A 56,738-nucleotide genomic window follows, 5' to 3' on the forward strand; every position below is an offset into this window, starting at 1 on the left:
GCTGTGTACCGAGATGGATTCCGGTCACGGTGGTAAATCCGGGCGTTTTAAAGCCTATGAAGGGGTAGCGCAGGAGTTTACTTTCCTGATCGGTCTGGCGCAGGGCAGCTTGCCAGACCGCGTCGATTATTGATCGACTTTCACGTACTTGCGCAGCGCCTGCCGTAACGGTGGGCGCAAATCGCGCACATTCTCCAGCACCCAGCGTAAGTAGCCGGGATCTTTACGCGCAATGCTGCCAATGCTTTGTCCGCGATATTTACCAAACGGGAACACATCGCCGCTGACTTCTGCGGGCTGACAGCGGCCGACCATATCACTGACGCTCCAGCCGGAGGTCTCCATGATGCGGATCAGCAGCGCAGCGGTGACATAGCAGTCATACAACGCACGGTGCGCATGCAGTTCAGCAGGTGGCGTAACGTCAAGCTTCAGGCTGTGACGCAGTGCCTGGTTTCCGTACTTAATGCCCGGCCACAGCTGGCGCGCCAGCGTCATGGTGCAGATCCATTCACCGGGCATGATCGGCAACATACGACGATCAAAACTGGCATTGTGCGCCACATAATGCGGGCTGCCATGATAGCGACCAATCGCTTCTTCAATGGTCGGCTTATCGGCGACCATTGCTTCCGTAATGCGATGCACCGCCATCGCCTGACGGCTGATAGGGCGGTCCGGGCAAATCAAATCGCTCATCGGATTGACGATCTGTCCGTCGATCACATCCACTGACGCGACTTCGACCACGCCGCCTTGCAGGCCACAGGTTTCGGTATCGATAACGCGTAACATAGATTAATTACTTCTGTTTAGGTTCGTAGGGCAGGCGAGAGAGGCTGAGCGATGCCTGTCGGTAGGCCATCAAGCGCTGACGGAACCATTCACGCAGGGCTTCCGGCTGCTCGCGCTCGACCATTTCCGCGATCACGGGCATGTTGTAGCGCTCTTTAAAGGCCACGCCTGCGGCGGCCAGATCGACATTGACTTTGTCTTTCTCTTCCTGCGACAACAGGGCAAGGTTTTGGCTCATGCATTTCTCCTGATAAACAGGGGCAAAAGTAATGGTTTCCCTTTTACGGATCAAGGAAATTGGATCGCACCGCAAGTCTCGACACGTCTGTGCCAGCGGCGTATCCTGCTGCCACGTTTGCGGCAGAGCGCCGCATGGCAAAGGGAAGAAGTGATGAAGAAAACTGCGTTAAACCCGGTTGTGGCGCTGTTGCTGGCGTCATCCACGTTGGTCTTCAGTCAGTTTGCACTGGCACATGCTCACCTGAAAACGCCGGTTCCCGCCGATAAAGCGGTAATCGACAGCTCGCCACAAAATCTGACGCTGACCTTCACTGAAGATGTTGAGCCTGCCTTCAGCGGTGTTGAAGTGCTCAATGCGCAGAATCAGCCGATGGCCGTGGAAAAAGCCAAACTCAACGACAAAAAGCATGATCAGTTGATCGTGCCAATCAGCAAGCCGCTGCCGTCGGGCAACTACCAGGTGAACTGGCATGTGTTGTCGGTAGATGGTCACAAAACCAAGGGAAGTTACGCGTTTAGCGTGAAGTAATCCATGGTTCTGAGTACGTTGTGGATCGTCCTGCGCGCCCTGCATTTTATTGCGGTGCTATTGCTGGCTGGCAGCGCGTTCTATACGGCTCTGCTGGCACCGCGGCGTTATCGCCCGGTGCTGGCGCAACGTTTGCACAAAATTTTAGTCACGACAGCGCTATTGAGTCTGCTCAGTGCGGTGTTAATGCTCGCCACGCAAACCGGTTTGATGAGCGGTGACTGGCACAATGTTGGTGACCTGGAAACCTGGCAGGCGGTTTTAGCGACGCGCTTTGGCGCGGTGTGGTGTTGGGAACTGGGGTTCGCACTGCTGAGCACGCTGGCCTTGCTGCTGCGTGGCACACTGCGCCAGCAGCTCTTGCTGATAAGTGGTCTGTTGCAGTTGGCGGCGCTGGCAGGCGTCGGGCACGCCGCGATGCGCGATGGTTTACCCGGCTTGCTGCAGCAGATCAATCACGCGCTGCACTTGATTGCCGCCGCGTTCTGGACTGGCGGCTTACTGCCCCTGTTATTGCTAATGCGTGAAGCCCGTCAGATTACGTATCGCACCGATGCGATTCGCTGCATGATGCGCTTTTCGCGTTACGGTCATCTGGCTGTCGCACTGGCTTTGCTCACCGGGCTGATCAACAGCCTGCTGATAGGCGGCACACCGCTCAATTGGGGCACCACGCTGTGGAGTGCGATGCTGGTGGTCAAAGTGATGCTGGTGATGATGATGGTGGGCATTGCGCTGATCAATCGCTATGTTCTGGTGCCAGGTTTTCGCGTCGCGGGTAGTCACGCGCCGCAGCAGTTTATTCGCCTGACGCAGCTTGAGCTGCTGCTGGCCATTGTTGTTGTCGGATTGGTTAGCGTGTTTGCCACGCTGTCTCCGGCCTGAATTGTAATTAAAGAGAAAATGAGGTCGATATTTTGCTGAAGAAATTGATTCCAGCCTGCATTCTGATGACACTGTGCAGCCAGGTAATGGCCGCGCAGATTATTACCGTCAGCCGCTTTGAGATTGGCAAAGACAAATGGCCCTTCACCCGCGAAGAGGTGATGCTGACCTGTGAGAAAGACGGCGCGCTGTTTGCCATCAATCCGAGCACCTTGCTGCAGTATCCGCTGAATGATAAAGCCCAAGCACGCGCTGATGCCGGTAAGGGCACACTGCAATCCATCGATACCATCGTGGCGGAAGACAAAGCGCATCCGGGCCAGAAGATGAGCCTGCAACCGATCGTCGATCGCGCGCAACAGCTGTGCGGTAAGTAGTCCCTGCAAAAATTCGGGCGTAGCGCACAGTTTTGCCGCTACGCTTGCTTTCCCGATGTGTCAGCACGATCACAGAGTTGGCAGCTTCCTGACCGCATCGTGACGGTTGGCTGGAAAATAATCCCCCTTGGACTACCTTTAAATGGCAAGGCGAACTCGCCTTCAAAAATGCCAACTTTTAGCGCACGGCTCTCAAAGAGCCATTTCCCTGGACCCGATACAGGAATCGTATTGGGTCTTTTTTTATGTAATTGATTATGATTATAATTTACTCTTCACCCAAGTTTTCCGAAATTTGTCCGAAATCCTTTTATCCGAATCAATTTCATATCCCGCAATCCTTACGCAATCTTTGTGCAATATACCCGCAAATCGCCCAGTTATACACCCAATCGCGCCTCGCTTCACGTGCTACATTTCCTCTCAGCAATACGCCAACCCTGCCAGCCAAAACGAGAGTCTAGAGATGTTCAAACCTGCTGTATTGTTCACCACTATCCTGCTGCTCAGTGGCTGCGCCCTGAAGCAATACCCGCAATCACCCAAAGTCAGTGATGAAGAAGCGCAAACCTACAATTGTGCGGCACTGGATCAGGAAATTGCGAAATCCCACAGTGTGCAGCAGCAGATTGACACAACCGGCGAGTTTGATGCGCTGACGGTGATTGGTTTTATTGGCGACTTTGGCATTGGCAACGGTATCGCGAAGGCTAGCGCCAACAAGCATGCCTCGACGCGGTTAAATCAGCTGGAACAATTAAAAGCCGTGCGTTGCAGTCACCCAACGGCGTAATGAATTCAAGCCAGCACGAAAGATGCGGACATTTAACAGCAGCCAGTTAGCGTGAAAAATGGTATAAGAGTGCGCACTGTTTTTATTGCCGATTAATAAGGATCCTTCATGGCAAATGCGCAATATCTTCTCTGGGTAATGATTGGCACCTTAACGCTACTAAGCATCTTTATCGGTGTGGTAGTCGGTCGGACGAAAACGCCTCGTGTCGGCTTTGCGACCTTTGCCGGATTATGGGTATTTTTCCTGCTGGCGATATTCTTTCTCTCGCATTAAAGAGCACCGTTTGCCACACGGCTTGTGTGGCAAATCAGTTGGTTAAGCAGTGTGGTGTAAAGCGGCACGATGCTGAGCAATTAGCGTGTCAGCCAGGTGACGATCTTCTTCATGTTGCGAGACGTAATATTCATAAGGATCGCGCACGCCGAGGCTTACGATATAATCCAGATGGGCTTGTTTCACTTCGCGGTTAATATACTGCACCAGCTCTAATCCCAACTCATCTGCATAAACCGGCGCTTTGCTTTTTATTTCGCGAATCAAGTCCACGTTATTTTGCATAAAAAGCTCCAGATCGATTTTATAATAGTCTTTCATTGCTCACTCCTTAAGAAAATAGTGTCCTTTAAGCCTGGCACATGCTGCTTATTGCGTGTGGCTTAAGATGCCAGCCATTCCGCAACGCCACCATGGCGAGAACAGGTCCCGCGGTGATGGGTGCTGAAACTGTATGACCCATCGCGACACCGAGCGGTTGCGCCATCGGGAACATCATTATTTTGCGTATATGCGGGACGATGAATCGATTGTCCTTCGCTGTTGATGTAATTGCCTTGCTCGATCAGTTCAACATGCTTTTTGGCGTGAGTGGGCATGCTGACAAGCAACAGCATAAGTGTGATAACAGAAAGCGTTTTCATATTCTCATAAAGAAGGAAAGAGGATAGGACGTTATCGGCAGGAAGGAAGAAAGCTTAAATAAACATCACTAATGTAAGCGAAGCGTAAAAAAGCAATGATGAGAATGATAGTTAATATCATTTAACTTGTTCGGAATTGTCTGAATTGATAAAGTGATCGCCGTCCCGCACAGAGCTAACGCCTTTAATGAGCGCCGGAGATAAGCGCCGGACGGGACTTTCATCAGGGCTGCAGGACGCAGCCGCTTTTGAAATTTATTGAGGTTTTCTGGCAGACAATAAAAACATCATCGGACGGTCGCGTTCTTCTTCTAAGCCCGGATTCTGCTTTACCTGCTCATCGGCAGGCCCCCATTCATCAAGATGCACAATCTCGAATCCGGCACCAATCAACGCATTAATCCAGCTGGCTAATTTACGATGCTGCTTCTTCACGCCATCGGCAAACCAATTGCTGATGCGCTCACCTTCCTGATGGTAATGGTTGATCGGCCAACTGCGCTGCTGTTGATCATCGACAATCCACTGCTGCTGAAGCGGAGCGGTATAAATAGGGTGTTCGCAGGAGAAGATCAGCATACCGCCAGGTTTTAATGCATCGAACAGGGTGGTGAATAACGGCTCGATGTGACTCAGGTAATGTAATGCCAGTGAGCTGTAGGCAAGATCATAGGTTTTATCGAGCTGCAGAGTGTCTAAATCCGCACGTTGATAGCGAATGTTCGGTGAAGAAGTCATGGCGGTCGCTTGCGCCAGCATCTTTTCTGAGACATCAATCCCCAGGACTTCACGGGCACCATGCTGCTGCGCGTAACGGCAAAACCAGCCGTATCCACAGCCTAAATCAACGACGCGCAAGTCCTTCAGATCGGGCAGCATCGCTCGCAATGCGGGCCACTCAGGTGCGCCATCCAATCCTTCCACCGAGCGGGGTAAAGTAGCATAACCGGCAAAGAAGGTGGGGTTATCGTAAATGTTCTGGCTCATGTTGGCTCCTTTATATGAATCGAAAGGAGTTTAGGTGTTTAGCGCGACAGGAAACAGCGATTAGCCCACAAACAGCAGATGCACCAAACGCGCCAGCGATTCAAGCAACAACAGGCTGCCGAGAAATATAAACACCAGTACACCGATAAATTGTTTACGGCTGCTCACGCTGCTCCCTCCCCTGGCTTCATCTCACCGGACTATACTTTATGCCGGGTTCACTAAACTTCCAGTCAACCGGGAAAGATTACATGTTTTACCAAACGGTGAGTGCCAAAACGTGGCGTAACATTTGGGTGGTGGGCGATTTGCATGGTTGCCGCGCTCAACTGGACTCGCAGCTCATTCTGCATGACTTCGACAAAGAGCGAGACCTGCTGCTGTCGGTAGGGGATTTGATCGATCGCGGTCCCGACAGCCCCGGCTGCTTACAGCTGTTGCAGGAGCCATGGTTTCGCTGTGTGCGCGGTAATCATGAACAGATGGCGTTGTCGGCGCTGGAAGGGCAAGACCCTATGCTGTGGATGATGAACGGCGGTGACTGGTTCTGGCAATTAAAAGGGGCGGATTTAATTGCGGCGCGCCATGCGCTGAAACGCTGTGCCGATCTGCCGCTGATTTTGCACCTGGAGTTAGCCGACCGCGTGGTGGTGATCGCCCATGCCGACTATCCAGCCAGCCATTATGAGTTGGGTCAGGACGTGGACTGGCATCAGGTGGTGTGGAGCCGCGATCGTCTCGGCCGCCATCATCGTGGCGCTTCCGCCAGTATTGACGGTGCGAGCGATTTCTATTTCGGCCACACGCCACTGGAACAGCCGCTCAATGTGGCGAACCAGCATTACATCGACACCGGCGCAGTGTTCGGTAATCGCTTAACGCTGGTTCAGCTTCAATAGAGTTAACGGAACAAACGCCCGTCGCGCACCAGGTCGCGTGGATAGCTGTTTTTGATGCGGTTACTGACTTTCTTGGCTAAACCCAATGGCTGCTGCTGATAGGTGACAATCACTTCATCGCGAGTTGGTGCGGTTTCAGGATGAATATCCTGGCCGCGATACCAGCTTTCTGCTTCCGTTTCCGTCAATTCGAAATCCAGTGCGCTGCCCGGTTTAGTCAGGGCAACCACCGCTTCATGTTGCCAGCGATAGCCTTTCGGGAAGGTCTCTGCCAGCTTCAGACCGATGCGGGAGAACCGCACTCTGCCGAGCCAGTTTTCCAGCGCAGCCGGGAACAGCCACAGTTCTTTATCACGCTGCCACAACGAATGCTGCTCATCCCACTCAATCCCCACCTTAGCAGCCGCCTGTTGCACTTCAGCAACCAGCTTGCGGCTGGCAGGCGAGAAGGGCAGTTTACCCACTTTATAGGTGGGCGCGGGCAGCGCCGGGATGCTGGCCGTTTTGCGCAGGCGTGCGACAAAGAAGCCTTCACTGTCGAAAATCTGTGGGAAGACATGCAGGAAGCCTTCCGGCGTCAATGCACGCTCGGCACCGTCAAACAGGTCGCGCAACGGCACGATTTCTACTGCATCGGGATAGCGCTGCTGCAGCCAGGCGATGACCTGCTGATTTTCAATCTGGTTCAGTGTACAGGTGGAATAAATTAACGTGCCGCCTGGCTGTAAGGCATGAAACGCACTGTCGAGCAGGTCACGCTGGGTTGCGGCAATCTCTTCAGTGCTGCCCAGTGTCCAGTTACGCAGGGCGTCGGCATCTTTACGCACCACACCTTCGCCGGAGCAGGGCGCATCCAGCAGGATGGCATCAAACTGCTCAGGTAGGGCGGCACCAAACACACGACCATCAAAGTGCGTCAACGCCACATTGCTGACGCCACAGCGGCTGATATTGGCATGCAACACTTTTACGCGGCTGGCTGAATATTCATTGGCGAGAATCGCGCCTTTGTTGCGCATCATCGCGGCCATTTGCGTGGTTTTGGAACCGGGTGCAGCGGCCACATCCATCACCTTGCGTACTTCTGGCGCGGCATCAAACAACGCGGTGACCGGCAGCATTGAGCTGGCTTCCTGAATGTAGAACAAACCGCTCAGGTGCTCGGCCACACTGCCCAGCGGCAATGTCTCATCTTCCCGCTCGATCCAGAATCCTTCAGCGCACCAGGGAACCGGCGTTAAGCGCCAGCCATAATGCGCGGTGCGTGCTAAAAACGCCTCCACACTGATTTTCAACGTATTGACGCGCAGGCTGCGGCGCAGCGGCTGCTGGCTAATCGCCAGGAAACGCTGCAGTTCATTTTCGTCAGCCAGGCTGGTGCGCATCAGCGCAAGGAAATCTTCAGGAAAGCGATCGGACACGGACATTTACCGGGGTATCAAATTTAGCGCGAAGTGTAACACGTGCAAATAAAACGGGCAGCCCGCAGGCTGCCCGATTGCTTAATTGGGATCCGGAATCGCCGTTCCCCAACTGCGCCACTCTTTCGGCGCTTCATCCTGCAACAGGAAGTGTTTATCTGCGCCCGCCTGTGGCGCCAGCGGCACCGTCGGCGGTGTAGCAAATTGAATGCCGCCACGAATGAACTGCTGGAAGGTACCGGTTTTCACGACCCCACCAATCAGACCGAAGTCGAGGTTATAGCCAGACGCCAGCCAGAACACGGAGTTATTACGCACCAGATGCTGATACTTCTTGCTGATGCGCAGCGCGATCTGTACGCGATCCGCCATGTTGCCCAGCGAGGTACCGGTTACCGTCCCCACTTCTACCCCACGGAACAGCACCGGGGTACCCAACGACAGCGAACCGGCTTCTGTAGCATCAACATAAATGTTGAGTCCGTTGAGGTAACGCGAATCGGTGATGGTACTCTCCTGCAACTCAAAGGTACGTGCCTGAGCCCCTTTGCCGGGATCGACATTGAGGTAAGGCTGCAGCAAGGTCTCCAGATGATTAACACCCGCTGGCGAAATTTCCGGTGAGACCACCGAGAAACGACTGCCGATACGCGCAAAGTCCTGCACATACTCGGGATAAAGCACCGCTTTCGCCACCACCTGATTATTGTCTTTACTCAATGCCAGTGATTCGACCTGGCCGACATTAATGCCGAGGTAACGAATCGGCATGCCCGCAGCCAGCTTGCTGGCATCAAAGGTATGCAAGGTGATCTGGCTGCCGACTGCACGCGCAGCCGTTTCAGAGGCATAGAGTACGCGTTTCACGCCTTTCGCCGCTTGCGCGCCAGTGAGGTTATCGAAACTGATCGCCCCTTTCAGCGCACGGTTGAGCGGCGAAGCCTGCACCGTTAAACCGCTGCCGTTAAGTTGCACTTTCGCACCACCTTCGGCCCAGAATACGCTCTCGCTGGTCAGCAATTTGCGGTATTGCGGCTCAATGTGGATGGAAATCTCAAAGGCATCGGCGCGCGGCACCACGTCCACCACTTCACCCACCTGGAATTTACGATACAGCACCACTGAACCGGCCTGCACATCTGGCAAGCTGTTGGCGGTCAGTTTCAGTGTGGTTGGCGGCTGGTCACCGATAATCCCTTCCTGCGCACGCTCAGCATCGGCATATAAAGGATAACGGGCGGAAGGATTGCCTTTCGCACCCGGCACCAGACGTATGCCGCCGTCTACCCATTCACGGGCACTGGCACCCAGCACCTGCATTCCATCGAGACCAAACTTCACGTCGAGACGACTATTCACAATGAATTTGCTGTCCGCGTGCACCAGATGGCGATATTCCGGATTGATGGCCACCGCAAAGCTAATGCCATTCTCATCCAGTTGACGCGAAATGACCTGCCCAATCTTCATGCCGTACAGCATCACCGGCTGACCGCCATCAATACCGTAGGTTTCCGGCGCGCTGAGTTTTACCGTCAGAACATCCGGTTTTTGCAGCAGGGTTTCGCTGGCAGGCAGCACGGTAAAGTGATCCTGCGCGGGACCTTCGCCCGGTACCAGTTCGAAGGTGTTACCGGTCAGCAAGCTGCTGAGATTGGTGTCGGTCAGGCTCAGTTTGGGCGCCCGCATTTCAATGCGGGTACCGCTGCGCATCAGGCTCGTCACCGAAGGATCCACGGTGAGTTCGCCGGTGACTTTGCCGCCCGGCAACAGATTAAGTTTGGTCAAGGTACCGACTTCCAGACCCTGGTACATCAGTGGCGTGCTATTCGCTTTGAGGTTATCGCCGCTCGGTAAATCCAGACTGATCTGCACGCCACGCTGGCTGCGCGCCAGATCGGGGTAGAGCTGATAGTTTTCGTCGCTGTTAGCCTGCTGACCTTCTTCCGGAGAATCAAAGGCAATCGCCCCATTCACCAGCGCGGCCAGGCTCTCCAGCTTCACTTTGGCACCGCTCAGACTGACGTCAGCGTCTACGCCGGACACGTTCCAGAAGCGGCTCTGCTTTTTCACCAGATTGACGAAACGACGCTCAATCAGTACGTCGACCGTGACGCCATCAGTATTACCGTTGATGCTGTAGTCATACACGCGTCCCACCGGGATTTTGCGGTAATAGACCAGCGAACCGGTATTCAGCGATCCCAAATCGGGGGAGTGCAGATGGATCAGCAATTCCCCGGTGTTAACGCGATATTTCGGTTGGGTATCCAGCGCGGTGAAGTGCTCACGGGGATTGCCGCCGCCCGGCATCATGCCGATATAGTTACCGCCCACCAGCGCATCCAGTCCAGAAACGCCCGCCAGAGAGGCTTTGGGCGTGACCAGCCAGAACTGCGTATTGTCCTTCAGAGCGTCACGCATATCGCTCTTGATACTGGCCTTGATCTGGATGCTGTGATAATCATCGCTCAGCACAATACCTTGCACCGTTCCCACTTCCACGCCCTGATAACGAATAGGCGTGCGGCCTGGCACAATGCCGTCCGCAGTCTGGAAGTTGATGGTAATTGTGGTACCGCGCTCCTGGTAATTGGTCCATAACAGCCAGCCAGCAATCAGCAGGGCAATAATGGGCAATAGCCAGAACGGCGAAAACTTGCGTTTGTTACGCAGGTTCGCGCTAGTCGGTGTAGTCGGCGTTTCCTGTTGCATGTGCATCCCAGATCAGGCGGCTATCAAGCCACTCTACAGCCATAATGGTCAGGATGACTGCCGCGCCAAAGTAGAAGGCGGCAGGTCCCATGGTAAAAGCCAGCAGTTGATCGCGATTCACCAATGACATGGTGACCGCAATCACGAACAGATCCAGCATCGACCAGCGTCCCACCCAGGTGATGGCACGCAGCAGTCGAATGCGGGTTTTTAAGCCCTGTTCACACTTAAAATGGATGCTGACCAGCAAAGTCAGCATCACTAACACTTTGGTAAACGGCACCAGGATACTGGCGATAAATACCACCGCCGCCACCGGGATGTTGCCGGAAGCCAGACCCAGAATGCCGGAGAAGATCGTATCTTCACGGCGTGCGCCATTAACGTAAACTACTGAAATCGGCAGCAGATTAGCGGGAATCAGTAGCACAATCGAAGCGATCAGTGCGGCCCAGGATTTCTGCAAACTGTGGCGACGACGGAAATCGAGCGGGGTGTGACAACGTGTACAACGTCCGCGATCGTCCGGCATGCCGGTTTGATGACAGTTCAGACACACCTGCCACTGTTCCGGAGGTGTGGTGGGCACAGCCTGCGGATAATAGTGCTCCCACAGCTCTTCCACGTTGAGATGAATCAGCGTCAGCAGGCTCAGCACCGTCAGCGCGATATAGGCCACCAGGCCATAGCCGACTTCCAGCGCGGCGTAATCCTGCACCTTTATAGAGGCGACCGCCACACCGACCAGATAGATATCCAGCATCACCCACTCTTTGAGCTTCTCCAGCATCAGCAACACCGGACGCAGGTTCATCCCGAGGGCGTTGCCAATCCATAAATAGCAGATGCCCGCGACTAAGGTTACCGGTGCACCAATGGTACAAAACGCCACCATCGAGGCCGTCAGCACGTTGCCCTGCTGCGCCATCTGGATCACGCCTTCAACCAGGCTGGCGTTGATGCGCATGCCGAGCAAGCGAATATCCACCAACGGGAGGCTGAAGGCGAAGGGCATCAACACGATCATGGTCACGGCCATTACGGTGAGTCGCGTCATTGACCAATCGCGGCCACTTTGAATTTTTGCATGACAGCGCGGGCAATGCGCCGACTGATGCGATTTCACATCCGGTAAGGAAAAAAGGGTATCGCATTGCGGACAACGCTGATAACGTGCGTGGGGCAACGTCTGGCTGATAGCGTGAATTTTCATAGGTGACGCAAGTGGCCCATCGTTCGTTACGTTTACCGGCATGCTGTTCAGAGCATTCTGACTGCAATAGGGAGTGGTACAAGAATAGTCTTAACCACCGACTGCTAAGGGTATAGTAACTAACACAATGATTCACCTGATGGGGCTGGATTATTAGTGCTTATTTTAACAACTGAGTGACAACAAGCTCACGACAGTGACGAGTTATGGTTAAACAATGAACAAAAAAGCCTTTTACGAGGATTTAAATCGCGATGTCCGTGCACTGTTAGCGGGCGAAACCTCTTTCCTGGCAGCACTGGGTAATTGCAGTGCGCTGCTGTTTGAACGCCTGGAAGGCGTGAACTGGGCAGGATTCTACTTGCTCACCGAGCCAAATACGCTGGTGCTGGGCCCGTTCCAGGGCAAAATTGCCTGCGTACGCATTCCGGTGGGCAAAGGGGTTTGTGGCACAGCGATTGCAGAGGATAAAGTACAGCTCGTTGAGGATGTGCATGCGTTCCCTGGTCATATCGCGTGTGATGCGGCCAGCAACGCTGAAATCGTGATTCCTCTGAAAGTGAATGGCACCGTTGTCGGTGTGCTAGACATTGATAGTACGGTTTATTCTCGCTTTGATAGTGAGGATGAAGCGGGGCTGGTGGCCCTTACCGACGGGCTTTGTGAAGTGCTGGCGGGCAGTGACATCGAAAAATTTATTCAACTGTCACGCAGCTAATCGACTGGATCACATAGCATTTGGCGATGTTGTCATTATAATGTCGCCTGTTCATGCCTGCTCTGGTCGGCAAACCCGTAGTAATCAGGAAATTTCATGGAAAATCAACCTAAGTTGAATAGCAGTAAAGAAGTGATCGCCTTTTTGGCGGAACGTTTTCCGCAATGTTTTAGCGCCGAAGGTGAAGCGCGTCCGCTTAAAATCGGTATCTTCCAGGATCTGGTTGAGCGCGTTCAGGGTGAAAACAGCCTGAGCAAGACGCAACTGCGTTCAGCCTTGCGCCTTTATACCTCAAGCTGGCGTTACCTGTACGGCATTAAAGCGGGTGCAATCCGTGTTGATCTTGATGGCAACGCCTGTGGCGTGCTGGACGAACAACACGTTGAACATGCGCGCAAGCAGCTGGAAGAAGCTAAAGCGCGCGTTCAGGCGCAGCGCGATCAGCAAAAAGCGAAGAAACGCGAAGCCGGTGAAGAGACCGCTGAACGTCGTCCTCGTAAACCTGCTCCTCGCAAAGCGGCTGAAGGCGAAGCACCTCGCAAGCCTCGTCCACAGGCACCGCGTGCCGCATCAGCAGAACGTCCTGCTGCACCGCGCCCACCGCGAGCTAAACCTGTCACTGATACCTCAACTTTGCAACCCGGCCAGAACATCAAAGTTAAAGCAGGCAAAAGTGCAATGGACGCCACCATTCTTGAAATCACCAAGGATGGCGTTCGGGTGCAGCTCGCTTCCGGCATGGCAATGATTGTGCGCGCAGAACACTTGCAGTTCTGAAACGGAGGCTGACCTCGGCATGAACAACATTTTAAAGATCGGTATGATCGCGGGCCTGCTGTTAGCAGGCCCCACCTTTGGCGCAGATAACATTACCCGCGCCGACCAGATTCCACAGTTACATGAAGACCCACAGCATCCTACCGTCAGTGAACGCGTCACTTCGCGTTTCACCCGTTCTCACTATCGCCAGTTCGATCTGAATCAGGATTTCTCTGCGAAAATTTTTGATCGCTACCTGAATCTGCTCGACTACAACCATAACGTGTTGTTGGCTTCAGACATCACGCAATACGCCGATAAGAAAACCACGTTGGGTGATGAACTGCGCAGCGGTAAGCTGGATGTGTTCTACGATCTCTACAATCTGGCGCAGAAACGCCGCTTCGAGCGCTATCAATATGCGCTAAGCGTGCTGAATCGCCCGATGAATTTCACCGGCAATGACACCATCGACATTGACCGTGCAAAATCACCCTGGCCGAAAAACAGCGATGAGCTGAACGCGCTGTGGGATGCCAAAGTTAAATATGATGAGCTGAGCCTGAAACTGGCCGGTAAAGATGACAAAGAGATTCGTGAAACGCTGACTAAGCGTTACAACTTTGCCATTCGTCGCCTGGCGCAGAGCAACAGTGAAGATGTGTTCCAGCTGGCGATGACCGCCTTTGCGCACGAAATCGACCCGCACACCAACTATCTTTCACCGCGTAACACCGAACAGTTCAACACCGAGATGAGCCTGTCGCTGGAAGGTATCGGTGCCGTGCTGCAGATGGACGATGATTACACGGTCATCAACTCCATGGTGGCTGGCGGACCGGCCGCGAAAAGCAAATCCATCAGCGTGGGCGACCGTATTGTCGGTGTTGCTCAGCCAGGCAAGCCAATGGAAGATGTGATTGGCTGGCGTCTGGATGATGTGGTGTCCAAAATCAAAGGACCGAAAGGCAGCAAAGTGCGCCTGGAAATCCTGCCTGCTGGCAAGGGCACCAAAACCCGCACCGTGACACTGACGCGTGAAAAGATCCGTCTTGAAGATCGCGCTGTGAAAGGCACCGTACATAACGTCGGTAAAGAGAAAGTCGGCGTACTGGATATTCCAGGCTTCTACGTTGGCCTGACTGACGATGTGAAAGTGCAGCTGCAAAAACTGCAGAAGCAGAACGTCGACAGCATCGTGATTGATTTGCGTACCAACGGCGGCGGTGCGCTCACCGAAGCCGTATCACTGTCGGGTCTGTTTATCCCAAGTGGCCCAGTGGTGCAGGTCCGTGACAACAACGGTCGCGTGCGCCAGGACAGCGATAACGACGGTATCGTTTATTACAAAGGTCCGCTGGTGGTGCTGGTCGATCGTTTCAGTGCCTCGGCTTCTGAGATCTTCGCCGCTGCGATGCAGGATTACGGTCGCGCACTGATCGTCGGTGAACCAACCTTTGGTAAGGGCACCGTACAGCAGTACCGTTCACTGAACCGCATCTACGATCAGATGCTGCGTCCGGAATGGCCGGCGCTGGGCTCAGTGCAATACACCATCCAGAAGTTCTATCGCATTAACGGTGGCAGTACTCAGCGTAAAGGCGTCACGCCGGACCTGCTGATGCCAACTGGCGTAGAAGCGGCGGAAACCGGTGAGAAGTTCGAGGACAACGCGCTGCCATGGGATAGCGTGAATGCCGCGACTTACACCAAAACCGGTGATATCACCGCGCTGGTACCGCAGCTGACCAAAGAGCACGCCGATCGTATCGCTAAAGATCGCGAGTTCCAGTACATCATGAAAGATATTGCGCGCTTTGACGCGATGAAAGATAAACGCAATATTGTGTCGCTCAATCTTGCTCAACGTGAGAAAGAGAACCACGAAGATGATGCACTGCGTCTGGAACGCATTAACGCGCGCTACCAGGCGGAAGGCAAAGCCCCGCTGAAGAGCATTGAAGATTTGCCGAAAGACTACAAAGAGCCAGACCCGTATCTGGACGAAACCGTGAAAATTGCCAACGACATGGCACAGCTGGAGAAAACCCAGCCTGCTGCCGAAGGCGCGAAATAAATTTTCGCTGAATAAAAGCACCGCTCCGGCGGTGTTTTTTTTTGCACCAAAGGTATTGTTCATTGTGGCTAATGGGCAGAATTGCGCACATCATTACCAAATGTAAAGTTATGTCTTTTTAGACACTTAAAGATTAAGGTTGCTTGAAAACCTGCGCAATGGACATAGGATGTATATCCGCGCATGAGCGCGAGCACAACTGAGGAAGATTAACGTTTATGATGCGTATTGCGCTTTTCCTGGTCACCAACCTGGCGGTGATGTTGGTATTCGGACTGATTCTGAGTCTGACAGGAATTCAGTCAAGCAGTGTTCAGGGTCTGATGATTATGGCAGGTCTGTTTGGCTTTGGCGGTGCGTTTGTTTCACTGCTGATGTCTAAATGGATGGCGTTGCGCTCCGTCGGCGGTGAAGTGATTCAACAACCCCGTAACGAGACAGAACGCTGGCTGATGGATACCGTCAGTCGCCAGGCTCAACAGTCCGGCATTGCGATGCCGCAAGTGGCGATCTATCACGCGCCAGATATTAACGCCTTTGCTACCGGTGCGCGTCGTGACGCCTCACTGGTTGCGGTCTCGACCGGCTTGCTGCAGAACATGAGCCGTGATGAAGCGGAAGCGGTGCTGGCGCACGAAATCGCCCACATCGCTAATGGTGACATGATCACCATGACGCTGATTCAGGGTGTGGTGAACACCTTCGTGATCTTCATTTCGCGTATTATCGCGCAGGTAGCATCGGGCTTCCTGTCGGGTAACCGTGACGGTGAAGAGAGCAGCAACGGTAACCCGCTGGTCTATTTTGCGGTCGCGACCGTGCTGGAACTGGTGTTCGGCATTCTCGCCAGCATCATCACCATGTGGTTCTCACGTCACCGTGAATTCCACGCGGATGCAGGTTCAGCCAAACTGGTGGGCCGCGAGAAGATGATTGCCGCTCTGCAGCGTTTGAAAACCAGCTACGAGCCGCAGGAGCCAAGCAGCATGATGGCATTCTGCATTAACGGCAAAAGCAAATCGTTGAGCGAATTGTTTATGTCGCATCCGCCGCTCGATAAGCGTATCGAAGCGCTGCGTAACGGTGACTATCTGAAATAATGGTTTGGCTGTTGCAATAAACAAAGGTGCCCAATTGGGCACCTTTGTTGTTTTATGACTTCACCGTCTGACTCGATTGCGTCATCCGAGACATACTGACGACGGCTGCCACCGTGGCGAAGCTACCCGCCAGAACCAGTGATGCATGTGTTCCGCTGTCGTTAAACAGATTGAACATCAATGCAACCAGTGCTGCACCGCTGCTCTGACCGACCAAACGCGCCGTCCCTAACATACCGCTGGCGCCACCGCTGCGATGGCGCGGGGCAGAGGAGATAATTGTGTGATTATTTGGAGACTGGAACAGGCCAAAGCCCGCACCGCAAAGCATCATTCGCCAGATAATATCAATATCGGTGGGTTGTGAAGGCAGCAGTGCCAGTAAGAACAGACCCGCCGCAAACATTGCCAGCCCCAGGCCACCCAATAATCCCGCATGGACCTTCTCAATCAACCGGCCAGCAATGGGGGCCAGCACCATGGTGGCCAGCGGCCAGGGTGTGAGCAGCAACCCGGTTGCCACTTCATCCCGTCCCAGCACGTTTTGCAGGAAGAATGGCAGCGAAACCATAGCCAGCATCTGCGCACAGAACGAGCAAATCGAAGTGCACATTGATAACGAAAAAATGGGGATGCGCAGCAAATCCACCGGCAGTAGCGGCACTGGCATTGCCAACTGGCGACGAACAAACACCACGCCCACCAACAACAGTGCGACGACTTCCGCCAGAATGAGCCAGTGATCCTGCCCCTGTGAGAACCCGCTGAGGGCCGATATGAGCAGGCCAAAGAACAGGGCGTTCATGATGGCACTGGGAACATCGAATTTCTGCTGTTTAGCTTTCTGCGTGTTATCTGGCAGAAAACGCAGCGCCAGCCACAGTGCCACAATGCCCAGCGGCACGTTGATCAGGAATAACCATTTCCAGTTGGCGATGGAGAGAATCGCGGCTGCCACCGTTGGGCCCGCAGCGCTCGACACTGCGACGATCAGTGAGTTAATCGCCATACCGCGGCCGAGAAAACGCTGCGGATAGATAATACGAATCAGCGCTGTGTTCACACTCATCAGTGCCGCGCCGCCAAAACCCTGCAGGATACGCGCCACGGTAAGCATATTGAGTGAAGAGGAGAGGGCGCAGAACAGTGAAGTGGCGATAAACAACGCCAGCCCTACCTGATAAACACGGCGATAACCCAGCATATCGCCCAGAAAGGAGAGCGACAGTAACGAGATAACAATGGCGATTTGGTAGGCGTTAACAATCCAGATTGATTCCGCCGGACTGGCATTCAGTTCGCGTGCAATGGTGGGTAACGCAACGTTAGCAATGGCGCCATCCAGCACTGCCATCATGATGCCTAACGCAATAGTGATAATCGCGCCGTACCGCTGCGGAACAGGTAATCCATCCTGAGAGACTGTAGGGGACATAAATGAAATAAATGAAGGAAGTGAATATCATCATGCTAATCAATTTTGTGACGGAAAGCACCGCATTCATTGACAAAAAATTACGAAGGAATGTGTCGCAGATTGCCAGTCGTTGCCGCCGTTGGGCTGAAACGCATATACTGGCGCTTCTGTTCCGTTTTTTTTGAAACACCGTCAAAAAAGGATACGCGCAATGGCGAGCAGTGATAACGATAAACAGCCAGACTCCGTCTCTTCGGTAATGAAAGTGTTCGGCATTTTGCAGGCGTTAGGCGAAGATCGTGATCATGGTATCACCGAGCTGTCGCAACGCGTGATGATGTCAAAAAGCACGGTTTACCGCTTTCTGCAAACCATGAAATCATTGGGTTACGTCGCGCAGGAAGGGGAAAGTGAAAAATATTCGCTGACGCTAAAGCTGTTTGAATTGGGTGCCAGGGCACTACAAAACGTCGACCTGATTCGTAGTGCCGATGTCGAAATGCGAGAACTGTCGCGTTTGACCAAAGAAACCATCCACCTGGGTGCGCTGGAAGAAGACAGCATTGTCTATATCCATAAAATTGATTCGCTGTATAACCTGCGCATGTACTCGCGCATCGGGCGTCGTAACCCGCTGCATACCACCGCCATCGGTAAAGTGTTACTGGCATGGCGCGATCGCACTGAAGTTCAGGCAATCCTGAGCGAAGTCGAGTTTCGTCGCAGTACCGCCAACACCATCGTCAGTGCTGAAGCGCTGCTTGAAGTATTAGATCAGGTAAAAGTGCAGGGTTTCGGTGAAGATAATGAAGAGCAGGAAGAGGGCTTACGCTGTATCGCTGTGCCGGTTTTCGACCGCTTCGGCGTGGTGATCGCGGGATTGAGCATCTCGTTCCCGACAATCCGATTCTCTGAAGAAGCAAAAAACGAGTATGTGGCGATGCTGCATCGTGCCGCGCGCAATATTTCCGACCAGTTGGGTTACCACGACTACCCATTCTGAATAGCAGAACGGGCTGTCGCCAGCCCGTTTGAGTCACTAATTATCTACCACTTCGCCACTTTTCTTCAGCAGTGGACAATCGGTGACACCCACAATACCGCTGTCGGTATGCAGATATTGCGCGGTGATCATGCCGCGTGCAGTGAGATAGCTACACTGTAAGCCCAGTCCAGCGGCGTTTTTGTTGCTTCCGGTCAGTACGCCATAGCCGGTAAACAGCATCCCTAACCATACCACTGCCACCACGATTATCGCCCGAATGAATAGTTTCATTTTATCTCCTTGTGATACACAACGCAGCTATCCTGAAGTCGCTGCGATTTCTATAGTAGCAGCATGACGCGTCCTGCTCATGAAATCGATCAGAGATAACTGAAAGCCATCAAGATGCGGGATAATCTGCTTTCCACCGGCAACCATTATCTTTTCCGCACACAACGAGTAGAATCAGCGGCGGTGTAAGTGTTTTATGTTTGACAATAGAGGCAGTTATGAACGAGTTAGCCGCAAATACCAGTCCGCTGTTCAGTTATGGTGTACTGGCCATCATTATTGTTGTGGCCTTGATAGCCTGGTTCTTCGTTAACCGGGCCAGCATGCGCGCCAGTGAACAGATTCGTTTGCTGGAAGCTCTGCTGGAAGAGCAGAAAAAACAGAATGCATTGTTGCGCCGCCTGGCGGATGCTCAACCTGCCACAGCAAAACAGCAGGAGGAAGAAGACGCCGTAGAACAGCGCGACTTCATCCGTATGATTCCAGAACGTTAAACACATGATGGAGCAGTAATGGCCTGGCAAAATCCCTGGTACGACGCAACGCTGGCGCATCACACGCCAGAAGGTTTCCGCAATCCGGAACCGGAATTGCGCCAGCCAGGGGATTTGCAGCGCTGGCGGCGGGAGCGCAAAGCGGACCATTTGCCGCTGCCGCCTCAGGCCGGTTATCCGGCATTCATTGCCCGCTGGTATCAGGAAAGCGATCTGGGCGGTGATGACGATCGCGTCTGGTGGTTAGGTCATGCCGCCGTGTTGATGCGGCTCAATCGCCGCTATATTCTCATCGATCCGGCACTCTCTGCGCGTGCTTCACCGCTGCCGTTTGCTGGACCACAGCGTAAAACGCCCGCTCCGCTCCATATTGCACAGTTGCCACATCTCGACGTGGTACTGATTTCGCACAATCACTACGACCATCTCGATCGACCTACGGTAAAGCGCATCGCACGTCGTTTCCCGGATGCGCAATTTGTTGTGCCGCTGGGTATGGGAACCTGGTGTCGCAAACGTGGCGTGCGTCATGTCACCGAACGCGACTGGTGGCAATCCATTGATATCGCAGGAGTGACGCTGACTGCCGTACCCGCGCGGCACTGGAGCATGCGAACTTTCTGGGATCGTAATCGCTCACTGTGGTGTGGCTGGGTGGTGCGAAACCAGAGTGTGAATTTTTGGTTTTCAGGTGACAGTGGCTATAGCGAAAACCTGTTAGAAATTGCTGAACGTCTCGGGCCCTTTAATCTTGCCGCGTTGCCCATTGGCGCTTATGCACCAAAATGGTTCATGCGCGGTCAACATATGGACCCCGATCAGGCGGTGCGTTTATGGCAGGCGATAGGGCGTCCGTTAACGCTGCCGATCCACTGGGGTGTGTTTGAACTGGCGGATGATCCTTTAGATGAACCTCCTGCCGCTTTGGCGCAAGCAATGCAATCCGCGGGAGAAGGGGACTCACGCTTTATGCCATGGAGAATAGGCACCAGCCGAAGCTTGCAGAATAGTGATTCAGATGTGTCCTAAGCCCGATTTGTTAAATCAAGCGTCGCAGTGCGTTTTTTTAACATTTAATTGTAGAGTCGTTAGTTAAAAATAAGATAACCGCCAAAACGAGCGTGCATATATTTGGGGCAAGAGCGCTTAAATTTTCCTGATTTTGGTGCAAAACAATTAATGACTTGTACTTAATAAATCGGATTGTACAACTTTTGCTCAGCGCACGAATGTTGCATTCCACGTTAATTTTTTGGCGAAATATTTTATCAATGCCATATTAATGCAATACTTTTTGCGTAGCCTTGACCGCTTTAATTGTGCTGGTTTAGATTGCGTCGCTACGCTTGACTAATGTAAGTACTGGCGCTAACTACTCTGACAAATAATATTTTTTTGTGCAGTTATTCCGTCATCTGTCAATATGCTAATGGCAGAAGAGTGCAGAGCAACGGCCAATTATGTGCGTCATGTCGATCACCGTTTAAAAATGGCTTGCCATTAATTTGCGGATATGTGATAACGACTCTTGGGTCAAACGAGGTACAGTTCTGTTTATGTATGGCATCTTCAGTAAAGAAGTTACGAGTAAAGACGTTGACGTTGAATTCCGCTTCCTTGCCGAACCTTAAATTAGTGCCTCATTCAGTAACGTCTCTGGTTTATCTGTAAGACTGCCTTCGGGCAATATAAACAATCAAAGGAATTTGCAAAAATGGCAAAGATTAAAGGTCAGGTTAAGTGGTTCAACGAGTCTAAAGGTTTTGGTTTCATTACTCCTGCTGACGGCAGCAAAGACGTGTTCGTACACTTCTCTGCAATCCAGGGTAACGGCTTCAAAACTCTGGCTGAAGGCCAGGCTGTTGAGTTCGAAATTCAGGACGGCCAGAAAGGTCCAGCTGCAGTAAACGTTACTGCTATCTGATTTCGTTCTCAGACTCGGTGCCATGCGCCGCTGACACGAATTGTAAAGCCCTGGTCTCTGACCGGGGCTTTTCTTTTATCCTTTCTGTTGCCAGACAATCAGGGTAAACTGCGCGCGAATCGTGAACCCGGAGTTGTCTATGTCTTTGATTTGCCCCCTTTGCCAGCAACATTTGCACCAGCAAGCCAACAGCTTCCGCTGCGATGCAGGTCACCAATTCGATCAGGCTAAAGAAGGGTACGTTAATTTGTTGCCGGTGCAGCATAAAGGCTCAAAGGAACCGGGTGACAGTGCGGAAATGCTGCTGGCACGTCGCGCATTTCTTGATGCCGGCCACTATCAGCCATTACGCGATGCAGTGGCGCAACATCTGGCACAGCGCCTGAATGGCCAGGCGGCACAGGTATTGGATATTGGCTGTGGCGAGGGTTACTACACCGCAGCAATGGCAGAAGCCCTTCCGCAGGCGCAGTTGTTTGGCCTGGATGTGGCGAAAGCGGCGATTCGCATGGCGGCTAAACGTTATCGCACGGTGAAATTTTGTGTCGCCTCCAGCCAGCGTTTACCCTTTGCTGATGCATCGCTGGAGGGCATTGTGCGCATCTATGCTCCCTGTAATGAAACCGAACTGAACCGGGTGGTGAAAACGGGCGGCTATCTGCTGACGGTGACGCCGGGTCCACATCATCTTCAGCAGTTCAAAGCGTTGATTTATCGTGAAGTGCAGCTGCACGCGGCAGAAGAAAAGGCTTACGAAGGTTTTAGCCAGGTCGGGCAACACAATCTGCGTTATGAGATGACGTTAAATGGGGCCGAAGCAGTGAGCTTGCTGCAGATGACGCCTTTTGCCTGGCGCGCGCGCGAAGAAGTCTGGCAACAGCTGGTGGCAGCCGATAGCTTTAGCTGCGCTGCCGACTTCATGCTGACGCTATGGCAGCGCACTTAACGCGCTTCCACCAGCGTATTGTAGATACGTTCCAGGTCGTCGAGCTGTTGCACGGCAATCAGCAGGCGACGCTGTTCCAGTTGCATGACTAAAATGCCATCCTCAGACAAGTTCATACTTTGAATACGACGATAGTCGATCCACACGCTGCCGAAGAACAGTCCCTCTGTCTTCATCAACAGTTTCGGCGTGCGTAGCCAGAACAGCCAGATTGCCATAAAGCACAGCACCATCAGCAGCGTGGTGGTGAGCTGCGGGCCATGGTTGCTGACGTTATTCCACAGTAAAATCAGCAGCAACACGATAAAAATGCCGCTGTCGATCTTATGGCGACGACGCAGCGCGACACGCAATTTGGTCGGCCCCTTGCGCCGCGGCAGGATAGCGTCATCGTAAATTGCGAACAGGGCGAAAGCGATGATCAGCAGGGCAATCAGAGCGTCAGTCAGTGACATTACATTTTCTTCCTCAACCGAATTTACCTCAACGTTGGCGCTCAGGTAACTTCGCTGAAAACTGCCGGAAGCCGAGGCCCCCGGCGAGATGATTACAGACCGAGCAGGCCGATCCAGTAACCAAAGATACCCAGGGCAAAGAAGCCCACGATAATCCACAGTGCGTTAACTTTACGGCGCAGCAGCCACATACAGCCGAAGGTCAGCAGCAGCGGGATTAAGCCCGGCATCAGCTGATCGAGGATCGATTGAACGGTGGTCACGGTGGTTTTGCCGGTGTGATCGGTAATGCGGGACACCACAAGCGGCACGTTCACGTGTGTCCACTTGTTGACCAGCGCCCCCATGACAAACAGGCCGAGAATCGACGCCCCCTCCGTGAGCTTTTGCAGGAAGCCGCCACCCATATCGCTGACGATATCCACGCCTTTGCGATAACCATACGCCACACCGTAATAACGCGTCAGCATACGCACGGCGTTAAACAGAATGAAGAACAGCAGGGGACCGAGCAAGCTGCCGCTCATCGCGATACCGGCACCGAGTGCAGCAAACACCGGGCGAACGGTACCCCAGAAGATCGGGTCACCCACCCCCGCCAGCGGTCCCATCAGGCCGACTTTAATGCCGTTAATCGCGGCATCATCAATCGCCGCGCCGTTAGCACGCTGCTCTTCCATCGCCATGGTAACGCCGAGCACAGGGGCTGCTACGTATGGATGGGTGTTAAAGAACTCCAGATGGCGTTTAATCGCCTGTTTACGATCGTCATTGTTCTCAGGATAGAGGCGACGAATCACCGGCACCATTGAGAAGCAGAAGCCCAGCGCCTGCATACGTTCAAAGTTCCATGAACCCTGAAACAGGTTAGAGCGGATGAACACACCACGGACATCGCTCGGGGTGAGTTTCTTTTGCGTGTTAGTTGTATCAACCATGATTTCACCTGTTCCTAGTCGAGTTCGTTGTCGAGGTCATTGTGTGCAGGACCGGCAGCGGCCGCGCCTGCTGTACGGTTATATTTCGGCGCCAGCTGGATATACAGCACCGCCATGACCACACCAATCACGCCCAGAGCAACCAGGTTGAAGTTGGTGAAGGCCGCCGTCACAAAGCCCAGATAGAAGAACGGCATCAGGTAGCCTGCGCGCATCATGTTGATGACCATCGCGTAACCGACCACCACGATCATGCCACCGGCAATGTTCAGACCGTTGGTGACCACTTCTGGAATTGAACTCAGCAGTTCCTGTACCACGCTGGTACCGACTGAAATCGCCACAATCAGGGCTGGAATTGCAATACGCATCGCCTGCAATACCAGTGCGGAGACGTGGATCCAGCTGATGGCGCTCAGATTGCCTTTCTCGGCGGCCTTATCGGCAGCGTGCTGGAAGGCAACGGTGATGGTACGGACGATGATGGTCAGAACCTGGCCGGCTGCCGCCAGTGGAATCGCCAGTGCGATACCCGCACCAACACTTTGGCCACCTGCGATAACCAGAATGGTCGAAATGATGGAGGCCAGTGCCGCATCGGGTGCAACCGCCGCACCGATGTTCATCCAGCCCAGCGCGATCATTTCCAGGGTACCACCGATGATGATACCGGTTTTCATGTCACCCAGAACCGCACCAATCAAGGTACAGGCCACCAGTGGACGGTGGAACTGGAACTCATCAAGAATCGAACCCATCCCGGCAATACAAGCCACAATAAATATCAGGATGATTTGTAGCGTGGTTATTTCCATTGCTTTTCTCCTCAGCAAGGTCTCAAGTATTCGCCCGCCAGCGCAGGCAAAAGCGAACTACTGATTGACCTTGGCAATCAGGTCCATCATTTTCAGTCTTGGGTCGTTTGAAACTTTACGCACTTCCAACTCAATACCGCGTTCATTCAGTTTACGGAAGGCTTCAATGTCCTTCTGATCGACCGAAACTGCGTTGTTGACCTGGGTTTTACCCTGTTTGAATGCCATGCCGCCGATGTTGACCGACTTGATATCCACGCCTTGTTCAACAATCCGTTCCACATCGGAAGGATTGGTGAACAGCAGCATCACGCGGTCACGGCCATATTTCGGGTTGTTCCACACGCGGATCATCTTGGCAATATCCACCACGTGTGCGGTCACGCCAGGAGGGGCCACCTGCGTCAGCAGCGTTTTACGCACATGGTCATTAGCCACTTCATCACTGACGACGATGATGCGAGTCACGTTGGTCTCTTTGGTCCAGCGGGTTGCCACCTGCCCGTGAATTAAACGGTCATCGATGCGCGCCAGGCCGATCTTCATGTGCTCGCCTGGTGCCAAAGGCTTTTGCGGTTGCGCCGGGGCTTGTGCGGCAACGGGTGCTGCAGCTTCCGGGGTAGGGGTTTCGGTCTTGAGGGCTTTAACACCTTCGCGGCCGGCTTCCACGGCAATATGAATCAATTCCTCAAAGGATGGATTATCATCGCGCCCCATCAGGGTTTCCACCAGCATCGGGATGTTCACCCCGGCGATGACGTCATAATCCGGCTTATCCACCACAATGCGGCTGGCCGCGTTGAATGGACTGCCACCCCAGGTATCCACCAGGAACAGCACGCCTTTCGACGTGTCGAGTTCTGCCAGTCTCGCCTGATACTTTTCGATTAGCGTTTCTGCATTTTCGCCGGGCACGAAATCAATCCATCCGACATTTTCCTGCTCACCCAACAACATTTCTGCTGTTTTAAGCAGCTGTTCTGCCGCCCAGCCATGTGTACCAATTACAATAGCAATGGTCACTTGCTACCTCCGTTCGCATGAGAGATTCTCTGGCATTGCCGGGAATCATTGAGAATTACCGTTGTTGATTCAGGTGGATCGTTTGGGTCTAAGATGAAGAGTCGCATCAATAAATGTTCCGAAACTGTCCGCTGCACAGCAGTAAGGTCGCGATTTATTTTAGTGTGCGAAAAAATAATTTATGTGATGTTTGTCAGCTATTTCGAGCGTAACGCTGCAAAATTGCATTTGTGTTCGTTATTCCTGCGTTTGTGCAGTTGTTTGTAAATGTAATAAAATTTTTTGACGTTGTTGATGTAACTGATACATTAGCGTTCTGTTTAATATTCAGGAGTATCGGGCTTCAGCTCACCTATATGGACCGTCACCGACGTCGCTCAACATGTTCTCAGCGCTTTCTGGCGCACACTACAACGCTCCTCAGCGTGACCTCATTTGCTAACGATCTCTCGTCTCGCTTCACCGCGCAGGCTCAATCTCGTTCGCCCCTCTGTGCTGTAAGGAGTCATTGATGGAATTTCTCTTCGACCCCTCAATTTGGGCGGGTTTGCTAACGCTGATCGTGCTGGAGATCGTTCTCGGCATCGACAACCTGGTGTTCATCGCCATACTGGCGGACAAGCTGCCACCGAAACAGCGTGATAAAGCGCGTCTGATCGGTCTGTCACTCGCTCTCGTGATGCGATTGGGCCTGCTGTCGCTGATTTCCTGGATTGTGACATTGACACGACCCCTATTCAGCGTAGGCGATTTCAGTTTTTCCGGGCGAGATTTAATTCTGTTGTTCGGTGGTTTGTTCCTGTTATTCAAGGGAACCATGGAACTGCATGAGCGGTTGGAAAACCGCGGCATGGAACATCAGGGCAACAAAGGTTATGCCAGCTTCTGGGCCGTGGTGATCCAGATTGTGGTGCTGGACGCGGTATTCTCGCTTGATGCGGTGATTACCGCAGTGGGGATGGTCAACCATCTGCCGGTGATGATGACCGCCGTGGTGATCGCCATGGGTGTGATGCTGTTGGCTTCGAAGCCGTTGACCAACTTCGTCAATGCCCATCCGACGGTCGTGGTGCTATGCTTAAGCTTCCTGCTGATGATTGGTTTGTCATTGGTGGCGGAAGGCTTCGGTTTCCACATTCCGAAAGGCTATCTGTACGCCGCAATTGGCTTCTCGATTGTGATTGAGTTGTTCAACCAAATTGCGCGTCGTAACTTTATTCGCCATCAGGAACATCGGCCGATGCGAGAACGTACGGCTGAAGCGATCTTGCGCCTGATGGGCGGTCGCCAGCGTCATCAGCCGGTGACCACTGAAGAAGCTTCGCTGACGCAGGCGATGCCACAGGAAGCATTTAAAGACGAAGAGCGTTATATGATCAACGGCGTGTTGACGCTGTCACAGCGCTCCATTCGTAGCATCATGACGCCACGCGGCAATATCTCATGGGTTGATGCTGAACGTCCGGTGGATGAAATCCGTATTCAGCTCCTCGACACGCCGCACAGTTTGTTCCCGGTATGTCGCGGTGAGCTGGATGAGATCATCGGCGTGGTGCGTGCTAAAGAACTGCTGGTGGCGCTGGAGCATGGTATGGACGTGGCGACGTTTGCTGCTACCACTCCGGCGATAGTGGTGCCTGAAACGCTGGATCCGATCAACCTGCTGGGCGTACTGCGCCGCGCTAAAGGCAGCTTTGTCATCGTCACCAACGAATTTGGTGTGGTGCAAGGTTTGATTACCCCACTGGACGTGCTGGAAGCGATTGCCGGTGAGTTCCCGGATGAAGATGAAACGCCCGATATTATCGCGGATGGTGATGGCTGGTTAGTGAAGGGCGGTACCGATCTGCACTCACTGCAGCAGTTGCTCGACCACCATGAGCTGGTGGATCGGGAAGAAGATCATGCCTCGCTGGCGGGTCTGTTGATTGCCCAGAAAGGCCAACTGCCGCAGCCTGGTGAGATCATCGACCTGCCGCCGCTGCACTTCCAAATCATTGAGGCTACCGATTACCGTATCGACCTGGTGCGCGTAACCAAAGATAAGCCGCATGAAGATGAAGAGCATGAGGCGTAAGCGCTAAGTTAATTGTCATCGAAAAGGCCGATATCCACGATATCGGCCTTTTGTATTTCTGTGACCCGATCCGAATACAGCGCTATGCAGACCGCAAAAATGCCACATGAAGCCGGTAAAGGGGGATGAGGAGTAAAGCGTACGCCGCAGGGATGCGGCGTCCGAGGCTACAGGGATGTATTCACGCCGTCTTTACGGAACATCCCCCTTTACCGGCTGGAACGCACCACCAGGCACAGCCCCCCAACATCAGGCCCTCAAATGCGCCTGATGCTGCTCCAGCCACACAGGGAAATCTTCGATGGGCATTGGACGGGCGTAATAATAGCCCTGTAAATGATCCACGCCGCGCTCACGCAGATAGTGTGCCTGCTCCGCGGTTTCCACGCCCTCAGCCACTAACGCAATGTTCAAACGCTGCGCCAGCGAAATCACCATATCTGTCACCGTGGCGTTAATCGCGTCGGTGCCGATGGCCGCAGTGAAAATCTTGTCAATTTTTAGCACGTCCGGCTTCAGGTCTTTCAGGTAGGCGAGGGAACTGTGTCCGGTACCGAAATCGTCAATCGCCAGGCGCACGCCGATCTCATGCAACTGCGACACCACAGATTGATCAATCACCGGCAGCGCATCGCGCTCGGTCAACTCGACCACCAGCTTCGGCAGCGGGTTAGCGGGCCACCAGATACTTTGCAGATCCTCGACAATCGCACGATCGCGGAAATGGCTGGCGGCAACGTTAATCGCAATATGGAAAGAAGAACATTGCGGCAGGTTAGGCAACTCATCCACCACTTTGGCTAACACAAAGCGCGTCAGTGGTGCTATCAGGTTCTGACGCTCAGCTAGCGGGATAAACACATCCGGCGCAACCCAGCCTTGACGCGCATTGTGCCAGCGCAGCAACAACTCCATGCCATCGCACTCACCACTTTTGGCGTTAATCAGCGGCTGGCAATACACCATAAATTCATTCGCGGTAATGCCATAGCTGATTTGCCAGCTGAGGCTCATGCGGTTCGCGGTGGCTAACCAAACGATATAGCCCATCAGCAAACTCAGCAGCACCGCCAACGGTAGCTGTGAAGGAAGCGTATGCAACGCCAGACGCGCTGGAGAAGGGCCATACAAGGTAATGCTGTAGGGGTAACGCAGTGAAGCCTGATCGAAAGCCACTTCATCTTCCGATGGCACTGTCTCTTCAATCAGCGGATTGCCATATTCCAGACTCTGTCCGCCGACATTAAAAATGGCCCGTTCGACCCAGGGTAACTGTGGCTCTAGCAAATAATTCGTCATCAATTCCACATTGATAACCTGCAGCAGCCCATCGCGATTATCCAGCGATTTGGGTGTCCACAGCAGCAAGACCGGTGAGCCTTTCAGCAGATAATTATCGGTGGTCAGCATCATGCGCTGATTATTAATCGCCAACTCTGGATAGGTCTGGCTAAACGAAATATTGCGCGGGCCGTAAATACTGGAGCAGTAAATACTGTCATCCTGCACCAGCAGGATGGTGCGCACGGTCTGCAATGAAGAAATCTTTTCGATTAACGGATAGCGAACTTGTGCGCAAGGCACGCCAACCAGCCCAAGCGTGTTGTTGGCGGAGACATCCAGCGGGGAGAACATGCGGTCAAAGCGCTCAATGGCGCGACTGGCAAAATTCAGGGACTGCTGCTCAATACGCGATTTCTCTTCGATATAACGAAAAGTCAGCGTGAGAATCAGAACCAGCGCCGCGATCACCAACGCGATAAGCAAACGCTTACGGCGAAATTGACCGACAAATTGCTGGGGAATGAGCATCAGTAACCACCTTGCAAAACAAAAATTGAAGCCAAATTAACGTGTAGGTTATCGGCATTGAGGCGGCCAGGTTTAGCGCACCGCAGAGAAAAAAAGCGGCACTAAAAAACAGCGCGGCCACTAAGGGCCGCGCGCAAATTAATGTATCTGGTTTACTCACAGGGAGGTAGCGTGAGATGCAGAAAAAAATCTAATTGATTATTTTTTCAACACACCTGGTCAATCACATTGAACTTTGATCGCCAGGCCACCGCGTGAGGTTTCACGATATTTGGCATTCATGTCTTTACCAGTTTCGTACATAGTTTCGATCACCTTATCCAGTGAAACACGTGGTTCACTGGTACGGCGCAACGCCATGCGCGCAGCATTGATGGCTTTCACTGAGGCGATAGCATTACGTTCGATACACGGCACCTGCACCTGACCTGCCACCGGGTCACAGGTCAATCCCAGGTTATGTTCCATACCGATTTCAGCGGCGACACACACCTGCTCCGGGCTGGCGCCGAGCAACTCCGCCAGGCCAGCGGCAGCCATCGAACAGGCCACACCGACTTCGCCCTGACAGCCCACCTCAGCACCTGAAATCGAGGCATTCATTTTATACAACACGCCAATGGCACCCGAGGCCAGGAAGTAACGGATGAAGATGTCCGGCGTCACGGTCTCAATAAAGTGATCGTAATAGGCCAGCACCGCAGGGACGATACCGCAGGCGCCGTTGGTTGGCGCGGTGACCACACGTCCACCGGCGGCATTTTCTTCATTGACCGCCAGGGCAAACATGTTGACCCAATCAATCACGTTCATCGGGTCATTGGAGTGCTTGGAAGAAGAAACCAGTAAACGACGCAACGAGGCAGCGCGGCGCGGCACGCGCAGTGGACCCGGCAATACGCCTTCCGTATTTAAGCCGCGATCGATACAGGCCTGCATGGTTTGCCAGACGTTGCCGAAATAGGCATATATGTCTTCACGGCTGTGCAGCGCCAGCTCATTCTTCATCACCAAACCGGAAAGGGACAATCCACTTTCATGGCAGTGGCTCAACAACTCTTTGGCAGAGTTGAACGCATACGGCACCGAGACCTCATCCAGTACGGATTGGCCGAAATGCTCTTCATCAACGATAAATCCGCCGCCAATCGAGTAGTAGGTCTTGGTCAGGATCAGCAGATCGCCGGCAAAGGCGAAAACCGTCATGCCGTTTTCATGCAACGACAGATTTTCACTGCGGAACACCATGCCGCCTTCGCGTGGGAAGTCGACTTCACGTGCACCGTTCGCCAGCAGCAGGCGCTCGCGCTGCTCGACGTCTTTAATAAAAGCGGGAATGCTATCGATATCCACGGTGGCGGGCTCAAAGCCGGCCAGCCCCATAATGATGGCGATATCGGTATGGTGACCTTTACCTGTGAGCGACAGCGAGCCATAGACGTCGACGGCAATGCGCGTCACGTCTTGCAACTTGCCCTGTTCGGCCAGCAGATCAACAAACTGCTTGCCCGCTTTCATCGGACCTACGGTATGTGAACTGGATGGGCCAATGCCCACTTTGAACATGTCAAAAACACTAATCACCGGTGACACTCCTCACAAATCTTATTCTGTACGGCTGAGGCCGTTTATGCGGCTAATAGTAATCGTCCGCGTGACTCAGCGAGCAGCTTTTCGCATGAAATAAACTAATTATAAGCCACAGAAATAGTTATCCCATTCTGCGGTTGTGAAGTGGATCGAGTTTATGGCGGAAGTAACACGCAGTGCGGAACTCAGGGGAGGGCGATTTGCTGACTTAATGCGCGAATAATCCCGGCGGTCATGCCCCAGATAAAATAATCCTCATACCACGACAACCACACCTGATGCTGACGATGACCACGGCGCAAGCTGAGACCACTGTAGCGACTGAGACGCAGGGCTTCTGCCAGCGGCATCGCGAAGGTGCTTTCCACTTCGTCAGGATTAATATTGAGAGGCAGGTCCGCTGGAATAATGCCGACCACCGGCGTGACGGCAAAACCGGTGCTGCTGGTCACGGGCGGTAACACACCCACGACGCTAACCTGAGCGGGGTGAATGCCGACTTCTTCTTCGGCCTCACGCAGTGCAGTGTGGATCAGCGAATCATCCGTTGCATCCTGCATGCCGCCGGGGAACGCGACCTGGCCCGCGTGTTTCCGCAGGTGTGATGAGCGACGCGTCAGCAGTAAACCCGGTTCAGCACCGTCGATCACCGGTACCAACACGGCCGCTCGCCGCCCGCTGATAACGCTTTTGGGCGCACTCACAGGGGGTTGCATGACAAAGCGGTTCAGGAACTGGTCGAGCGTCAGGCTCATTTAAACCTCGCCGCTCAGGCTGGGCAAGATACGATTGACCTTGTGGAAGGTCTCCTGATATTCCAGCTCCACATCGCTATCCGCCACCAGGCCGCCGCCCGCCGCACAATAGAGATGCTGGTTTTCAGCGATTAATGTGCGAATGGTGATGCTGGTGTCCATACGACCACACAGGCTGATATATCCGATACTGCCGCACCAGGCATTGCGGCGCTGCGGTTCCAGTTCCTCAATAATCTCCATCGCGCGAATTTTTGGTGCACCGGTAATGGAGCCGCCGGGGAAACAGGCGCGCAGGAGATCGGTTGCGCCGAGATGTTGAGGTAGTCGCGCTCGTACTGTGCTCACCAGATGATGCACCGCCGGGAAAGGTTCCACCACAAACAACTCAGGGACGCTAACGCTGCCGGGTTCAGCCACGCGGCCAATGTCATTGCGCAGCAAATCGACAATCATCAGGTTCTCGGCGCGATCTTTTTCCGCATGGCCCAGTTTCTCAGCCTGCAAGCGATCGGCTTCTGGATCGGCTAAGCGTGGCAGGGTGCCTTTGATCGGACGGGTTTCAATCTCCTTTTGCTGTAACGAGAGAAAGCGTTCCGGTGACAGGCTAAGAATGACGCTCTTAGGCAAGCGGATAAATGCACTGAAGGGCGCGCGGTTGGCGCGGTTGAGTCGTAAAAAGGCCAGCCACTCGTCGCCGTGATAGCGAGCCTGAAAGCGTTGTGCCAGGTTCACCTGATAGCAATCACCGGCCTGAATGTAATGTTGAACCTGTGCAAAACGCGCGGCATATTCATCAAAACTGAGGTTTGACTGCCAGTCGCTGGTTAGCGCAAAAGCTTTAGGCTGCGGAATCGCTTGTGCCTGCAACCACTGCCAGCGTTGCCCGGCATCGGTGAGTGAAATCAGGGTGAGTTTTCGCTGATGATGATCCGCGATCAAAGCCCAATCGTAAATGCCGACTGCCATATCCGGCGTTGTCAGATCCTGCTCAGCGCGCTGCGGTAAGATTTCAAAGCGGCGTCCCAGATCATAACCAAACAGACCCAGCGCGCCGCCCTGGAAAGGCAAATCGGCGTTAAACAACGGCGTCGCGCCAAGGGTTTCGCACTGTTGCTGCACCAGGTGCAGTGGATCATCGGCGGAGAGGATCACCTTGCCGTCGCAGTCGATTTCCGTCATCTCACCGCGCGTGGTGAGCGTGACACGCGGATCGGCGGTTAAAATGTCAAAACGATTATCGGCGTGGTCGGCATGGCCAGAGGTGAGCAACATCGCCCAGGGACGATGAGCAAGCGCAGAAAAACGGTGCAACAGCGCATCCGGCGTATACTTCAGGTTAAGGGTTTTTACGATCATCGGGCTAATTAATCCAACAAGCAGGCGCGTAGCCTGGCACATTTTTTTGTCGCTGGCACCTGTTTGTTCCTCATGGAATAATGCGTCCCCTTTTGCACCAGGAGCAAATAATGTTTACAGGTCTTCCGGCTTTATCTCATGAACAGCAGCAGCAAGCTGTGGAACGTATCCAGGAATTGATGGCGGGTGGCATGGCGAGTGGTCAGGCGATTGCGCAAGTGGCACACGAGATCCGTCAGAGCTATCAGGGTGAATCGATTCGGGCGATGTTCGAAGACGACGAAGAAGACGAATAACGCCCGAAAGGGTTACAGTGCGGCGATGATTTTGATTTCCACTTTGTACTTCGGATTCATCAACTCGGCTTGCACGGTGCAACGCACTGGCGCGTTGTCAGGTGAAACCCACGCATCCCATGCACGGTTCATGGCCGGAAAGTCAGCTTTATCGACCAGGAAAATTGTGGCATCAAGAATCTTACTTTTGTCTGATCCGACTCGGGTCAGAATCGCGTCAATCACCGCCAGCGCGTTGGCGGTTTGCGCTTCGGCATCGTCATCCAGATTTTCTGGCACGCTGGTGTAATAGACGGTCTGGTTATGCACAACGGCTTCTGACATGCGGGGTGCGGGATCAATACGCGTAATGGTCATGGTGTTCTCCTGTAATTTCGCTGCGCTAGCCTGCCATATCCAGTAGGGCGCTGTCATCTGTTGTGGTCGCCTCAGGGGAATCCTGACATAATTACAGTGTTTTTGACCAATCGGTGAGGATGTGTGGCAGACGATTTTGCAGCAGATGGCGCGCTGGCGCAGGCTATTCCAGGTTTCAAACCGCGTGCCGCGCAGCGTGAAATGGCGCAAGCGGTCATGGAAACGGTGAAGAAGGGCGGTGAGCTGGTGGTCGAAGCCGGCACCGGTACCGGTAAAACCTATGCCTATCTGGCACCCGCATTGCGTGCGAAAAAAAAGGTCATTATCTCGACCGGATCCAAAGCCTTACAGGATCAGCTGTATAACCGCGATTTGCCCACCATCGCTCGTGCCCTGAAGTTCAGCGGTAAAACTGCCCTGCTGAAGGGGCGTTCCAACTATTTATGCCTCGAACGTCTGGAGCAGCAGAATCAAACCGGTGGCGATCTCACCGTGCAGGCGCTCGGGGATTTAATTAATGTGCGCAGCTGGTCAAATCAAACTTCGGATGGCGATGTCAGCAGCTGTTCCGACGTGGCCGAAGACAGTCCGATCTGGCCCTTTGTCACCAGCACTAACGATAACTGCCTTGGCAGCGATTGCCCGCTCTACAAAGATTGCTTTGTGGTGAAAGCGCGTAAAAAAGCCATGGATGCCGATGTGGTGGTGGTGAACCACCATCTGTTCCTTGCCGATCTTGTCGTGAAAGAGGGCGGATTTGGCGAGCTGATTCCTGAGGCTGATGTGATGATCTTCGATGAAGCGCATCAGCTACCCGATATCGCCAGTCAGTACTTTGGTCAGCAGCTTTCGAGCCGCCAACTGCAGGACCTCGCCAAAGACATCATTATTGCCTATCGCACTGAGGTGCGCGACGTGCAGCAGCTACAGAAATCAGCCGACCGTCTGGCACAGTGCGCGCAGGATTTCCGTTTAACGCTCGGCGAGCCGGGTTTTCGCGGCAATCTGCGTGACCTGCTAAGCGACAACAACATCATGCGCATGTTGACCCTGCTGGATGATGCGCTGGAGCTTTGCTACGACGTGATTAAATTGTCGCTGGGGCGCTCGGCGTTGCTGGATGCGGCGTTTGAGCGCGCCGCGTTATATCGCACTCGCCTTAAACGTCTGCGCGCCATTGATGAACCCGGCTTTAGCTACTGGTATGAATGCACCAGCCGCCACTTTACGCTGGCGTTAACCCCGCTATCGGTCGCCGAACGTTTTCGTGAAGTGATGGATAACCGTAAAGCGGCGTGGGTATTCACCTCCGCCACGCTGGCGGTGAATGAGCAGATGAGCCACTTCTCCAGCCGATTGGGCGTCGACAAAGCCACCACCATGATTCTCGACAGTCCTTTCGATTACACCCAGCAGGCGCTGTTATGTGTGCCTCGCAATATGCCGGAACCCAATCAACCCGGCGGTGCCCGTAAGCTGGCACAGATGATGAAACCGCTGATCGATGCCAATAAAGGACGCTGCTTCTTCCTCTGTACTTCGCACAAGATGATGCGCGAACTGGCCGCCGAATTTCGTGCCTCGATGACTTTGCCGGTGTTGTTACAAGGAGAAACCAGTAAAGGCCAGCTGCTGAAGCAGTTCCTTGAGGCCGGTAACGCCTTACTGGTAGCGACCAGCAGTTTCTGGGAAGGCGTTGATGTGCGAGGTGATGCGCTGTCATTGGTGATTATCGATAAGCTGCCGTTTACCTCGCCGGAAGATCCGTTGCTGAAAGCGCGCATGGAAGATTGTCGCCTGCGCGGTGGCGATCCCTTCAATGATGTGCAACTGCCGGATGCGGTGATCACCCTGAAGCAGGGTGTCGGCCGTTTGATTCGTGATACTGACGATCGTGGCGTGCTGGTGATTTGTGATCAGCGTCTGGTGTCGCGTCCGTATGGCGGATTGTTCCTCAACAGTCTGCCACCTACGCCGCGTACCCGCGATTTGCAGCGCGCCATCGCTTTCGTCCGCCAGCCAGAGAAGCACTAATTTGTGCCAGGCTGTGTTAAGATGCGCGCCATTTTGACTTTCAGAGGTTGTTATGTCCGCCCGAATTTTAGCTCTGGACACGGCGACAGAAGCCTGTTCTGCCGCGCTGCTCAATCAGCAGCAGATCGATGCCCGCTTTGAAATCGCCCCGCGCGATCACACCCAACGCATCTTACCGCTGGTACAAGAGCTGTTGCAGTTGCAGCAGTTGGATCTGACCGCGCTTGACGTGCTGGCGTTTGGCCGTGGGCCAGGCAGTTTTACTGGCGTGCGCATTGGCATTGGTATTGCGCAAGGGCTGGCGTTGGGTGCGAACTTGCCGATGATCGGCGTCTCTTCTCTCGCGACTATGGCTCAGGGCGCATGGCGCTTAACCGGCGCTCAACGCGTGCTGGCTGCCATCGACGCGCGCATGGGCGAAGTTTACTGGGCCGAATATCAGCGTGATGCTAACGGTGAATGGCAAGGTGCGGACTCGGAAGCCGTTTTGAAACCCGAAGATGTGCAGGCGCGCATCGGCCAGCTAAGCGGCGAGTGGGCAACGGTCGGCACCGGCTGGGCGGCTTATCCGCATCTGTTAAGCTCGACGGGCGCAACCTTAGTGACCACAGAAGTGACACTGCCAGCAGCGGAGGATATGCTGCCGCTGGCATTGAGTGCCTGGCAGCGTGGTGAGTCGGTGGCGGTGGAGAATGCCGAGCCGGTTTACCTGCGTAATGAAGTGGCATGGAAAAAGTTGCCGGGTCGTTAAGCGCCACGCAACTATTCCGTAAGCGCCCAGTCTAACTGAGAAATAACAGGAGAAGTGCTATGCCAATAAGTCGTAAAGGGATGTCTGGCGCTCTGTTTGCCTGCGCGCTGTTGCTCAGCGGCTGCGTTTCGGTGCCAGATTCCATTAAAGGGAGTTCTCAACTTCCACAGCAAGATTTATTACGCGTGATGAATGCGCCGCAGCTGTATGTCGGCCAGGAGTCACGTTTTGGCGGTAAAGTGGTGAAAGTCACCAATCTGACGGGCGTGACGCGCCTGGAGATCGCCACCCAACCGCTGGATGACAGTGCGCGGCCGCGTTTAGGTTCCGCATCGGTTGGGCGTATTTTCGCCGACATTCGCGGTTTTGTTGATCCGGTGGATCTGAACAATCAGTACGTTACGGTACTGGGGAATATCAAAGGCACCGAAAAAGGTGAAATTGGTAAAGCCAGCTACAACTTTGTGGTGGTGGATGTCCGTGGCTATCAGCGCTGGCATCTGACACAGCAGGTGATGACGCCTCCGCAGCCGATCGATCCGTGGATTTGGTATGGGCCAACGCGTCGTCATCCGGGTTACTGGGGGCCTAATCCTTATTGGGGAATGAACATGAATACCGGTCCCGCGCAGGTGGAAACTATCCTGACCGAATAATTCATCTTCATTATTTGACGGCCCGGTCGCGGTGCTCGCGACCGGGCTTTTTTATTGGGCGCGCAACCGATGCGCGAAATTTAGTGATGCGCTTCGCAACCTGAAAATGCCGAAACAGGCAAACTGGTACAATCAGTTAAAATATTGTTAACAACACTGATTGCAGAGGCGGCGATGGCTACGCAACAAGAATATCGGGGTGATTCTTTGAATAAGGTTTGGCTTAAACGCTATCCGGCAGATGTTCCTGCGGAGATTAATGCGGACCGTTATACCTCTTTGGTCGAACTTTTCGAGCACGCAGCATTGCAGTATGCCGATAATACGGCGTTCATTAATATGGGCCAGCCGATGACTTACCGTCAGCTGGATAAGCAAAGTCGCGACTTTGCGGCCTGGCTGCAACAAGGGTTGGGCCTGAAGCAGGGCGACCGCGTGGCGCTGATGATGCCAAACTTGCTGCAATATCCGGTGGCGCTGTTTGGCGTGCTGCGTGCGGGTATGGTGGTGGTCAACGTTAACCCGCTCTACACGCCGCGTGAGCTGAAACATCAGCTGAATGACAGTGGCGCCAGCGCGATTGTCATTGTGTCCAACTTTGCCCACACGCTGGAAAAAGTCGTCGCGGAAACACCGATCAAGCACGTGATGCTGACGCGCATGGGTGACCAACTTGCCCCGGTCAAAGCCACGCTGGTCAATTTCGTGGTGAAGTATGTTAAGAAGCTGGTGCCGAAATACCATCTGCCGGGTGCGGTGCCATTCCGCAGCGCACTGCAGCAGGGCGCGCAGATGACTTACCAGCGTCCGACGCTGACTAACAGTGACCTGGCATTCCTGCAATACACCGGCGGCACCACCGGCGTCGCCAAGGGCGCGATGCTAACTCACGGTAACATGCAGGCAAACCTGGAGCAGACCAAAGCCACCTATGGCAAACTGCTGCGTGCGGGCAAAGAGCAGGTGGTCACGGCACTCCCGCTCTACCATATCTTTGCGTTAACGGTAAACGGCCTGCTGTTTCTCGATCTCGGCGGTACCAACCTGCTGATCACCAATCCGCGTGATATCCCCGGTTTTGTCAAAGAGCTAAGCAAATTCCCGTTCACCGCCATTACCGGCGTCAATACGCTGTTTAACGCGCTGCTCAACGACGAAAACTTTAATAAGCTCGATTTCTCTACGCTGCGTCTTTCTGCTGGCGGCGGCATGGCCGTGCAAAAGGCCGTGGCTGAGCGTTGGGAAAAACTCACCGGGCATTATCTGCTCGAAGGTTATGGTTTGACTGAATGTTCACCACTGGTATCGGTCAATCCGTATGACATCACTTGCCACACCGGCAGCATCGGTCTTCCTGTACCCTCCACGGATGTGCGTATCGTCGATGACGAAGATAATGATGTGGTGCCAGGCGAACCGGGTGAACTCTGTATTCGTGGTCCACAGGTGATGATCGGTTACTGGCAGCGACCGGATGCCACCGAAGAAGTGTTGAAAAATGGCTGGCTGCACACCGGTGATGTTGTTACCGTTGATGGTGAAGGTTTTATTCGCATCGTCGATCGTAAGAAAGACATGATTCTGGTGTCAGGCTTTAACGTGTATCCTAACGAAATCGAAGATGTGCTGATGCAGCATCCGAAAGTGCGCGAAGCCGCAGCAATCGGCGTTCCCAGCGACCTTTCCGGTGAAGCGGTGAAAGTGTGCATCGTTAAAAAGGATCCGTCACTGACGAAAGAGGAAGTGCTGGATCATTGCCGCCGTCAGCTCACCGGCTACAAAGTGCCGAAGATTATCGAGTTTAGAGATGAGCTGCCGAAGACCAACGTGGGCAAAATTTTGCGCCGCGAATTGCGTGACGAGGCGAAGCGAGAAGGGCAGTAAGCTGCCTTTCTCTCCAGGTTAACGCCGGCTCAGTCCGGCGTTTTTATTGCTTTTAACATGGAGCGCTGCGCGAAGTGTGCCGCAGCGAGAATGAATACGTGAATTACACCCTGATCGACCAAAACAGCCAGCTGGCTGCCGTGTGCGAACAAGCGCGCCAGCATAATGCCGTTGCGCTGGATACTGAATTCGTGCGCACGCGCACTTACTATCCGCAGTTGGGTCTGATCCAGCTGTTCGATGGTGAACAACTGGTTCTGATCGATCCGCTCAACATCAGTGACTGGACGCCGTTCATCGCACTGCTGCAAGACAAACAGGTGACGAAATTCCTGCACGCCGGTGGCGAAGATCTTGAAGTTTTCTTGCATCGTTTTAAATGCCTGCCTGATCCGATGATCGATACCCAAATCCTGGCGGCCTTCGCTGGGCAGCCGCTGTCATGGGGCTTCGCTTCGATGGTTAATCACTTTAACCAAATCGAACTGGATAAGAGCGAATCCCGTACTGACTGGCTGGCGCGCCCGCTCACTGAGCGTCAATGCGACTATGCCGCAGCAGATGTCGCTTATCTTCTGCCGATCGCCCATCAGTTAGTTGAGCAGACGCAAGCCGCAGGCAACATGGCTGCCGCGCTGAGCGAATGCGATAATCTTTGCCAGCGTCGTCTTGACGTTTTACAGCCAGAGGATGCATGGCGCGACATCACCAACGCATGGCAGTTGCGACCGCGCCAGTTAGCAGCGCTGCAACGCCTGGCGGCATGGCGTTTGAACATCGCCCGTCAGAAAGACATGGCCGTGAATTTTGTGGTGCGTGAAGAGAATCTGTGGAAAGTGGCGCGCTTTATGCCGGGTAGCCTGGGGGAGCTCGATCATCTGGGCCTGAACGGTCATGAAATCCGCTTCCACGGGAAAGCGATGGTGGCGCTGGTGGCGGAAGCACAGGCTCAGGATGAAGCGACCTTGCCACAACCGTTGCCCAATCTGATTGACCATCCGCATTACAAACAGGCATTTAAAGCAATCAAAGCGCTGGTGTTACAGGTAAGCGAAGAGACGGGTTTCAGTCAGGAGCTATTGGCTTCACGTCGCCAAATCAATCAGGTGTTAAGCGTATACTGGGGCTTGAAAAGCGGATGCCGTACACCAGAATTACTGACTGGTTGGCGTGGTGAATTGCTGCAAAAGCGAATCGACGAGATCCTGCAGGCGCCATAAGCGGAATGTTTTCCCCTGCGCACAACGCAGGGGAAAATCAGGAACCCGCTACAATCATTTAGGAACGTCTTCCGTCTCCGTCTCCGGCAGTGTGACGTTGAGTTCCAGGATGGAGATATCGTCCCCTTTCTGATCCAGCTGAACGGTCACCATATCCGGGTCAATTTTCACGTACTTACAGATCACTTCCAAAATATCGCGCTTCAGTTGCGGCAGATAATGGGGCTCACTGTCGCCCCTTCTGCGCTCGGCTACGATAATTTGCAGCCTTTCCTTGGCTATGTTGGCTGTGTTCTTCTTACGGGATAAAAAGAAATCTAATAATGCCATTGGTTATCCCCCGAACAGGCGTTTCAGGAAACCCTTCTTCTCTTCTTCAATAAAGCGGAAGGGGCGTTCTTCGCCAAGCAGGCGATCTACGGTATCAGCGTAAGCTTTACCGGCGTCAGAGTTAGCGTCGAGAATGACCGGCTCACCCTGGTTAGAAGCACGAAGTACTGACTGATCTTCCGGGATCACACCCACCAGTGGTATACGCAGAATCTCCAGCACGTCTTCCATGCTCAGCATGTCGCCACGCGTCACGCGGCCTGGGTTGTAACGTGTCAGCAGCAGATGCTCTTTCACCGGGTCCTGGCTATTTTCAGCACGACGCGATTTAGAAGAGATAATGCCGAGGATGCGGTCGGAGTCACGCACGGAAGAGACTTCCGGGTTGGTGGTGATAATCGCTTCATCCGCAAAGTACAGTGCCATCAACGCACCGGTTTCGATCCCCGCAGGGGAATCACATACGATGAAGTCGAACTCCATCGCGGCCAGGTCGTTTAATACTTTTTCCACGCCTTCGCGGGTCAGCGCATCTTTATCACGTGTTTGTGAAGCAGGCAGGATATAGAGTTGCTCCGTGCGCTTGTCACGAATCAGTGCCTGGTTCAAGGTTGCATCGCCCTGGATGACGTTGACGAAGTCATAAACCACACGGCGTTCACAGCCCATGATCAGGTCGAGGTTACGCAGACCGATATCAAAATCGATCACGACAGTTTTCTTGCCCTTCTGCGCTAAACCGGTTGCGATGGCCGCGCTTGACGTGGTCTTGCCAACGCCCCCTTTACCCGATGTAACTACAATGATGCGTGCCATAAATGTTGATTTCCTTAACGAAAGAAAAGGGGCCTAATAAAGTGTCTGAATGGTGAGCGCGCCCTCTTTAAGGCACAGGCGCGCGGCTTTACCAAAAAATTCCGCCGGAATCTGATCCATGATCCAATATTCCCCGGCAATAGAGACCAACTCGGCTGCGAGGTTGGTACAAAAAATCTGGCTGTCACGTTCGCCACTGGCACCCGCCAGCGCACGACCACGCATCATGCCGTAAATATGAATATTGCCGTCCGCCACTAGTTCGGCACCGGCGCTGACGCTGTTGGTGACGATAAGGTCGGCATTCCGTGCGTAAATTTGTTGGCCTGAGCGCACTGGCGTATTGATGATGCGGGTTTTGCTGGCGGTTTCAGCGACCGGCGCCAGAATAGGCGGGGCTTCTTCAACCCCTGGCGCTTCCGCACGCTTGCGATTCTCTTTGCCTTCTGACAACACCGGCAAGCCTGCACGGGCAATCATCTTTTTCAGGGCTTCATCTTTACAACCGCTGACACCGACAATGCGTAAACCGGTGGCGATGACCGCCTGCTGCATCTGTTTCCAGTTGATGTCACCGTTCAGTGCTGACACGTTGAGCACCACCGGTGCATTCTGCAAAAACGCAGGTGCCTGGTCGATTTTGTCCTGCAGCGCCTGACGAATCACCTCGGGTTGCGAATGGTGCAGATGAACCACTGACAGGGTAAAACTGCTTCCCTTGAATTCGATTGGCGTTTGCGACATCTGTCCTGACTCAGTCCTGTTTTACGACCCTAAGATGTACGCCGATAAAATCGTCATTAACATCAAACGGTCAATATTCGAAGTTCTGCAAGCATGTTATAGTTACTGCTATATTCAGGCAAGTGACGCCATAGGTTAATTCGAGTAAAAAATATGTTTTGTGTGATCTATAGAAGCCCGCAACGTGAACAAACTTATCTTTATGTTGAAAAAAAAGACGATTTTTCGCGCGTTCCGGAAGAACTGCTGCGTGGCTTTGGTAAACCCCAGCTAGCAATGGTGCTATCACTGGACAAACGCGACAAACTGGCTAATGCAGATATCAATAAAGTTAAGCAAGGTTTGAGCGATCAAGGCTATTATTTACAGATCCCACCACCGGTTGAAAGTCTGCTCAACATTCATCTTGATCAGAGTAAAAAAGTTTAATTCGGATTCATCTGTAAATATTCCCTGTAAAAATCCTCAGTGTTATTTGCATTAATTATTCGCCCGCTTTAAAGCATTATTGCGGGCAATAATTCCAGGTTGTGATCCTGTTTGTTGCGTATGATTAACGACTTTTGACAATTTCCGCCACGTCTGCTGCCATAAAACCGCTAATATAATCCTCCTCAGCTTGCCGCGTTCCGGCACTGAACCTGACCTATCCGCCAGTCAGACTGGCATCAAACACTACTAATGCAGGGGAACAGCATGTATCAGCATCGTAACTGGCAGGGCGCTTTGTTGGATTATCCCGTCAGCAAAGTGGTTTGCGTGGGCAGCAACTATGCGAAGCACATCAAGGAAATGGGCAGTGCCACGCCGACAGAACCGGTGGTGTTTATCAAACCGGAAACGGCGGTGTGCGATCTGCGCCAGCCGCTTTCGATTCCAGCCAACTTCGGCGAAGTGCATCACGAAGTGGAACTGGCGGTGCTGATAGGCTCCACGCTGAAGCAGGCAACGGAAGAGCATGTGGTGAAAGCGATTGCCGGATATGGTGTGGCCCTGGACCTGACGCTGCGTGATGTGCAGGCGGGGCTGAAAAAAGCCGGTCAGCCGTGGGAAAAATCCAAAGGGTTCGATAACTCTTGCCCGCTGTCAGGTTTCATTCCAGTTTCTGAATTCAGCGGCGACCCGCAGGATACTGAACTGAAGCTAGTGGTGAATGGCGAAGTGCGCCAGCATGGCAGCACGGCGGATATGATTCACAAAATCCTGCCGCTGATTGCTTACATGAGCCAGTACTTTACGCTGCGCGCCGGCGATGTGATCCTGACGGGCACCCCGGAAGGTGTCGGGCCAATGCGATCTGGCGATAAACTCGAAATCTCGCTGGCCGGTCACGGAATTACCACCCGCGTACTGTAAAACTTGCATCACCGCACCTAACCCTTTATAAGGTGCGGTCTTATTGCACAACCCGGACCGCGATCATGACTGAACAACCTTTCTGGCAGACAAAACGCCTTGACCAAATGGACGATGCAGAGTGGGAATCACTGTGCGACGGCTGCGGCCAGTGCTGCCTGAACAAGTTGCAGGATGCGGATACCGATGAAATCTATTTCACCAATGTGGCCTGTAATCAGCTGAATATTAAAACCTGCCAGTGTCGTAACTATGAGCGCCGGTTTGAGTACGAAGAGGACTGCATCAAGCTCACGCGTGAAAACCTCACCACCTTTAACTGGCTGCCGCGTACCTGCGCCTATCGTCTGTTAGGCGAGGGCGGGACTTTACCTGCCTGGCATCCACTGGTGGCCGGTTCGAAAAAGGCGATGCATGCGCAGCGTATCTCGGTGCGTTACATTGCGGTGCGGGAAAGTGAAGTACGCGACTGGGAAGATCACATTATCGATCGACCCGACCGTAACGGTTGACGTGAAAACAGGCAGCGAGAGCTGCCTGTTTTATTTTGATTAACGGCTAAACAGATCGCGGCGTTTTGGCTTAAACGGCTGGGCAATCAGCACCAGTGCGCCAACCAGCAGATACGCGGCAAAGATGACGATCATCCATTGTGGCATGCTCCAGGTCAGGAATGTCCAGCTGCGTTCGGCACAATCACCGCTGGCGACAAATACTGATGGCAGCCATTTATCCAACGGCAGCCAGGTCGGGAAGCGTGCGGCAAAGTCACAAGTAACAAACGGATTCGGGTGCAGCTGAATATTTGTATGTTCAATCGCAAGCATTAATCCCTTATAAGCGCTGTAAAGCCAAATCAGGATAGCGGCCCAGCGCAGTGGCAGGGATTTCGGGGCGAACGCGCCAACGATACCTGCGCCCATGACGCCAAACAGCGCACAACGTTCGTAGATACACATCACGCAGGGTTTCAGTCCCATGACGTGTTGAAAGAAGAGTGCAGTCAGTTCAAAAGCCAGTGCTGTCAGAGCCAGCAATAACCATGCCCCGCGTCCTCGTGAGCATTGATTCAAATATCGCAACATATTGCTTATCCTGTAACCATTAATGCTTCGCAGTGTAAACCAAAAGCGTAACCGTGCCAGCCAGGTAAGGGGAAAAAATCATGTACAAAAATGACTTAAGCCTGATCCAGGCCATAAAAAGCGCATTTACTGATCAAGCGGAGGTGGCAGAAGGTCCATACCACGCAAACGAGTGCGTTGCCGTCTGACCGGTTAAAAACACCGCTGAATTTTGCGCCAGCGCGCGCTTTTAATAGGTTGTCAGTCTATTTCCGCTATAGCCGCTCTGGTATGATGAGTGCCATTACGACAAAGAAAGCAATGAGAAATAAATGCTATGGTGATTAAGGCGCAAAGCCCCGCAGGATTTGCTGAAGAGTATATTATTGAAAGCATCTGGAACAGTCGCTTTCCGCCGGGGTCTATTCTGCCTGCTGAACGTGAGCTTTCTGAACTGATTGGCGTTACACGCACTACGCTGCGTGAAGTTTTGCAACGTCTGGCACGCGATGGATGGTTAACCATTCAACATGGTAAACCCACGCGCGTGAATGATTTCTGGGAAACCTCCGGTCTAAACATTCTCGAAACGCTTGCCCGCCTCGATCACGATAGCGTACCGCAGTTGATTGATAATCTGCTGTCGGTGCGTACCAATATCGCATCGATTTTTATTAGCCGCGCACTGCGCCATCATCCGGACAAAGCGCGCGAGGTGCTGGAAACTGCACTGAGCGAAGAGGATAAAGCAGAAGCCTACACCGAACTGGATTATCGCGTGTTCCGTGGTTTGGCCTTTGCCTCCGGTAACCCGATTTATGGTTTGATCCTGAATGGTTTGAAAGGGCTGTACACCCGCGTGGGGCGCCACTACTTCTCTAATCCCGAGGCGCGTCAGCAGGCTCGTAGCTTCTATCGTCAACTGGCGGATTTGTGCAGTGCGAATCCCACGCAGGACCAGATTGTCGATACGGTACGTGAGTATGGTCGTCGCAGTGGAGAGATCTGGCACAGCATGCAAAAAAGCATGCCCGATGATTTAGCCAGCAAGCGCTAAAAGAAAACCGGACTTTAACAGTCCGGTTTTTTTATGTTTACAGTGCGGGTCCACGTGTTGGCGAGCGGTCCAGCAGCTCAACGCTGCCATCTTCGTTCTGTTGTTCCAGAATCACATCGAAACCCCACAACCGATGCACATGCTTCAGCACTTCGCGGCGGCTTTTATCCAGCGGCGCACGTTGCTGTGGCACGTAGCGTAAGGTCAGCGAACGGTCACCGCGCAGATCCACATTATAGACCTGAATGTTAGGCTCCAGATTGCTCAGGTTGTACTGTGCTGACAGCTGCTGGCGGATGGCACGATAGCCTGCTTCGTCGTGGATCGCGGCAATTTCCAGGAAGTTATTGCGATCGTCATCCATTACCGTAAACAGGCGGAAGTCGCGCATCACTTTGGGTGACAGGAATTGGCTGATGAAACTCTCATCTTTAAACTCGCGCATGGCAAAGTGCAGCGTTTTTAGCCAGTCAGAACCCGCAATATCCGGGAACCAGTAGCGATCCTCTTCCGTCGGTGACTGGCAGATACGCTTGATATCCTGGAACATGGCGAAGCCCAAAGCATAAGGGTTTATGCCGTTATACCACTGGCTGTTATACGGTGGTTGATACACCACATTGGTGTGGCTGTGCAGGAACTCCATCATAAAGCGTTCCGACACTTTCCCTTCGTCGTAGAGATGGTTGAGGATGGTGTAATGCCAGAACGTCGCCCATCCTTCGTTCATCACCTGCGTCTGTTTCTGCGGGTAGAAATACTGGCTGACCTTGCGCACGATGCGCAGCACCTCGCGTTGCCAGGACTCCAGCAGCGGGGCGTTTTTTTCCATAAAGTAGAGTAAGTTTTCCTGCGGTTCCGAAGGATAGCGCGCCGCTTCCACGTGCACAGACTCCTTCTCTTTACGCGGCAGGGTGCGCCATAAGGTGTTTACCTGGCTTTGCAGATACTCTTCACGGCTTTTTTGCCGCGCTTTCTCTTCCTGCAGCGAGATCTTTTGCGGACGTTTATAGCGATCCACGCCGTAGTTCATCAGAGCATGGCAGGAGTCGAGCAACCGCTCCACTTCTTCGACGCCATATCGCTCTTCACAATCGGTGATGTAATTACGCGCGAATAACAGGTAATCGACGATGGAGCTGGCATCGGTCCAGCTGCGGAATAAATAGTTATTTTTAAAGAAAGAGTTGTGCCCATAGCACGCGTGCGCCATCACCAGCGCCTGCATGGTCATGGTGTTCTCTTCCATTAGATAGGCAATACAAGGATTGGAGTTGATGACGATCTCGTACGCTAAGCCCTGCTGGCCATGTTTATAGCGTTGTTCGGTTTCAATGAATTTTTTACCGAACGACCAGTGGGCGTAGTTAATCGGCATACCCACGCTGGAGTAGGCATCCATCATTTGTTCGGAGGTGATGACTTCGATTTGATGCGGATAGGTATCAAGCCCATAGCTTTTCGCTACACGGTCAATTTCTGCCAGATAAACATCAAGCAGTTCAAAGGTCCAGTCGGGTCCATCACTGAGTCGTTTACTGCTCCGGGTTGGCTCGTCAAAGATTGTCGTCATAGCGCACCTCTGTTTTGCAAGCGGCAGGCAACGGAGTGTCACCTGTCACGATCGTTTAAGGCTTCATCCTGAGAAAGACAGCCCAATAAAACTGAGCGAACACTTCAATGATAGTCCACTGTCGCTTATCCGAAACCGGAACTCAATCGAATTCTTTTGGCAGAAAATCATTCAAAAATCGTCGCTTAAGTCATTACTGATGACAACTGTTGGTTTTTATCTAAGTTGCAGAATAAAGTTCTGTTTATAAGTGCATTGTATGACTGCGGCGCTTTCTCCTGAAAAAAGAGAAAAGCACTCCCTTGCGCATAATAAATTGCTGATTAATGGTTTTATGGCATAAAAAATCCTGATTTTTGCACTAGCTCATGATTTCTGTGTGCAGGAAGGTGAAAAACATGTGAAATATGTCTGTCGAATGTAAGATAAGAAGTGCTGTCTGGTTATGCTGATTCAGGCAGCATTCATAGTTGATTATGCTTTTGCCGCGGCGAGGGGCTTATGCGCGTAGTGATTCTTGGAAGTGGTGTCGTGGGAGTGGCGAGTGCCTGGTATTTGGCGCAGGCTGGACATGAGGTGACGGTCATTGATCGCCAGCCGGGGGCCGCGCTGGAAACCAGTGCCGGCAACGCTGGCCAGATCTCTCCAGGTTATGCGGCGCCCTGGGCGGCACCGGGCGTGCCACTGAAAGCGGTAAAATGGATGTTCCAGCGTCACGCGCCATTGGCCGTCCGCCTCGATGGCAGCAAGTTCCAGCTGGAATGGATGTGGAACATGCTGCGTAACTGTGACATGCGCCATTATCAGGAAAACAAAGGACGCATGGTACGTATCGCGGAATACAGTCGTGATTGCCTGAAAGCATTGCGCGCCTCGACCGGTATCGCCTATGAAGGCCGGCAGGGTGGCACCTTGCAGTTGTTCCGCACTCAGCAGCAGTTTGAGAGCGCCAGCAAAGATATTGCCGTGCTCAAAGAAGCCGGCGTGCCATACGAACTATTGGAAGCACACCAGCTCCACAGCGTTGAACCGGCGCTGGCCACGACCGCACACAAACTGACCGGTGGGCTGCGTTTACCGAACGATGAAACCGGAGACTGCCAGCTGTTTACGCAGCGCCTGGCCGAGATGGCAGCCGCTGCGGGTGTCACCTTCCGCTATGACACCCAGGTTGATCAACTGCTGCGTGAAGGCAATCGCATTTACGGTGTGAAGTGTGGTGATGAGGTGGTTAAAGCGGATGCCTATGTGGTGGCCTTTGGTTCCTACTCGACCGCGTTACTGAAAGATATTGTCTCAATTCCGGTTTATCCGCTTAAAGGTTATTCCCTCACCATTCCGATTAAGAATCCCGACGCTGCGCCGGTGTCCACCATCCTCGATGAGACCTACAAAGTGGCGGTCACGCGCTTTGACGATCGCATTCGCGTGGGAGGCATGGCGGAAATTGTTGGTTTTAACACCAAACTGACGCCTGCACGACGTGAAACGCTGGAGATGGTGGTCAGCGATCTCTATCCTGAAGGCGGTTTTGTTGAACAGGCCACGTTCTGGACAGGATTGCGTCCGATGACGCCGGACGGCACGCCGATTGTCGGGCGTACGCCGCTGTCCAATCTCTATCTCAACACCGGTCACGGAACGCTGGGATGGACCATGGCCTGTGGTTCCGGTCAGCTATTGGCTGATTTGATTTCCGGTCAGAAACCGGCGATTGCCGCAGACGATTTGTCAGTACTGCGCTACCTGCCGGGTTTCGAACCCCATTCATCGCCGTTGCGTAACGCTAACGCGGCGCGTTGAGACCTCAGGGAGAGCACAAGCATGTCACGTCCTACTGGCGCCACCATTAACCAACAGGCGCTGCGCCACAATCTGGCGATTGTACGGCAGGCTGCACCACAGTCGCGGGTTTGGTCAGTGGTCAAAGCCAATGCATACGGGCACGGTATCGCGCGTGTCTGGCAAAGTCTGGCAGAGACCGATGGTTTCGCGCTGTTGAATATGGAAGAAGCGATTCTGTTGCGTGAGCAGGGTTGGAAAAAACCGATTCTGTTGCTGGAAGGTTTCTTCCATGCGGAAGATTTGACGCTGATTGATCGCTATAGATTGACCACCAGCGTGCACAGCAACTGGCAGATTCAGGCGCTGGCCAAAGCTTCACTTTCTGCGCCAGTTGATATCTATCTGAAGATGAACAGCGGCATGAATCGTCTGGGTTTCCGTCCGGAACAGGTGCAGGCTGCGTGGCAGAAACTGCGTGCGTTGCCCAACGTCGGCGAGATGACGCTGATGGCGCATTTTGCGGACGCGGAAAATCCGGAAGGTCTGATCGAGCCGATGAAGCGCGTTGAACTGGCTGCCGAAGGTTTGGATTGCCTACGCTCGCTCTCCAACTCTGCTGCCACCTTGTGGCATCCAGAAGCGCACTTTGATTGGGTGCGCCCAGGCATCATTCTTTATGGCGCATCGCCGAGTGGTGACTGGCAGGACATTGCCAGTACCGGATTGCAGCCGGTAATGACCTTAAACAGTGAAATCATTGGTGTGCAGCAACTCAGTGCTGGCGATGGTGTGGGCTATGGCTATCGCTATCACGCTACGTCCTCGCAGCGTATCGGAATTGTGGCCTGTGGCTATGCCGACGGCTATCCGCGTCATGCGCCAACCGGCACGCCGGTGAGCGTCGACGGAATTCGTACCCAGACGCTGGGCGCGATATCAATGGATATGATGATGATTGACCTCGAACCGTGCCCGCAGGCCGGGATTGGTTCCAAAGTGGAACTGTGGGGCAATCAGGTGAAAATCGATGAGGTGGCGAAAGCCGCCGGCACGGTGGGTTACGAGCTGATGTGTGCGCTCGCGCCCCGTGTGCCGGTTGAGGTTATTTAAGCGCGGTCACGCTGCCGTGCATCTTCTTACTGCAGCGCCAGGCAATCAGGGCCAGCGCTGCACCTAAAAGCATCATTAAGGCCAGTGAGGATTTCTCGGCGACCGGTAACGCGACAATCATCAGGCTGCCACCTGCGCCGCAAGCCATCTGAATAAAGCCCTGCAATGCCGCGGCAACGCCGGCCTGCTGCTGATACGGCTCTAATGCGTAGCTGGTGGCGGGGCCAACGGTAAAGGCCAGTCCCGCAACCGACACCGCCACTGGAATCATATACAGCGCCCAGTGTGTCTGCCATGCGGCAGGCAACAGCGTCATCCCCGCCAGCAGCAAAATGGCACCTATCAGCATAGTGACAAAGCCCATCGCCAGGCAGAACGGGCGTCCGGCTTTACGGATGGTCTTATTCACAAACGCACTCACCAGCATGATCCAAAAGCCGTTAGCACCAAAGGCAAAGGAGAATTGCAGGGGCGTCAGACCCCCTTCCGTCATCAGCACGTGGGGTGCCAGTGACACATAAGTCAGCACCATGCCGAGCGCGCCCGCATTGGCAAAGGCGAAGGCAAGAAAACGCGGTTCACGTGCAATAGACGCGTACTGCGCCAGCGGCAATCCTTTAACTCGCAGCGTATCGGCAGGACGGGTTTCCGGCAGGCAGAACACCACGATCAAACCAATCATGGCAGCATAGCCACACAGGAACCAGAAGGGCGCACGCCAGCCATAGGCTTCAGCAAGGATGCCGCCCAGCAGTGGCGCCAGTGCCGGCACAATATTCAGTGCACCATTCAGGAAACCATAGGCGCGTGCGGCTTCATCACCGCTTAAACGATCGCGCACGCCACTGAAGGCCACCACAGCACTGCAACAGACCGCGCAGCCCTGAATCAAACGGGCGAGGAAGAACACCGGCCATACGGTGGCGGTCGCAGCCACAGCGCTACCCACGATATAGAGTGCCAGGCCAATCAGCGCAATCGGCTTACGGCCAAAATTATCCACCAAAGGTCCGGTCACCAGTTGGCCGATGCCCATCACCAGTAAGAACAGCGGAATGGTAATCTGAATCAAACTGACCGGGCTGTTCAGGCCTTCAGCGATTTGCGGCAGAGTGGGAAGGTAAAGATCGATGCCGAGCGGTGCCAGCAGCACCAGGCTTAAAAGCAGCAGGGTAAATTTTTGCATCTGAAACCAGAAACGTCCTGTTAAACAAGCGGGAAGGGTAATGACTTAGCCGGGAAAAAGAAAGGAATAAAAAAGCGATGTCTGCTGGACCAACACAGACATCGCCTCGAGGATAGGATCAGTAAGCGCCGTCACGGCGTAACACTACGCCTGCGGTTTTGAACAGAATGGCAATATCGGTCCACAACGCCCAGTTCTTCACATACCAGGAATCGAAATAGACGCGGGTGTCGTAGTCGATGTCGTTACGACCACTCACCTGCCACAGCCCCGTCATGCCTGGTTTCGCCATCAGGTAATAATCGACATCCCCTGCGTAGCGTTCCAGCTCAGCTTCGATAACCGGACGTGGTCCCACCAGACTCATCTCACCACGAATCACATTCCACAACTGCGGCAATTCGTCGAGACTGGTTTTACGCAGGAAGCCGCCAATTTTGGTGATGCGTGGATCGTTCTTCAGTTTGAAATCACGATCCCATTCGGCACGCGCTTCTTCACTGGTCGCCAGCAGGTTTTGCAATACTTCCTGGGAGTTAGTGACCATCGAACGGAACTTCAGGCATTTAAACTTCACACCGTCTTGCCCAACGCGTTCATGTCCATAAATGGCATTGCCGCCATCACGTTTCACCATCGCACACAGCAGACCAAATACCGGGGCAAGGAACAGCAGCAACAGTGATGCCACCACGATATCGAAAGTACGCTTGAGGAAGCGGGATGAGCGTTTCGCCAGATTGTTGCTGACGCGCAGGATCATCACTTCGTGGCTGAAGATGAATGACATATCAGTGCCATACAGCGGCACACCGCGCAGGGTTGGAATCACGGAGATGGAGCGGCACTTCATTTTGGACAGGAACTTCAGCCATTTATCGCGCACCACCTGCTGTTCAAACTCAGTGGCGACGATAAATTGCGTGTTGTCGCGATCCATCGTTTGCCAGTTGATGTCTTTCCAGGTGATCACGGGTACACCATTCACATTCTCAGGGTGGTGCTCATCTTCCAGTGAGATGAAAGCCTGGACGTTGTAGCCGAGGATTTCCTCACTCTGCAGGGCTGCATAAGCTTCCATGGCATTCTTGCCTGAACCAATGATGATGGTCTCTTTCTGCCACTGACCTGCGCGGTTAATGGCACGCTTGACCACCGCACGCATCAGCGGCAGCAGTAGCAGTGCGTAAGTCCAGCTAAACACCCAAACCATGCGCGAAAAATCCCACTTGGAGAAGGCAATCAGCGCCAAATCCAGCAGCGAGAAGACGAACAGGGTTTTAACAATCTCTTTTAACTCGAACCAGAACGGTTTGCGGTAAGTGTAATGACGCATGCGCACCCAAAACCACGCGGTGCAAAGTACAGAAAGCCCTAATTGAGCGATGAAGCGGTACTCAATCTGCTGCGGCGGAATAAAGGTGTCCAGTTCTCCCCAAATACCCTGAACGGTTGCTGCAGATAAAAACAAAGCCAGATTCAGAGCAATTAAATCCGAAAAGCTTAAAGCGACTTTTGCGATGAGATTTTTACGCAATCCGCTCCACGAGCGGGTTGCATCATTCATTACCAATGTACTTGCCATAAAACCTGCTCTCTTTTCTTAAGTAAAAGATGGCCTGACCAGAATCAAGTACGCGCTCAGGAGTTGTCCACCGAAAATAAAAAGAAATAATTTTTCAGTGCGATATAAGTCAATGCTGCCATAAGCGCTGCATGGAAAGGGCCGTTTGAGACGTGATGTACGTCACGAAAAGCTGCAGCAACGTTTAAGAGTATGCAGGAGTTATTTGACAGAGTTAATATGGAAATAGTCTTAAAAGGAAATAAATGCTGCGTGAAATAGTGAGTTAGCTAATTGAAATACAAGGTTAAAACTAAAAAAAACACAGATAGAACGCTTCATTTTAAGACTGCTTTTAGGAATGACCGCCATACGAAGCGGATGGCGGCGGGGGTACATCAGGCGGGTTTTTTTAATACCCAGCGGTCTTGTTGCTTGTCATAGTGTCCGATCTGCAGATCGACGGGCTCGCCATCAATCCACGCCGGCACGCTGGTTTCATGATCCCAGCCATCGAGTTGGTAACTCAGGCCGGGGTTGGTATTGCAGGGAATGCTGATGGTATCGAGCTTTTCAGCATTCAGTTCTGCATCAACGATCTCGTAACGACCAATCTTTACCACGTGTCCCATGCGCTTCTCCCGTTTGTGCTGGGTGGAACAGTGATCATAGTCGCTCACGCGCAGTTTTGGCGTATTCGCGGTTAGGATTACTCCTTGTCTTCCATGACACGTACGCCAATTTTAACGATTTGGTTGTCCTCTTTCTCCGCCACGGTCCAGGTCAATTGGTTCCACTCCACCTGATCGCCCACCACCGGTGTACTGCCCAGCAGGCCCATCACCAGTTGACCGAGGGATTGCTGATCGTTGGTGGTTTCATCAAGTTCCAGCCCATAAATTTGCGCCACATCGTGTAAACGTGCCTCGGCATCCAGAATGAAGTCACCAAAGAAGCGTTGATCGAGCGCGACGGGTGGAGACTGACTGAACATTTTACCCAAAGCGGGCAAATCACGTTCACGTCCAATCACACATAGCACATCGCCCTCTTTAAGGCGCGTGCTACCGTTGGGATGCATCAGCGCGTTATCGCGGAACAGGGCAGCGATGCGCGTTTCGCGTGGCATCTGCAAATCACGCAGCGCGGCTCCAATACACCATTTATCAGCACTAAGTTGGTAAACAAACTGCTCCCAGGGGTTTTCAGGGTGGATGTCCAGTCCGACGCGGCTGATAGGTGATGCAGTAGGGGGAACCACCACTTTGGCGCGTTTGGCCGCATAGCCCAGTGAGGTGCCCTGCAGCATCAACGACACGAGAACCACGAAGAAGGCGATGTTGAAGTAGAGCTTGGCGTTTTCCAGCCCGGCCATCATCGGGAACACCGCGAGGATGATGGGTACTGCGCCACGCAGGCCAACCCAACTGATAAAGATGCGTTCGCGGCCGGTAAAACCTTTAAATGGCAACAGGCCCACCAGAATTGAAAGCGGACGCGCCACCAAAATCAGCCAGAGAGATAAAATCATGGCAGGAACGGCGATATGCCACAAATCAGATGGCGTCACCAGTAAGCCGAGCACGATAAACATGCCGATCTGACTCAACCACGCCATACCATCGAAGGTTTGCAGAATACCGTGACGGTTGCGGATCGGGCTGTTACCCAGCAGATAGCCACACAGGTAAACCGCCAGAATACCGCTGCCTTCCATCACCGTCGTCAGTGCAAACACAATGATGCCGCCACTTAACGCCAGCAGGGGATAGAGACCTTGCGCCAGATTGATACGGTTAATCAGTTGCTGTAGTGCCCAGCCGCCGCCCAGCCCCAGTACAATACCGAGACCGAACTGTTGCACCAGATGTACCACAAACATCCAGCTTAAGCCTGACTGGCCTTGCTGGATCATGTCAATCAGCGTGATGGTCAGGAATACCGCCATGGGATCGTTACTGCCGGATTCAATTTCCAGCGTGGAGCTGACACGTTCGTTAAGCCCTTTATCCCCCAGCAGCGAGAAGACGGCGGCGGCATCGGTGGAACCGATAATCGCGCCAATCAGGAAACCTTGCATCAAATCGAGTTTAAAGAGCCAGGCTGCAGCCAAACCGGTCAAACCGGCGGTTATCATCACACCGACCGTGGCGAGTGATAATGCGGGCCCCAGTGCCACCTTGAATGAGCTGGCTTTGGTGCGCATGCCGCCATCCAGCAAAATAATCGCCAGCGCGAGGTTAGAAACCAGATACGCCACCGGGTAGTTGTCAAAAGCGATGCCGCCAATCCCATCAACGCCGGTCAACATGCCTAACGCAAGGAAGATTACCAGAATAGGGATGCCAAGCCGTGACGAGAATGAACTCAGAAGAATACTTGCTGCGACCAGCACGGAACCAATAATAAACAAACTGTAAATCATGCTGGCATTCAACGGCGTTCTCCTGCGGTACGAGCGGAAATGACAAACTGCGGGGGATTCACACAGACAAGGTGAAAAGATAATGCCTTATCAATAGCTTGTCAGCGCTTAATTGCATATTTTTTCAATCTGCGGAGCGCTATCCCATAGATCGTTAAAATTGTGTGAAAAATCAGCGGGGATTTCAGGCGAATGAGCGGTGGCGCGGAAAAGAAAAAGCCGGTCAATGACCGGCTTGATGTTCAGGCTTCTGCCACCTGTTTGTGGAAAAGTTCTCTAAATACTGGGTAAATGTCTTCTGGCTCGCGGATGTGCTGAATCGCGAAGTTATCAAACATGGCTTGCAGATGTTCATACTCACGCCACAGCGTCTGGTGCGCACGGCGCGTGATTTCAATGTAGCTGTAATAACGTACAACCGGCAAAATATGTTTGGCCAGAATCTCATGACATAACGGAGAGTCATCCGCCCAGTTGTCACCATCAGAGGCCTGTGCCGCATATATATTCCACTGCGCAGGGTCATAGCGCTCTTTAACCACTTCATCCATTAACTTCAATGCGCTAGAGACAATGGTGCCGCCGGTTTCCTGCGAGTAGAAGAACTCCTGCTCGTCGACTTCTTTCGCCTGCGTATGGTGACGGATATACACCACCTCCACATTTTTATAGGTCCGGCTCAGGAACAGATAGAGCAGAATATAAAAACGCTTCGCCATGTCTTTCGTGGCTTGGTCCATGGAACCGGAAACATCCATCAGGCAGAACATCACCGCCTGGCTGGAAGGCTCAGGGCGCTTCTCAAAGTTTTTGTAGCGTAAGTCGAAGGTATCAATAAAGGGTACGCGTTCAATGCGTGCCCGCAGTTCGGCAATCTCTTTGCGCAGCCGCTCCTCTTCCAGCAACTGAGCCGGTTCACTGTTCTCCACTTCCGTCAGCGTGGCTTCCAGTTCGTGCAGCATACGGCGTTTACCGGCGGTCATGGCAGTACGACGCGCCAGTGAATTTTGTAGCGAACGCACCACACTGATGTTGGCCGGTACCCCATTTGAGGTGAAGCCCGCGCGGTGCGTTTTATATTCGTTCAATTGGCGATGCTGATTTTTACGCAGATTTGGCAGGGCAAGATCTTCAAACAGCAAATCAAGATATTCATCTTTCGATATCTGGAAGACAAACTCATCCTGACCTTCACCGTCCTGACTGGCGTTGCCCTGACCG

Annotated in this window: 59 protein-coding genes (2 of these 59 running past the window's edge); 30 read left to right on the forward strand and 29 right to left on the reverse strand. The window is 53.2% G+C overall.

What is annotated here, in order from left to right:
- Positions 1 to 133: the 3' portion of a prolyl oligopeptidase family serine peptidase gene (locus tag CRO33_RS02580; protein WP_097116863.1), read on the forward strand. 1,931 nt of this gene lie to the left of the window's left edge; the window shows 133 of its 2,064 coding nt (coding positions 1,932-2,064); its start codon lies off the left edge, out of view; its stop codon occupies positions 131 to 133.
- On the opposite strand, the gene exoX is transcribed toward CRO33_RS02580, so the two are convergent.
- Both exoX and CRO33_RS02590 read right to left on the reverse strand, forming a co-directional pair.
- Positions 127 to 795 carry an exodeoxyribonuclease X gene (exoX, locus tag CRO33_RS02585; protein WP_038646533.1) on the reverse strand — a complete coding sequence of 223 codons (669 nt, stop codon included), beginning with the start codon at positions 793 to 795 and terminating at the stop codon, positions 127 to 129. The two genes, CRO33_RS02580 and exoX, sit on opposite strands and share 7 nt — an antisense overlap.
- A gap of 7 nt (positions 796 to 802) precedes the next feature.
- Complete coding sequence (locus CRO33_RS02590) at positions 803 to 1,033, reverse strand: DNA polymerase III subunit theta (RefSeq protein ID WP_097116864.1); 231 nt, start codon at positions 1,031 to 1,033, stop codon at positions 803 to 805.
- A gap of 153 nt (positions 1,034 to 1,186) precedes the next feature.
- Between CRO33_RS02590 and copC the strand changes: the two genes are divergently transcribed.
- The 5 genes from copC (at position 1,187) to CRO33_RS24495 (ending at position 3,895) form a co-directional block, all read left to right on the forward strand.
- The gene (gene copC / locus CRO33_RS02595) at positions 1,187 to 1,564 is read left to right on the forward strand and encodes a copper homeostasis periplasmic binding protein CopC (RefSeq protein ID WP_097116865.1); all 378 of its coding nucleotides are present in this window, start codon (positions 1,187 to 1,189) and stop codon (positions 1,562 to 1,564) included.
- 3 nt (positions 1,565 to 1,567) lie between these two features.
- Positions 1,568 to 2,449, forward strand: a complete 882-nt coding sequence (copD, locus tag CRO33_RS02600; protein WP_097116866.1) for a copper homeostasis membrane protein CopD — start codon at positions 1,568 to 1,570, stop codon at positions 2,447 to 2,449.
- Between the two features lie 29 nt (positions 2,450 to 2,478).
- Positions 2,479 to 2,826, forward strand: a complete 348-nt coding sequence (locus CRO33_RS02605; RefSeq protein ID WP_176505731.1) for a YebY family protein — start codon at positions 2,479 to 2,481, stop codon at positions 2,824 to 2,826.
- Positions 2,827 to 3,292: 466 nt separating this feature from the next.
- Positions 3,293 to 3,619, forward strand: a complete 327-nt coding sequence (locus CRO33_RS02610) for a hypothetical protein (RefSeq protein WP_097116868.1) — start codon at positions 3,293 to 3,295, stop codon at positions 3,617 to 3,619.
- 108 nt (positions 3,620 to 3,727) lie between these two features.
- Positions 3,728 to 3,895: a hypothetical protein gene (locus CRO33_RS24495; protein ID WP_166932300.1), complete on the forward strand. Its 168-nt coding sequence runs from the start codon at positions 3,728 to 3,730 to the stop codon at positions 3,893 to 3,895.
- Positions 3,896 to 3,937: 42 nt separating this feature from the next.
- Here the strand turns inward: CRO33_RS24495 and CRO33_RS02615 are convergent, their stop codons facing one another.
- The 3 genes from CRO33_RS02615 to CRO33_RS02625 all read right to left on the reverse strand — a co-directional run bounded on the left by CRO33_RS02615 (position 3,938) and on the right by CRO33_RS02625 (position 5,526).
- Positions 3,938 to 4,216, reverse strand: a complete 279-nt coding sequence (locus CRO33_RS02615; protein ID WP_097116869.1) for a hypothetical protein — start codon at positions 4,214 to 4,216, stop codon at positions 3,938 to 3,940.
- A 62-nt stretch (positions 4,217 to 4,278) separates the two neighbouring features.
- Positions 4,279 to 4,539 (reverse strand): DUF3761 domain-containing protein, encoded by a 261-nt coding sequence (locus CRO33_RS02620; protein ID WP_097116870.1) that lies wholly within the window; start codon positions 4,537 to 4,539, stop codon positions 4,279 to 4,281.
- Between the two features lie 255 nt (positions 4,540 to 4,794).
- A complete protein-coding gene (locus CRO33_RS02625; RefSeq protein ID WP_097116871.1) occupies positions 4,795 to 5,526 on the reverse strand; it encodes a class I SAM-dependent methyltransferase in 732 nt (243 codons plus the stop codon).
- A gap of 251 nt (positions 5,527 to 5,777) precedes the next feature.
- On the opposite strand from CRO33_RS02625, the gene CRO33_RS02630 reads away from it, so the two are divergent.
- The gene (locus CRO33_RS02630; protein WP_034828689.1) at positions 5,778 to 6,425 is read left to right on the forward strand and encodes a metallophosphoesterase; all 648 of its coding nucleotides are present in this window, start codon (positions 5,778 to 5,780) and stop codon (positions 6,423 to 6,425) included.
- Between the two features lie 2 nt (positions 6,426 to 6,427).
- On the opposite strand, the gene rsmF is transcribed toward CRO33_RS02630, so the two are convergent.
- From rsmF to yebS, 3 genes are all read right to left on the reverse strand, one after another.
- Complete coding sequence (gene rsmF / locus CRO33_RS02635) at positions 6,428 to 7,852, reverse strand: 16S rRNA (cytosine(1407)-C(5))-methyltransferase RsmF (RefSeq protein ID WP_097116872.1); 1,425 nt, start codon at positions 7,850 to 7,852, stop codon at positions 6,428 to 6,430.
- A gap of 75 nt (positions 7,853 to 7,927) precedes the next feature.
- Positions 7,928 to 10,561 (reverse strand): PqiB family protein, encoded by a 2,634-nt coding sequence (locus CRO33_RS02640; protein WP_097116873.1) that lies wholly within the window; start codon positions 10,559 to 10,561, stop codon positions 7,928 to 7,930.
- A complete protein-coding gene (gene yebS, locus CRO33_RS02645; RefSeq protein ID WP_097116874.1) occupies positions 10,530 to 11,774 on the reverse strand; it encodes a membrane integrity lipid transport subunit YebS in 1,245 nt (414 codons plus the stop codon). The genes CRO33_RS02640 and yebS overlap by 32 nt, the downstream gene beginning before the upstream one ends.
- Positions 11,775 to 11,991: 217 nt before the next feature.
- Between yebS and CRO33_RS02650 the strand changes: the two genes are divergently transcribed.
- From CRO33_RS02650 to htpX, 4 genes are all read left to right on the forward strand, one after another.
- On the forward strand, positions 11,992 to 12,492 hold the full coding sequence (locus tag CRO33_RS02650) for a GAF domain-containing protein (protein WP_038646557.1): 501 nt from the start codon (positions 11,992 to 11,994) through the stop codon (positions 12,490 to 12,492).
- Positions 12,493 to 12,588: 96 nt separating this feature from the next.
- Positions 12,589 to 13,269, forward strand: a complete 681-nt coding sequence (gene proQ / locus CRO33_RS02655; protein ID WP_034828699.1) for an RNA chaperone ProQ — start codon at positions 12,589 to 12,591, stop codon at positions 13,267 to 13,269.
- 19 nt (positions 13,270 to 13,288) lie between these two features.
- Positions 13,289 to 15,328 carry a carboxy terminal-processing peptidase gene (gene prc, locus CRO33_RS02660; RefSeq protein WP_097116875.1) on the forward strand — a complete coding sequence of 680 codons (2,040 nt, stop codon included), beginning with the start codon at positions 13,289 to 13,291 and terminating at the stop codon, positions 15,326 to 15,328.
- A gap of 218 nt (positions 15,329 to 15,546) precedes the next feature.
- On the forward strand, positions 15,547 to 16,428 hold the full coding sequence (gene htpX / locus CRO33_RS02665) for a protease HtpX (protein ID WP_038646563.1): 882 nt from the start codon (positions 15,547 to 15,549) through the stop codon (positions 16,426 to 16,428).
- Between the two features lie 52 nt (positions 16,429 to 16,480).
- Here htpX and CRO33_RS02670 read toward each other — a convergent pair whose 3' ends face one another.
- A complete protein-coding gene (locus CRO33_RS02670) occupies positions 16,481 to 17,863 on the reverse strand; it encodes an MFS transporter (RefSeq protein WP_097116876.1) in 1,383 nt (460 codons plus the stop codon).
- 193 nt (positions 17,864 to 18,056) lie between these two features.
- Between CRO33_RS02670 and kdgR the strand changes: the two genes are divergently transcribed.
- Entirely contained in the window at positions 18,057 to 18,848 is a 792-nt protein-coding gene (gene kdgR / locus CRO33_RS02675; RefSeq protein WP_034828705.1) for a DNA-binding transcriptional regulator KdgR, read from the forward strand.
- A gap of 36 nt (positions 18,849 to 18,884) precedes the next feature.
- Here kdgR and CRO33_RS02680 read toward each other — a convergent pair whose 3' ends face one another.
- Complete coding sequence (locus CRO33_RS02680) at positions 18,885 to 19,121, reverse strand: YobH family protein (protein WP_034828706.1); 237 nt, start codon at positions 19,119 to 19,121, stop codon at positions 18,885 to 18,887.
- Between the two features lie 218 nt (positions 19,122 to 19,339).
- Here CRO33_RS02680 and CRO33_RS02685 point away from each other — a divergent pair, with 218 nt between their 5' ends.
- From CRO33_RS02685 to rlmA, 5 genes are all read left to right on the forward strand, one after another.
- Complete coding sequence (locus CRO33_RS02685; protein ID WP_034828707.1) at positions 19,340 to 19,615, forward strand: YebO family protein; 276 nt, start codon at positions 19,340 to 19,342, stop codon at positions 19,613 to 19,615.
- Between the two features lie 18 nt (positions 19,616 to 19,633).
- A complete protein-coding gene (locus CRO33_RS02690; protein ID WP_097116877.1) occupies positions 19,634 to 20,644 on the forward strand; it encodes an MBL fold metallo-hydrolase in 1,011 nt (336 codons plus the stop codon).
- A 527-nt stretch (positions 20,645 to 21,171) separates the two neighbouring features.
- On the forward strand, positions 21,172 to 21,246 hold the full coding sequence (locus tag CRO33_RS24360; protein ID WP_128599124.1) for a DUF2627 domain-containing protein: 75 nt from the start codon (positions 21,172 to 21,174) through the stop codon (positions 21,244 to 21,246).
- Positions 21,247 to 21,329: 83 nt separating this feature from the next.
- Positions 21,330 to 21,539, forward strand: a complete 210-nt coding sequence (cspE, locus tag CRO33_RS02700; RefSeq protein ID WP_034828712.1) for a transcription antiterminator/RNA stability regulator CspE — start codon at positions 21,330 to 21,332, stop codon at positions 21,537 to 21,539.
- 139 nt (positions 21,540 to 21,678) lie between these two features.
- Entirely contained in the window at positions 21,679 to 22,485 is an 807-nt protein-coding gene (gene rlmA / locus CRO33_RS02705) for a 23S rRNA (guanine(745)-N(1))-methyltransferase (protein WP_097116878.1), read from the forward strand.
- On the opposite strand, the gene CRO33_RS02710 is transcribed toward rlmA, so the two are convergent.
- The 4 genes from CRO33_RS02710 to manX all read right to left on the reverse strand — a co-directional run bounded on the left by CRO33_RS02710 (position 22,482) and on the right by manX (position 25,716).
- Positions 22,482 to 22,940: a DUF986 family protein gene (locus CRO33_RS02710; RefSeq protein WP_058960161.1), complete on the reverse strand. Its 459-nt coding sequence runs from the start codon at positions 22,938 to 22,940 to the stop codon at positions 22,482 to 22,484. The genes rlmA and CRO33_RS02710 overlap by 4 nt on opposite strands.
- A 92-nt stretch (positions 22,941 to 23,032) precedes the next feature.
- Complete coding sequence (locus CRO33_RS02715) at positions 23,033 to 23,878, reverse strand: PTS mannose transporter subunit IID (protein WP_038646579.1); 846 nt, start codon at positions 23,876 to 23,878, stop codon at positions 23,033 to 23,035.
- A 14-nt stretch (positions 23,879 to 23,892) separates the two neighbouring features.
- Positions 23,893 to 24,693, reverse strand: a complete 801-nt coding sequence (locus CRO33_RS02720; protein ID WP_034828717.1) for a PTS mannose/fructose/sorbose transporter subunit IIC — start codon at positions 24,691 to 24,693, stop codon at positions 23,893 to 23,895.
- Between the two features lie 57 nt (positions 24,694 to 24,750).
- Complete coding sequence (manX, locus tag CRO33_RS02725) at positions 24,751 to 25,716, reverse strand: PTS mannose transporter subunit IIAB (RefSeq protein ID WP_097116879.1); 966 nt, start codon at positions 25,714 to 25,716, stop codon at positions 24,751 to 24,753.
- A 511-nt stretch (positions 25,717 to 26,227) separates the two neighbouring features.
- On the opposite strand from manX, the gene CRO33_RS02730 reads away from it, so the two are divergent.
- A complete protein-coding gene (locus CRO33_RS02730; RefSeq protein ID WP_034828721.1) occupies positions 26,228 to 27,793 on the forward strand; it encodes a TerC family protein in 1,566 nt (521 codons plus the stop codon).
- Positions 27,794 to 28,042: 249 nt separating this feature from the next.
- Here the strand turns inward: CRO33_RS02730 and CRO33_RS02735 are convergent, their stop codons facing one another.
- The 4 genes from CRO33_RS02735 to pabB form a co-directional block, all read right to left on the reverse strand.
- Entirely contained in the window at positions 28,043 to 29,605 is a 1,563-nt protein-coding gene (locus tag CRO33_RS02735) for an EAL domain-containing protein (RefSeq protein WP_097116880.1), read from the reverse strand.
- Positions 29,606 to 29,824: 219 nt separating this feature from the next.
- On the reverse strand, positions 29,825 to 31,189 hold the full coding sequence (locus CRO33_RS02740; protein ID WP_058962469.1) for an L-serine ammonia-lyase: 1,365 nt from the start codon (positions 31,187 to 31,189) through the stop codon (positions 29,825 to 29,827).
- Positions 31,190 to 31,380: 191 nt separating this feature from the next.
- Complete coding sequence (locus tag CRO33_RS02745) at positions 31,381 to 31,950, reverse strand: CoA pyrophosphatase (RefSeq protein WP_097116881.1); 570 nt, start codon at positions 31,948 to 31,950, stop codon at positions 31,381 to 31,383.
- A complete protein-coding gene (gene pabB / locus CRO33_RS02750; protein WP_097117254.1) occupies positions 31,951 to 33,309 on the reverse strand; it encodes an aminodeoxychorismate synthase component 1 in 1,359 nt (452 codons plus the stop codon). It lies immediately after the preceding gene.
- Positions 33,310 to 33,419: 110 nt separating this feature from the next.
- Between pabB and CRO33_RS02755 the strand changes: the two genes are divergently transcribed.
- A complete protein-coding gene (locus CRO33_RS02755; protein WP_034828730.1) occupies positions 33,420 to 33,605 on the forward strand; it encodes a YoaH family protein in 186 nt (61 codons plus the stop codon).
- Between the two features lie 12 nt (positions 33,606 to 33,617).
- Here CRO33_RS02755 and CRO33_RS02760 read toward each other — a convergent pair whose 3' ends face one another.
- Positions 33,618 to 33,962, reverse strand: a complete 345-nt coding sequence (locus CRO33_RS02760) for a RidA family protein (RefSeq protein WP_097116882.1) — start codon at positions 33,960 to 33,962, stop codon at positions 33,618 to 33,620.
- 123 nt (positions 33,963 to 34,085) lie between these two features.
- Between CRO33_RS02760 and CRO33_RS02765 the strand changes: the two genes are divergently transcribed.
- From CRO33_RS02765 to rnd, 5 genes are all read left to right on the forward strand, one after another.
- Positions 34,086 to 35,996 (forward strand): ATP-dependent DNA helicase, encoded by a 1,911-nt coding sequence (locus tag CRO33_RS02765; protein ID WP_097116883.1) that lies wholly within the window; start codon positions 34,086 to 34,088, stop codon positions 35,994 to 35,996.
- A gap of 52 nt (positions 35,997 to 36,048) precedes the next feature.
- Complete coding sequence (gene tsaB / locus CRO33_RS02770) at positions 36,049 to 36,747, forward strand: tRNA (adenosine(37)-N6)-threonylcarbamoyltransferase complex dimerization subunit type 1 TsaB (RefSeq protein WP_097116884.1); 699 nt, start codon at positions 36,049 to 36,051, stop codon at positions 36,745 to 36,747.
- A 59-nt stretch (positions 36,748 to 36,806) separates the two neighbouring features.
- Entirely contained in the window at positions 36,807 to 37,403 is a 597-nt protein-coding gene (locus tag CRO33_RS02775) for a Slp family lipoprotein (protein WP_097116885.1), read from the forward strand.
- A 207-nt stretch (positions 37,404 to 37,610) separates the two neighbouring features.
- A complete protein-coding gene (gene fadD / locus CRO33_RS02780; RefSeq protein ID WP_141398994.1) occupies positions 37,611 to 39,287 on the forward strand; it encodes a long-chain-fatty-acid--CoA ligase FadD in 1,677 nt (558 codons plus the stop codon).
- A 98-nt stretch (positions 39,288 to 39,385) separates the two neighbouring features.
- Complete coding sequence (gene rnd, locus CRO33_RS02785; RefSeq protein WP_097117255.1) at positions 39,386 to 40,507, forward strand: ribonuclease D; 1,122 nt, start codon at positions 39,386 to 39,388, stop codon at positions 40,505 to 40,507.
- 54 nt (positions 40,508 to 40,561) lie between these two features.
- Here rnd and minE read toward each other — a convergent pair whose 3' ends face one another.
- From minE to minC, 3 genes are read right to left on the reverse strand one after another with little or no spacing between them, the layout of a single operon-like run.
- Positions 40,562 to 40,837, reverse strand: a complete 276-nt coding sequence (minE, locus tag CRO33_RS02790; RefSeq protein ID WP_034828741.1) for a cell division topological specificity factor MinE — start codon at positions 40,835 to 40,837, stop codon at positions 40,562 to 40,564.
- 3 nt (positions 40,838 to 40,840) lie between these two features.
- Complete coding sequence (minD, locus tag CRO33_RS02795; protein ID WP_034828743.1) at positions 40,841 to 41,653, reverse strand: septum site-determining protein MinD; 813 nt, start codon at positions 41,651 to 41,653, stop codon at positions 40,841 to 40,843.
- Positions 41,654 to 41,686: 33 nt separating this feature from the next.
- Complete coding sequence (minC, locus tag CRO33_RS02800) at positions 41,687 to 42,397, reverse strand: septum site-determining protein MinC (protein WP_097116887.1); 711 nt, start codon at positions 42,395 to 42,397, stop codon at positions 41,687 to 41,689.
- A 153-nt stretch (positions 42,398 to 42,550) separates the two neighbouring features.
- Between minC and CRO33_RS02805 the strand changes: the two genes are divergently transcribed.
- The 3 genes from CRO33_RS02805 to CRO33_RS02815 all read left to right on the forward strand — a co-directional run bounded on the left by CRO33_RS02805 (position 42,551) and on the right by CRO33_RS02815 (position 44,265).
- Positions 42,551 to 42,826 (forward strand): YcgL domain-containing protein, encoded by a 276-nt coding sequence (locus tag CRO33_RS02805; protein WP_058959843.1) that lies wholly within the window; start codon positions 42,551 to 42,553, stop codon positions 42,824 to 42,826.
- Positions 42,827 to 43,093: 267 nt separating this feature from the next.
- Positions 43,094 to 43,753: a fumarylacetoacetate hydrolase family protein gene (locus CRO33_RS02810; RefSeq protein WP_034828748.1), complete on the forward strand. Its 660-nt coding sequence runs from the start codon at positions 43,094 to 43,096 to the stop codon at positions 43,751 to 43,753.
- Positions 43,754 to 43,818: 65 nt separating this feature from the next.
- Complete coding sequence (locus tag CRO33_RS02815; protein WP_034828749.1) at positions 43,819 to 44,265, forward strand: YcgN family cysteine cluster protein; 447 nt, start codon at positions 43,819 to 43,821, stop codon at positions 44,263 to 44,265.
- 39 nt (positions 44,266 to 44,304) lie between these two features.
- Here the strand turns inward: CRO33_RS02815 and dsbB are convergent, their stop codons facing one another.
- On the reverse strand, positions 44,305 to 44,838 hold the full coding sequence (dsbB, locus tag CRO33_RS02820) for a disulfide bond formation protein DsbB (protein WP_097116888.1): 534 nt from the start codon (positions 44,836 to 44,838) through the stop codon (positions 44,305 to 44,307).
- 316 nt (positions 44,839 to 45,154) lie between these two features.
- Between dsbB and fadR the strand changes: the two genes are divergently transcribed.
- On the forward strand, positions 45,155 to 45,874 hold the full coding sequence (gene fadR, locus CRO33_RS02825; protein WP_034828755.1) for a fatty acid metabolism transcriptional regulator FadR: 720 nt from the start codon (positions 45,155 to 45,157) through the stop codon (positions 45,872 to 45,874).
- Between the two features lie 37 nt (positions 45,875 to 45,911).
- Here fadR and CRO33_RS02830 read toward each other — a convergent pair whose 3' ends face one another.
- The gene (locus CRO33_RS02830; protein ID WP_097116914.1) at positions 45,912 to 47,447 is read right to left on the reverse strand and encodes a SpoVR family protein; all 1,536 of its coding nucleotides are present in this window, start codon (positions 47,445 to 47,447) and stop codon (positions 45,912 to 45,914) included.
- 501 nt (positions 47,448 to 47,948) lie between these two features.
- Here CRO33_RS02830 and CRO33_RS02835 point away from each other — a divergent pair.
- On the forward strand, positions 47,949 to 49,250 hold the full coding sequence (locus CRO33_RS02835; protein WP_034828758.1) for a D-amino acid dehydrogenase: 1,302 nt from the start codon (positions 47,949 to 47,951) through the stop codon (positions 49,248 to 49,250).
- Positions 49,251 to 49,271: 21 nt separating this feature from the next.
- Complete coding sequence (gene dadX, locus CRO33_RS02840; RefSeq protein ID WP_097116917.1) at positions 49,272 to 50,342, forward strand: catabolic alanine racemase DadX; 1,071 nt, start codon at positions 49,272 to 49,274, stop codon at positions 50,340 to 50,342.
- Here dadX and CRO33_RS02845 read toward each other — a convergent pair.
- The 5 genes from CRO33_RS02845 to CRO33_RS02865 all read right to left on the reverse strand — a co-directional run.
- Positions 50,335 to 51,528, reverse strand: a complete 1,194-nt coding sequence (locus tag CRO33_RS02845; protein WP_097116919.1) for a multidrug effflux MFS transporter — start codon at positions 51,526 to 51,528, stop codon at positions 50,335 to 50,337. The genes dadX and CRO33_RS02845 overlap by 8 nt on opposite strands.
- Positions 51,529 to 51,646: 118 nt before the next feature.
- The gene (gene wbaP, locus CRO33_RS02850; RefSeq protein WP_058959838.1) at positions 51,647 to 53,113 is read right to left on the reverse strand and encodes an undecaprenyl-phosphate galactose phosphotransferase WbaP; all 1,467 of its coding nucleotides are present in this window, start codon (positions 53,111 to 53,113) and stop codon (positions 51,647 to 51,649) included.
- 377 nt (positions 53,114 to 53,490) lie between these two features.
- Positions 53,491 to 53,724, reverse strand: a complete 234-nt coding sequence (locus CRO33_RS02855) for a DUF1480 family protein (protein ID WP_034828766.1) — start codon at positions 53,722 to 53,724, stop codon at positions 53,491 to 53,493.
- A 77-nt stretch (positions 53,725 to 53,801) separates the two neighbouring features.
- Positions 53,802 to 55,529 (reverse strand): potassium/proton antiporter, encoded by a 1,728-nt coding sequence (locus tag CRO33_RS02860; protein WP_097116972.1) that lies wholly within the window; start codon positions 55,527 to 55,529, stop codon positions 53,802 to 53,804.
- 230 nt (positions 55,530 to 55,759) lie between these two features.
- Positions 55,760 to 56,738, reverse strand: partial view of a YeaH/YhbH family protein gene (locus tag CRO33_RS02865; protein ID WP_034828771.1) — the 3' portion only. 299 nt of this gene lie beyond the right edge of the window; only the last 979 of its 1,278 coding nucleotides appear in the window; the start codon falls outside the window, past its right edge; it ends in the stop codon at positions 55,760 to 55,762.

The organism is Pantoea sp. GL120224-02, from assembly GCF_900215395.1.
Taxonomy (GTDB): domain Bacteria; phylum Pseudomonadota; class Gammaproteobacteria; order Enterobacterales; family Enterobacteriaceae; genus Pantoea; species Pantoea communis.

Bases quoted from the DNA above. Each gene is read 5' to 3' on its own strand.
- exoX (WP_038646533.1), bottom strand. From the start codon at position 795: ATGTTACGCGTTATCGATACCGAAACCTGTGGCCTGCAAGGCGGCGTG.
- CRO33_RS02590 (WP_097116864.1), bottom strand. From the start codon at position 1,033: ATGAGCCAAAACCTTGCCCTGTTGTCGCAGGAAGAGAAAGACAAAGTC.
- copC (WP_097116865.1), top strand. From the start codon at position 1,187: ATGAAGAAAACTGCGTTAAACCCGGTTGTGGCGCTGTTGCTGGCGTCA.
- copD (WP_097116866.1), top strand. From the start codon at position 1,568: ATGGTTCTGAGTACGTTGTGGATCGTCCTGCGCGCCCTGCATTTTATT.
- CRO33_RS02610 (WP_097116868.1), top strand. From the start codon at position 3,293: ATGTTCAAACCTGCTGTATTGTTCACCACTATCCTGCTGCTCAGTGGC.
- CRO33_RS24495 (WP_166932300.1), top strand. From the start codon at position 3,728: ATGGCAAATGCGCAATATCTTCTCTGGGTAATGATTGGCACCTTAACG.
- CRO33_RS02615 (WP_097116869.1), bottom strand. From the start codon at position 4,216: ATGAAAGACTATTATAAAATCGATCTGGAGCTTTTTATGCAAAATAAC.
- CRO33_RS02620 (WP_097116870.1), bottom strand. From the start codon at position 4,539: ATGAAAACGCTTTCTGTTATCACACTTATGCTGTTGCTTGTCAGCATG.
- CRO33_RS02625 (WP_097116871.1), bottom strand. From the start codon at position 5,526: ATGAGCCAGAACATTTACGATAACCCCACCTTCTTTGCCGGTTATGCT.
- CRO33_RS02630 (WP_034828689.1), top strand. From the start codon at position 5,778: ATGTTTTACCAAACGGTGAGTGCCAAAACGTGGCGTAACATTTGGGTG.
- rsmF (WP_097116872.1), bottom strand. From the start codon at position 7,852: ATGTCCGTGTCCGATCGCTTTCCTGAAGATTTCCTTGCGCTGATGCGC.
- CRO33_RS02640 (WP_097116873.1), bottom strand. From the start codon at position 10,561: ATGCAACAGGAAACGCCGACTACACCGACTAGCGCGAACCTGCGTAAC.
- yebS (WP_097116874.1), bottom strand. From the start codon at position 11,774: ATGAAAATTCACGCTATCAGCCAGACGTTGCCCCACGCACGTTATCAG.
- CRO33_RS02650 (WP_038646557.1), top strand. From the start codon at position 11,992: ATGAACAAAAAAGCCTTTTACGAGGATTTAAATCGCGATGTCCGTGCA.
- proQ (WP_034828699.1), top strand. From the start codon at position 12,589: ATGGAAAATCAACCTAAGTTGAATAGCAGTAAAGAAGTGATCGCCTTT.
- prc (WP_097116875.1), top strand. From the start codon at position 13,289: ATGAACAACATTTTAAAGATCGGTATGATCGCGGGCCTGCTGTTAGCA.
- htpX (WP_038646563.1), top strand. From the start codon at position 15,547: ATGATGCGTATTGCGCTTTTCCTGGTCACCAACCTGGCGGTGATGTTG.
- CRO33_RS02670 (WP_097116876.1), bottom strand. From the start codon at position 17,863: ATGTCCCCTACAGTCTCTCAGGATGGATTACCTGTTCCGCAGCGGTAC.
- kdgR (WP_034828705.1), top strand. From the start codon at position 18,057: ATGGCGAGCAGTGATAACGATAAACAGCCAGACTCCGTCTCTTCGGTA.
- CRO33_RS02680 (WP_034828706.1), bottom strand. From the start codon at position 19,121: ATGAAACTATTCATTCGGGCGATAATCGTGGTGGCAGTGGTATGGTTA.
- CRO33_RS02685 (WP_034828707.1), top strand. From the start codon at position 19,340: ATGAACGAGTTAGCCGCAAATACCAGTCCGCTGTTCAGTTATGGTGTA.
- CRO33_RS02690 (WP_097116877.1), top strand. From the start codon at position 19,634: ATGGCCTGGCAAAATCCCTGGTACGACGCAACGCTGGCGCATCACACG.
- cspE (WP_034828712.1), top strand. From the start codon at position 21,330: ATGGCAAAGATTAAAGGTCAGGTTAAGTGGTTCAACGAGTCTAAAGGT.
- rlmA (WP_097116878.1), top strand. From the start codon at position 21,679: ATGTCTTTGATTTGCCCCCTTTGCCAGCAACATTTGCACCAGCAAGCC.
- CRO33_RS02710 (WP_058960161.1), bottom strand. From the start codon at position 22,940: ATGTCACTGACTGACGCTCTGATTGCCCTGCTGATCATCGCTTTCGCC.
- CRO33_RS02715 (WP_038646579.1), bottom strand. From the start codon at position 23,878: ATGGTTGATACAACTAACACGCAAAAGAAACTCACCCCGAGCGATGTC.
- CRO33_RS02720 (WP_034828717.1), bottom strand. From the start codon at position 24,693: ATGGAAATAACCACGCTACAAATCATCCTGATATTTATTGTGGCTTGT.
- CRO33_RS02730 (WP_034828721.1), top strand. From the start codon at position 26,228: ATGGAATTTCTCTTCGACCCCTCAATTTGGGCGGGTTTGCTAACGCTG.
- CRO33_RS02735 (WP_097116880.1), bottom strand. From the start codon at position 29,605: ATGCTCATTCCCCAGCAATTTGTCGGTCAATTTCGCCGTAAGCGTTTG.
- CRO33_RS02745 (WP_097116881.1), bottom strand. From the start codon at position 31,950: ATGAGCCTGACGCTCGACCAGTTCCTGAACCGCTTTGTCATGCAACCC.
- pabB (WP_097117254.1), bottom strand. From the start codon at position 33,309: ATGATCGTAAAAACCCTTAACCTGAAGTATACGCCGGATGCGCTGTTG.
- CRO33_RS02755 (WP_034828730.1), top strand. From the start codon at position 33,420: ATGTTTACAGGTCTTCCGGCTTTATCTCATGAACAGCAGCAGCAAGCT.
- CRO33_RS02760 (WP_097116882.1), bottom strand. From the start codon at position 33,962: ATGACCATTACGCGTATTGATCCCGCACCCCGCATGTCAGAAGCCGTT.
- tsaB (WP_097116884.1), top strand. From the start codon at position 36,049: ATGTCCGCCCGAATTTTAGCTCTGGACACGGCGACAGAAGCCTGTTCT.
- CRO33_RS02775 (WP_097116885.1), top strand. From the start codon at position 36,807: ATGCCAATAAGTCGTAAAGGGATGTCTGGCGCTCTGTTTGCCTGCGCG.
- minE (WP_034828741.1), bottom strand. From the start codon at position 40,837: ATGGCATTATTAGATTTCTTTTTATCCCGTAAGAAGAACACAGCCAAC.
- minD (WP_034828743.1), bottom strand. From the start codon at position 41,653: ATGGCACGCATCATTGTAGTTACATCGGGTAAAGGGGGCGTTGGCAAG.
- minC (WP_097116887.1), bottom strand. From the start codon at position 42,397: ATGTCGCAAACGCCAATCGAATTCAAGGGAAGCAGTTTTACCCTGTCA.
- CRO33_RS02805 (WP_058959843.1), top strand. From the start codon at position 42,551: ATGTTTTGTGTGATCTATAGAAGCCCGCAACGTGAACAAACTTATCTT.
- CRO33_RS02810 (WP_034828748.1), top strand. From the start codon at position 43,094: ATGTATCAGCATCGTAACTGGCAGGGCGCTTTGTTGGATTATCCCGTC.
- CRO33_RS02815 (WP_034828749.1), top strand. From the start codon at position 43,819: ATGACTGAACAACCTTTCTGGCAGACAAAACGCCTTGACCAAATGGAC.
- dsbB (WP_097116888.1), bottom strand. From the start codon at position 44,838: ATGTTGCGATATTTGAATCAATGCTCACGAGGACGCGGGGCATGGTTA.
- fadR (WP_034828755.1), top strand. From the start codon at position 45,155: ATGGTGATTAAGGCGCAAAGCCCCGCAGGATTTGCTGAAGAGTATATT.
- CRO33_RS02830 (WP_097116914.1), bottom strand. From the start codon at position 47,447: ATGACGACAATCTTTGACGAGCCAACCCGGAGCAGTAAACGACTCAGT.
- CRO33_RS02835 (WP_034828758.1), top strand. From the start codon at position 47,949: ATGCGCGTAGTGATTCTTGGAAGTGGTGTCGTGGGAGTGGCGAGTGCC.
- dadX (WP_097116917.1), top strand. From the start codon at position 49,272: ATGTCACGTCCTACTGGCGCCACCATTAACCAACAGGCGCTGCGCCAC.
- CRO33_RS02845 (WP_097116919.1), bottom strand. From the start codon at position 51,528: ATGCAAAAATTTACCCTGCTGCTTTTAAGCCTGGTGCTGCTGGCACCG.
- wbaP (WP_058959838.1), bottom strand. From the start codon at position 53,113: ATGGCAAGTACATTGGTAATGAATGATGCAACCCGCTCGTGGAGCGGA.
- CRO33_RS02855 (WP_034828766.1), bottom strand. From the start codon at position 53,724: ATGGGACACGTGGTAAAGATTGGTCGTTACGAGATCGTTGATGCAGAA.